At 70.2% G+C, this 57,463-nt stretch carries 44 protein-coding genes (1 of these 44 running past the window's edge); 15 read left to right on the forward strand and 29 right to left on the reverse strand.

Features of this window, described 5'->3' with window-relative positions:
• Together ACWC0C_RS33875 and ACWC0C_RS33880 are read right to left on the reverse strand one after the other, a co-directional pair.
• On the reverse strand, positions 1-94 hold the 5' end (the start) of the coding sequence (locus ACWC0C_RS33875) for a DUF397 domain-containing protein (RefSeq protein WP_450867947.1). It extends 104 nt beyond the left edge of the window; 94 of the gene's 198 nt are visible here — the first part of the coding sequence; it begins with the start codon at positions 92-94; the stop codon falls past the left edge of the window.
• Positions 91-945: a helix-turn-helix domain-containing protein gene (locus ACWC0C_RS33880; RefSeq protein ID WP_450867948.1), complete on the reverse strand. Its 855-nt coding sequence runs from the start codon at positions 943-945 to the stop codon at positions 91-93. The genes ACWC0C_RS33875 and ACWC0C_RS33880 overlap by 4 nt, the downstream gene beginning before the upstream one ends.
• 137 nt (positions 946-1,082) lie before the next feature.
• Here ACWC0C_RS33880 and ACWC0C_RS33885 point away from each other — a divergent pair, with 137 nt between their 5' ends.
• The gene (locus tag ACWC0C_RS33885; RefSeq protein ID WP_450867949.1) at positions 1,083-1,502 is read left to right on the forward strand and encodes an ATP-binding protein; all 420 of its coding nucleotides are present in this window, start codon (positions 1,083-1,085) and stop codon (positions 1,500-1,502) included.
• Positions 1,503-1,526: 24 nt separating this feature from the next.
• On the opposite strand, the gene ispG is transcribed toward ACWC0C_RS33885, so the two are convergent.
• The 4 genes from ispG to dxr form a co-directional block, all read right to left on the reverse strand.
• Positions 1,527-2,684, reverse strand: a complete 1,158-nt coding sequence (gene ispG, locus ACWC0C_RS33890) for a flavodoxin-dependent (E)-4-hydroxy-3-methylbut-2-enyl-diphosphate synthase (protein ID WP_450867950.1) — start codon at positions 2,682-2,684, stop codon at positions 1,527-1,529.
• A gap of 170 nt (positions 2,685-2,854) precedes the next feature.
• The gene (locus ACWC0C_RS33895) at positions 2,855-4,810 is read right to left on the reverse strand and encodes a recombinase family protein (RefSeq protein ID WP_450867952.1); all 1,956 of its coding nucleotides are present in this window, start codon (positions 4,808-4,810) and stop codon (positions 2,855-2,857) included.
• A 182-nt stretch (positions 4,811-4,992) separates the two neighbouring features.
• Positions 4,993-6,294: a M50 family metallopeptidase gene (locus tag ACWC0C_RS33900; protein WP_450867953.1), complete on the reverse strand. Its 1,302-nt coding sequence runs from the start codon at positions 6,292-6,294 to the stop codon at positions 4,993-4,995.
• Positions 6,291-7,562, reverse strand: coding sequence for a 1-deoxy-D-xylulose-5-phosphate reductoisomerase (gene dxr, locus ACWC0C_RS33905; RefSeq protein WP_450867955.1), 1,272 nt, complete (start codon positions 7,560-7,562; stop codon positions 6,291-6,293). Before dxr ends, ACWC0C_RS33900 begins: the two co-directional genes overlap by 4 nt.
• A 420-nt stretch (positions 7,563-7,982) precedes the next feature.
• Between dxr and ACWC0C_RS33910 the strand changes: the two genes are divergently transcribed.
• Entirely contained in the window at positions 7,983-8,450 is a 468-nt protein-coding gene (locus tag ACWC0C_RS33910; protein WP_449201968.1) for a hypothetical protein, read from the forward strand.
• A gap of 35 nt (positions 8,451-8,485) precedes the next feature.
• Here ACWC0C_RS33910 and ACWC0C_RS33915 read toward each other — a convergent pair whose 3' ends face one another.
• Positions 8,486-10,423, reverse strand: coding sequence for an acyl-CoA dehydrogenase family protein (locus tag ACWC0C_RS33915; protein WP_450867956.1), 1,938 nt, complete (start codon positions 10,421-10,423; stop codon positions 8,486-8,488).
• A gap of 299 nt (positions 10,424-10,722) precedes the next feature.
• Here ACWC0C_RS33915 and ACWC0C_RS33920 point away from each other — a divergent pair, with 299 nt between their 5' ends.
• The 3 genes from ACWC0C_RS33920 to ACWC0C_RS33930 all read left to right on the forward strand — a co-directional run bounded on the left by ACWC0C_RS33920 (position 10,723) and on the right by ACWC0C_RS33930 (position 17,042).
• A complete protein-coding gene (locus ACWC0C_RS33920; RefSeq protein ID WP_450867957.1) occupies positions 10,723-11,736 on the forward strand; it encodes a LacI family DNA-binding transcriptional regulator in 1,014 nt (337 codons plus the stop codon).
• A gap of 81 nt (positions 11,737-11,817) precedes the next feature.
• Positions 11,818-13,866, forward strand: a complete 2,049-nt coding sequence (locus ACWC0C_RS33925) for a glycoside hydrolase family 31 protein (protein ID WP_450867958.1) — start codon at positions 11,818-11,820, stop codon at positions 13,864-13,866.
• A 332-nt stretch (positions 13,867-14,198) separates the two neighbouring features.
• Positions 14,199-17,042 (forward strand): glycoside hydrolase family 3 C-terminal domain-containing protein, encoded by a 2,844-nt coding sequence (locus tag ACWC0C_RS33930; protein WP_450867959.1) that lies wholly within the window; start codon positions 14,199-14,201, stop codon positions 17,040-17,042.
• Between the two features lie 119 nt (positions 17,043-17,161).
• Here the strand turns inward: ACWC0C_RS33930 and ACWC0C_RS33935 are convergent, their stop codons facing one another.
• The 4 genes from ACWC0C_RS33935 to ACWC0C_RS33950 form a co-directional block, all read right to left on the reverse strand.
• Complete coding sequence (locus ACWC0C_RS33935; RefSeq protein WP_449201962.1) at positions 17,162-18,529, reverse strand: S53 family peptidase; 1,368 nt, start codon at positions 18,527-18,529, stop codon at positions 17,162-17,164.
• A 234-nt stretch (positions 18,530-18,763) separates the two neighbouring features.
• The gene (locus tag ACWC0C_RS33940; protein ID WP_450867960.1) at positions 18,764-20,209 is read right to left on the reverse strand and encodes an aldehyde dehydrogenase family protein; all 1,446 of its coding nucleotides are present in this window, start codon (positions 20,207-20,209) and stop codon (positions 18,764-18,766) included.
• Positions 20,210-20,336: 127 nt separating this feature from the next.
• Positions 20,337-21,998: a PucR family transcriptional regulator gene (locus ACWC0C_RS33945; protein WP_450867962.1), complete on the reverse strand. Its 1,662-nt coding sequence runs from the start codon at positions 21,996-21,998 to the stop codon at positions 20,337-20,339.
• 86 nt (positions 21,999-22,084) lie between these two features.
• Positions 22,085-24,349: an ATP/GTP-binding protein gene (locus ACWC0C_RS33950; protein ID WP_450867964.1), complete on the reverse strand. Its 2,265-nt coding sequence runs from the start codon at positions 24,347-24,349 to the stop codon at positions 22,085-22,087.
• Positions 24,350-24,742: 393 nt separating this feature from the next.
• Here ACWC0C_RS33950 and gabT point away from each other — a divergent pair, with 393 nt between their 5' ends.
• Positions 24,743-26,077, forward strand: coding sequence for a 4-aminobutyrate--2-oxoglutarate transaminase (gene gabT, locus ACWC0C_RS33955; RefSeq protein ID WP_450867965.1), 1,335 nt, complete (start codon positions 24,743-24,745; stop codon positions 26,075-26,077).
• 415 nt (positions 26,078-26,492) lie between these two features.
• Complete coding sequence (locus ACWC0C_RS33960; RefSeq protein ID WP_450867967.1) at positions 26,493-27,248, forward strand: phosphatase PAP2 family protein; 756 nt, start codon at positions 26,493-26,495, stop codon at positions 27,246-27,248.
• On the opposite strand, the gene ACWC0C_RS33965 is transcribed toward ACWC0C_RS33960, so the two are convergent.
• The 7 genes from ACWC0C_RS33965 to ACWC0C_RS33995 form a co-directional block, all read right to left on the reverse strand.
• The gene (locus ACWC0C_RS33965) at positions 27,245-27,703 is read right to left on the reverse strand and encodes a hypothetical protein (RefSeq protein WP_450867968.1); all 459 of its coding nucleotides are present in this window, start codon (positions 27,701-27,703) and stop codon (positions 27,245-27,247) included. The two genes, ACWC0C_RS33960 and ACWC0C_RS33965, sit on opposite strands and share 4 nt — an antisense overlap.
• A 148-nt stretch (positions 27,704-27,851) precedes the next feature.
• Positions 27,852-29,282: an NAD(P)/FAD-dependent oxidoreductase gene (locus ACWC0C_RS33970; RefSeq protein ID WP_449200972.1), complete on the reverse strand. Its 1,431-nt coding sequence runs from the start codon at positions 29,280-29,282 to the stop codon at positions 27,852-27,854.
• 35 nt (positions 29,283-29,317) lie between these two features.
• Positions 29,318-30,118, reverse strand: coding sequence for an ABC transporter permease (locus ACWC0C_RS33975; protein WP_450867970.1), 801 nt, complete (start codon positions 30,116-30,118; stop codon positions 29,318-29,320).
• The gene (locus tag ACWC0C_RS33980; RefSeq protein WP_450867972.1) at positions 30,119-31,048 is read right to left on the reverse strand and encodes an ABC transporter permease; all 930 of its coding nucleotides are present in this window, start codon (positions 31,046-31,048) and stop codon (positions 30,119-30,121) included.
• On the reverse strand, positions 31,048-32,208 hold the full coding sequence (locus ACWC0C_RS33985; RefSeq protein ID WP_449200969.1) for an ABC transporter ATP-binding protein: 1,161 nt from the start codon (positions 32,206-32,208) through the stop codon (positions 31,048-31,050). The genes ACWC0C_RS33980 and ACWC0C_RS33985 overlap by 1 nt, the downstream gene beginning before the upstream one ends.
• Entirely contained in the window at positions 32,205-33,452 is a 1,248-nt protein-coding gene (locus ACWC0C_RS33990) for a polyamine ABC transporter substrate-binding protein (protein WP_449200968.1), read from the reverse strand. The genes ACWC0C_RS33985 and ACWC0C_RS33990 overlap by 4 nt, the downstream gene beginning before the upstream one ends.
• Positions 33,453-33,558: 106 nt before the next feature.
• A complete protein-coding gene (locus tag ACWC0C_RS33995) occupies positions 33,559-35,094 on the reverse strand; it encodes a gamma-aminobutyraldehyde dehydrogenase (RefSeq protein WP_450867974.1) in 1,536 nt (511 codons plus the stop codon).
• A 208-nt stretch (positions 35,095-35,302) separates the two neighbouring features.
• Between ACWC0C_RS33995 and ACWC0C_RS34000 the strand changes: the two genes are divergently transcribed.
• Complete coding sequence (locus ACWC0C_RS34000) at positions 35,303-35,860, forward strand: NADAR family protein (protein ID WP_450867975.1); 558 nt, start codon at positions 35,303-35,305, stop codon at positions 35,858-35,860.
• A 96-nt stretch (positions 35,861-35,956) separates the two neighbouring features.
• On the opposite strand, the gene ACWC0C_RS34005 is transcribed toward ACWC0C_RS34000, so the two are convergent.
• Positions 35,957-36,700 carry a DUF4190 domain-containing protein gene (locus tag ACWC0C_RS34005; protein WP_450867977.1) on the reverse strand — a complete coding sequence of 248 codons (744 nt, stop codon included), beginning with the start codon at positions 36,698-36,700 and terminating at the stop codon, positions 35,957-35,959.
• A gap of 155 nt (positions 36,701-36,855) precedes the next feature.
• Between ACWC0C_RS34005 and ACWC0C_RS34010 the strand changes: the two genes are divergently transcribed.
• The 3 genes from ACWC0C_RS34010 to ACWC0C_RS34020 all read left to right on the forward strand — a co-directional run bounded on the left by ACWC0C_RS34010 (position 36,856) and on the right by ACWC0C_RS34020 (position 39,502).
• Positions 36,856-37,923, forward strand: coding sequence for an adenosine deaminase (locus ACWC0C_RS34010; RefSeq protein ID WP_449200964.1), 1,068 nt, complete (start codon positions 36,856-36,858; stop codon positions 37,921-37,923).
• A gap of 20 nt (positions 37,924-37,943) precedes the next feature.
• Positions 37,944-38,642: a glycerophosphodiester phosphodiesterase gene (locus tag ACWC0C_RS34015; RefSeq protein ID WP_450867978.1), complete on the forward strand. Its 699-nt coding sequence runs from the start codon at positions 37,944-37,946 to the stop codon at positions 38,640-38,642.
• Positions 38,643-38,998: 356 nt separating this feature from the next.
• The gene (locus ACWC0C_RS34020; protein WP_449200962.1) at positions 38,999-39,502 is read left to right on the forward strand and encodes a nucleoside deaminase; all 504 of its coding nucleotides are present in this window, start codon (positions 38,999-39,001) and stop codon (positions 39,500-39,502) included.
• A 49-nt stretch (positions 39,503-39,551) separates the two neighbouring features.
• On the opposite strand, the gene ACWC0C_RS34025 is transcribed toward ACWC0C_RS34020, so the two are convergent.
• Positions 39,552-40,052 carry a hypothetical protein gene (locus tag ACWC0C_RS34025; RefSeq protein WP_450867980.1) on the reverse strand — a complete coding sequence of 167 codons (501 nt, stop codon included), beginning with the start codon at positions 40,050-40,052 and terminating at the stop codon, positions 39,552-39,554.
• A gap of 66 nt (positions 40,053-40,118) precedes the next feature.
• Positions 40,119-45,938, reverse strand: coding sequence for a WD40 domain-containing protein (locus ACWC0C_RS34030; protein ID WP_450867981.1), 5,820 nt, complete (start codon positions 45,936-45,938; stop codon positions 40,119-40,121).
• A gap of 101 nt (positions 45,939-46,039) precedes the next feature.
• On the opposite strand from ACWC0C_RS34030, the gene ACWC0C_RS34035 reads away from it, so the two are divergent.
• Entirely contained in the window at positions 46,040-47,332 is a 1,293-nt protein-coding gene (locus tag ACWC0C_RS34035; protein ID WP_450867983.1) for an SLC13 family permease, read from the forward strand.
• Here ACWC0C_RS34035 and ACWC0C_RS34040 read toward each other — a convergent pair.
• From ACWC0C_RS34040 to ACWC0C_RS34065, 6 genes are all read right to left on the reverse strand, one after another.
• On the reverse strand, positions 47,329-47,664 hold the full coding sequence (locus ACWC0C_RS34040; RefSeq protein ID WP_450867985.1) for a DUF397 domain-containing protein: 336 nt from the start codon (positions 47,662-47,664) through the stop codon (positions 47,329-47,331). The genes ACWC0C_RS34035 and ACWC0C_RS34040 overlap by 4 nt on opposite strands.
• Entirely contained in the window at positions 47,636-48,475 is an 840-nt protein-coding gene (locus ACWC0C_RS34045; protein ID WP_450867987.1) for a helix-turn-helix domain-containing protein, read from the reverse strand. Before ACWC0C_RS34045 ends, ACWC0C_RS34040 begins: the two co-directional genes overlap by 29 nt.
• Positions 48,476-48,628: 153 nt before the next feature.
• Complete coding sequence (locus ACWC0C_RS34050) at positions 48,629-49,579, reverse strand: inositol monophosphatase family protein (protein WP_450867989.1); 951 nt, start codon at positions 49,577-49,579, stop codon at positions 48,629-48,631.
• Complete coding sequence (locus ACWC0C_RS34055) at positions 49,563-50,219, reverse strand: hypothetical protein (RefSeq protein ID WP_449200955.1); 657 nt, start codon at positions 50,217-50,219, stop codon at positions 49,563-49,565. The genes ACWC0C_RS34050 and ACWC0C_RS34055 overlap by 17 nt, the downstream gene beginning before the upstream one ends.
• 31 nt (positions 50,220-50,250) lie before the next feature.
• Positions 50,251-51,207 carry a hypothetical protein gene (locus ACWC0C_RS34060; protein WP_449200954.1) on the reverse strand — a complete coding sequence of 319 codons (957 nt, stop codon included), beginning with the start codon at positions 51,205-51,207 and terminating at the stop codon, positions 50,251-50,253.
• 106 nt (positions 51,208-51,313) lie between these two features.
• Positions 51,314-51,775: a hypothetical protein gene (locus tag ACWC0C_RS34065; protein WP_450867991.1), complete on the reverse strand. Its 462-nt coding sequence runs from the start codon at positions 51,773-51,775 to the stop codon at positions 51,314-51,316.
• Between the two features lie 64 nt (positions 51,776-51,839).
• Here ACWC0C_RS34065 and ACWC0C_RS34070 point away from each other — a divergent pair, with 64 nt between their 5' ends.
• Complete coding sequence (locus tag ACWC0C_RS34070; RefSeq protein WP_450867992.1) at positions 51,840-52,511, forward strand: alpha/beta fold hydrolase; 672 nt, start codon at positions 51,840-51,842, stop codon at positions 52,509-52,511.
• A 2-nt stretch (positions 52,512-52,513) separates the two neighbouring features.
• On the opposite strand, the gene ACWC0C_RS34075 is transcribed toward ACWC0C_RS34070, so the two are convergent.
• Together ACWC0C_RS34075 and ACWC0C_RS34080 are read right to left on the reverse strand one after the other, a co-directional pair.
• A complete protein-coding gene (locus tag ACWC0C_RS34075) occupies positions 52,514-53,677 on the reverse strand; it encodes an ABC transporter substrate-binding protein (RefSeq protein ID WP_450868005.1) in 1,164 nt (387 codons plus the stop codon).
• Positions 53,678-53,863: 186 nt separating this feature from the next.
• Positions 53,864-55,300, reverse strand: a complete 1,437-nt coding sequence (locus tag ACWC0C_RS34080) for a gamma-aminobutyraldehyde dehydrogenase (RefSeq protein WP_449200951.1) — start codon at positions 55,298-55,300, stop codon at positions 53,864-53,866.
• A 170-nt stretch (positions 55,301-55,470) separates the two neighbouring features.
• Between ACWC0C_RS34080 and ACWC0C_RS34085 the strand changes: the two genes are divergently transcribed.
• Positions 55,471-55,989, forward strand: coding sequence for an Lrp/AsnC family transcriptional regulator (locus ACWC0C_RS34085; RefSeq protein WP_360095292.1), 519 nt, complete (start codon positions 55,471-55,473; stop codon positions 55,987-55,989).
• Positions 55,990-56,008: 19 nt separating this feature from the next.
• Positions 56,009-57,373, forward strand: a complete 1,365-nt coding sequence (locus tag ACWC0C_RS34090; protein WP_450867994.1) for an aspartate aminotransferase family protein — start codon at positions 56,009-56,011, stop codon at positions 57,371-57,373.
• Positions 57,374-57,463: the final 90 nt, after the last annotated feature.

The following is a 57,463-nucleotide window of genomic DNA, read 5'->3' on the forward strand; positions in this document are numbered from 1 at the left end:
TGGGGCTGGTGGCGACCTCTACGCATTCGCCGCCGTCACCAGTGCTGTAGCTGGACTTGAACCACGTCAGTTCGGACGACTCTTCGACCATCATGTCTCTCCCAGCAACTTCTCTACGAGGGCCAGTGATTCACTCGGCGTCAAGGCCTGGGCGCGCAGGATGCCGTACTGCTCCTCTAGCTCCCTGACCGTCTGACGGTCGGTGTAGAGGCGGCTGCTCTTGTAAGCCTCCACATAGGCGATCCTGCGCCCTTCTTTCGTTTCGATCAAGGTGAATGGGCCTCCAAGTCCAGCATGCGACTCGCGAGCCATGGGCATCACCTGGATTTCGACGTTACGGCGCTGCCCATAGAGCAGGATCTGCTCCAACTGCCCACGCATCACTGCCTGTCCGCCCAGTGGCCGACGCAGAAGGTGCTCCTCAATCACGAAGCTGATGGTTGGGAACACTGACTGGGCGAAGACGTCCTGCCGGGCCAGACGGGCCGCGACCCGCTTCTGAACAGTCTCCTCGTCCACGAGCGGACGCCACATCCTGAAGACCGCGAGCGCATAGTCCTCCGTCTGGAGCAGGCCCGGGATCGCCTTCGTAGCGAACACATGCAGCGCAACTGCCTTCTTCTCCAGTACCGCCGCATCCTGGAAGAACGCCGGATACTGCGCCTTCTCCATCTCCTCGATGAAATCGACCAGCACCCCGCGTGCGCCCAGCACCTCGTCGGCCTGCATGATGAACCTGGCCGACGGAATGCGCCTGCCCTGCTCGAACGACGCGATGGTCGCCGCCGAGTACCCGGTACGGGAGCCGAGTTCGGCGCGCTCCATGCCCGCCTGTGCCCGTAGCCGCTTCAACAGCCGCCCAAAGATGAGCGGGACGGCCGAATCCGGACCGGACTCGCCCTCGGGCTCCGTTACTTCAGGCTCTGCCTGAACTTCCTCGCTCACGTACACCCCCAATGCCCTCGCGCCACCGCCGGTCACGGCGCGCCCGTGTACAGCGGCACCCCACGCTCGTACAACGCGTGAACAGTCATGGTGCAGCCGCTGTTCAACGTTACTGAGCGTGCGCGAGCGTAAGCGACATGAAGTCAGAAATCTCCACCCGCGAGTTCGCCATGCGCTTCACCTCCACCCCACGAGGCGCCCGGCTCGCCCGGCGGCTCGTCTCGCTCCGGCTGGACGAGTGGGGGCACCCCTACCGCGGCCCCGTCAATGAAGCCGTCACGCTGATCGCCGCCGAACTCGTCGCGAACGCCGTACGGCACGGGCACGTACCCGGGCGGGACTTCCGTCTCCGGCTCACCGAGTCGTCCGGCACCCTGCGCCTGGAGGTCTCCGACACCCGTACCGAGCGGCTCCCCGAGGTGCGGGTCCCGACCGACGAGTCCGGGCGGGGGCTCCTGCTGGTCGAGGCGCTCGCCGACAAGTGGGGCGTCACGCCTCGACAGCCCGGCAAATCCGTCTGGGCGGAGGTATGGCTGAGTCCCGCCACCCAGGAGTGACGGGACTCACGAACATCAAAAAGTTCAGCCGGCCACCGACACCGACGGCTCGCCCGACTCCACGCCCTCGTCCTGCATCTGCTCGGCCAGCTTCATGGCCTCCTCGATGAGGGTCTCGACGATCTTGGACTCGGGGACGGTCTTGATGACCTCGCCCTTGACGAAGATCTGGCCCTTGCCGTTGCCGGAGGCGACACCGAGGTCGGCCTCACGGGCCTCGCCCGGGCCGTTCACCACGCAGCCCATGACGGCCACTCGCAGCGGAACCTCCATGCCGGTCAGACCGGCGGTGACCTCTTCGGCGAGCTTGTAGACGTCGACCTGGGCGCGGCCGCAGGACGGGCAGGAGACGATCTCCAGGCCGCGCTGGCGCAGACCGAGCGACTGGAGGATCTGGAGGCCGACCTTGACCTCCTCGACGGGGGGAGCCGACAGCGACACGCGGATCGTGTCGCCGACGCCCTGGGACAGCAGCGCGCCGAAGGCCACCGCCGACTTGATCGTGCCCTGGAACGCCGGGCCCGCCTCGGTCACGCCGAGGTGGAGGGGGTAGTCGCACTGCTCCGCGAGCTGGCGGTAGGCCTCGATCATGACGACCGGGTCGTTGTGCTTGACGGAGATCTTGATGTCCCGGAAGTCGTGCTCCTCGAAGAGGGACGCCTCCCACAGGGCCGACTCGACCAGGGCCTCGGGGGTCGCCTTGCCGTACTTCTGGAGCAGGCGTCGGTCGAGGGAGCCGGCGTTGACACCGATGCGGATCGGGGTGCCGTGGTCCTTGGCGGCCTTGGCGATCTCCCTGACCTTGTCGTCGAACTGCTTGATGTTGCCGGGGTTGACGCGGACGGCGGCGCAGCCGGCCTCGATGGCGGCGAAGACGTACTTGGGCTGGAAGTGGATGTCCGCGATGACCGGGATCTGGGACTTCTTCGCGATCGTCGCCAGCGCGTCCGCATCATCCTGCGTCGGGCACGCCACCCGCACGATCTGGCAGCCCGACGCGGTCAGCTCGGCGATCTGCTGGAGCGTGGCGCCGATGTCGGACGTACGGGTCGTCGTCATCGACTGGACCGAGACGGGCGCGTCTCCGCCGACCGCCACGCTTCCGACCTGGATCTGCCGGCTCTTCCGGCGCTCGGCGAGCTTGGTCGGAACGGACGGCATGCCGAGAGAAATCGCAGTCATCTGCTGTGCAACCCCAAGTCGTGGATCAAGGTCCGGTCCCGTCGTCGGGCGGGCTCCAGGCTTCGAGATTACGGCACACGCCTCGGCCCGAGCACATCCCACCCGTCAAACCCACCCGATGGAAGGCGGCCCGGAAGATCCTCCTCCGGGTCGCCGAGAACGTCATACGGCTACGAGATGTTCACCGTGTTAACGACGTCCGGACCGTCTTGCGCACTCTGGGGAGCTTCAGCATCGAGCGCCGTTCGGATGGCCAGCTCCGGCCCTGCCGCGTGGCCCAAGACCTGTGTGCCCACCCCCTCCTCATCGAGGAGCTTCACGATCTCCGGCCACACGCCGTCCGCCATCCATGCGCGCTGCCTGCAGCGGACCTTCTCAGGGGCACCGAACCGGTCTGGAAGGTCGCGCCAAAGGATTCCGGTGCGCAGGCGGTGCAGCATTCCCGTGACGGCTGCTCGCAGATCCAGAGGGGAGCGCAAGTGGTGCGCCCGGTACCTGGAGCGAAGTAAATCCTCGATACGGCTCCACTGGCTGTCTGTGGGATCGGGAGGGACAAGTGTCCCCGTGCGCTCGTGCCACCGGATCGTCAAGCACTTCGTTCCCTCCCGGTACCGGAACTCCGGGTCCACGATGTCCACGCGTACGCCGACCAACTCGATCAGGCGACGCTGCTCGGAGGGCGAGAGCGACCGAAGGTCCGGAGCGGCTGCCTCCAGAACAGCCGTGCGCCGAGCATCCGTGTCGCGCAGGTTCTCCAGTTCGCTCAGCCAGTCCCGAGCGTGAGCCAGGATCCGTTCGAAGACCCTCTGCTCCGCTTCGAGCTGGCGCATCGCAACGGCGATGACACGGTTGTGCTGGGCCTGGTACCTCAGATCACCGAGTTCCTCGGCGCACTGCGCAACGATTCGCTCCAGCGAGGCCACCCGTTCAAGGTGCCGCATCAGCTGCGTCTGCGCCTGCGAAGAAGTCGACAGCGTCGGCCTGCGGTGCACCGGCATCGAAGCGAGCAAGCCATTCACGTGCCGTGCCACCTGTTCCTCCACGCGATCAGCGGGAAGAAAGACGCAGCCGCAGGGGTCACCTGCTTCCCATCCTGAGCAGCGATATGTACGGATCTGGTCTTTGCTGCGGAAACACCCGATGTAGGGACGCCCGCACTGACCGCGGATTCGCCCGGTGAGCGGGTAGGCCTGGATGGGGTTCCTGCGCTGCCGGGCCAGCGCAGCCAATGCCTCCTGAAAGGCGCGGACCCGGTGTGCCGGGAGAAGCGGAGGGAGCGGGATCACCACGGTCTCACCGTGCAAGGGACGTCCATCTCCGCCGAGCCTGGTGCAATGGCCGCCCCATTGCCGATCAGGACGCCGAAAGACCGCTTCTCCGACAAACGCCGCGCTCTGCAAGCGTTTGTGAAGGTTCACGGCTGTCCAGCGCTTACCGTTCCGGGTGGGAATTCCGCGGCTGTTCAGTTCCTCCGCGAGTCCCGAGAGGGTGCGTCCGCCCTCGATCACGAGGTCAGCCAGAAGCCTCACCACCTCCGCCTCGCCCGGATCCGCTTCGAGAGTCGAGCCGAAGGCGCCCTTTCCGCTGATCCTGTAGCCGTAGGGAGGCGGACCGCCCGGCCATCCGCCGTCGACCGCCTTCAATTGCCGACCGGACTGTGTACGACTGACGATTCGCCGATAGTCGGCCTCCACCTCCCGTGCGAGCCGGTCGACCGTGAGCCACCATTCGAGACCGGGTTCACCCAGTGGCTCGGCACAGCACTCAACCCGCGCTCCGGCATCCTCGATCTGCCAGATGCAACGCCAGATGGCCGCCTCCGTTCGCCCCAGACGGTCGAGGCGATGCACGAGGACGAGATTCACCTGCCCCGTGGAGATGTCGCCAAGGAGTGCCGTCAGACCAGGACGCGAGTCCGTCGAACCTGACTCACCCATGTCCTCACGAGCCCCCACCAGACGCCATGCCAACCGCTCCCCTACGAACGCCCGGATGGCCTGCGCCTGGGCCGGAATTCCGTACTTCCCCTTCTGCTCCGCAGTGGAGACCCGCATGTATGCGGCGACAGCAACGATCTCCGTGTCCTTGGCCTTGTCATCTGCGCGCGGCGCAGTACCTTGCTGCATGTCAGTCCCTTCACGACTGGCCAGACCCCAGGGTGTTCGCGCACCGCTGGGGTCGCCCATGAACAGCAAGAACGTACGAAGTCCGCCTCCGCGTCGTACGAAAAAGTCGCGCCCTTCACTCGTGTGAGTTACACGAGTGAAGGGCGCACCCTGCGAACACCGCGACAGATATCGACCGATTTCTAACTGATCTTGATCGGGTTGACGACATCCGCAATCAGGACGAGAACGGTAAAGCAAACAAAGATCCCCGCCACCACATACGCCACCGGCATCAGCTTCGCCACGTCGAACGGGCCCGGGTCCGGGCGGCGGAGTACCCGTGCCACGTTCCGCCGCAGGGCCTCCCACAGGGCGCCCGCGATGTGCCCGCCGTCGAGCGGGAGCAGCGGGAGCATGTTGAACAGGAACAGGGAGAGGTTGAAGCCGGCGAGCAGCATCACGAAGTTCGCGAGCTGCTGGGAGGCGGGGATGTCCAGCGTGGCGATCTCGCCGGTGATGCGGGCCGCGCCGACGATGCCGATCGGGGAGTCCGGCTGGCGCGGGGCGTCGCCGAAGGCCGCGTCCCAGAGGGCCGGGATCTTGGCGGGCAGGGCGGCGAGGGAGTCGATGGCGTTGCCGACCTGGTCGGTCATCCAGGTCACGGACCCGCCGAAGTCCTGCTTGACGACTCCGGTGGCGGAGCTGAAGCCGAGGAAGCCGGCCTGGACGTAGCCCTGGACGTACCGCCCGCTGGCGTCCTTCTTCGCGACCTGGTTCTTGGTGATCGTCGGGTGCAGGGTCAGCTCCTGGCCCTTGCGGTCGACGACGATCGAGACCGTCTTGCCCGCGCTGTCCCGGATGAGGTCCGAGAGGGTGTTCCAGTCCTTGGTGGGCTTGCCGTCGAAGGAGACGATCCTGTCGCCCGCCTTCAGGCCGGCCTTCTTCGCCGGGGACTCGGGGTCGGACTTCTTGCAGGTGTCGCGGTGCTCGCTCTGGTCGATGGAGCACGGTGAGACCGAGGCGACGGTGGTCGTCTGCTGGGGGATGCCGAAGCCCATCAGGACGGTGAAGAACAGGCCGATCGCGAGGATCAGGTTCATGAAGGGGCCCGCGAACATGACGATGACGCGCTTCCACGGCTTGCGTGTGTAGAACATGCGCGTTTCGTCACCGGGCTGCAGTTCCTCGAAGGCGGCCGAGCGGGCGTCCTCGATCATGCCCCGCCACGGGGAGGTCGAGCGGGCGGAGACCCGGCCCTGGTCGTCGGGCGGGAACATGCCGATCATGCGGATATAGCCGCCGAGCGGGATGGCCTTGACGCCGTACTCGGTCTCGCCCTTCTTCCGCGACCAGACGGTCGGGCCGAAGCCGACCATGTACTGCGGGACGCGGATGCCGAAGAGTTTGGCCGTGGACAGGTGTCCCAGCTCGTGCCAGGCGATCGAGACCAGCAGGCCGACGAAGAAGACCCCTATGCCGAGGATGAACATCAAGGTCGTCATGCACGCGCCTCCGCGGTCTCCGTCGTGGCTGTGAGTTCACGGGCCCGGGCGCGGGCCCAGGTCTCCGCTTCGAGGACGTCCGACACCGTGAGTGAAGTTCCCGTGGCCGGGGTGCCGTGCTCCTCGACCACCCGGGTGACGGTCTCCATGATGCCGTTGAAGGGCAGCGCGCCGCCCAGGAAGGCCTCGACGCACTCCTCGTTCGCCGCATTGAACACCGCCGGGGCGGTGCCCGCGAGCTGCCCCACGTGCCGGGCGAGGTTCACCGAGGGGAAGGCCTCGTTGTCGAGCGGGAAGAACTCCCAGGTGGAGGCCTCGCTCCAGGCGAAGGCGGGCGCCGCGTCCGGGACCCGCTCGGGCCAGCCCAGGCCGATGGCGATGGGCCCGCGCATGTCGGGGGGCGTCGCCTGGGCGATCGTGGATCCGTCGGTGAACTCGACCATCGAGTGGACATACGACTGGGGATGCACGACCACCTCAATGCGGTCGAAGGGAATGTCGTAGAGGAGGTGTGCCTCGATGACCTCCAGGCCCTTGTTGACGAGGGTGGCGGAGTTGATCGTGATGACCGGGCCCATCGCCCAGGTGGGGTGGGCGAGGGCGTCCTCGACGGTGACGTTCGCCAGCTCGGCCTTGGTACGGCCCCGGAAGGGGCCCCCGGACGCCGTGACGACCAGCTTCCGCACGTCGGCCCTCGTCCCGCAGGCCAGCGCCTGGAAGAGCGCGGCGTGCTCGGAGTCGACCGGGATGATCTGGCCCGGCTTGGCGAGCGCCTTGACCAGCGGTCCGCCGACGATCAGCGACTCCTTGTTGGCGAGCGCGAGGGTGCGGCCCGCTTCCAGGGCGGCCAGGGTGGGGGCGAGGCCGATGGAGCCGGTGATGCCGTTGAGCACCGTGTGGCAGTCGGAGGCGGCGACCTGGGTGGCCGCGTCCGGTCCGGCGAGGATCTCGGGCAGCGCCTGCCCGGGGCCGTACGCGGCGGCGAGCGCCTCGCGCAGGGCGGGTACGGCGTCCTCGCGGGCGACGGCCACGGTCCGCACCCGCAGCCGGTGCGCCTGCTCGGCGAGGAGGGCGATCCGGCCGCCGTTCGCGGACAGGGCGGTGACCCGGAAGCGGTCGGGGTTGCGCAGCACGAGGTCGATGGCCTGGGTGCCGATGGATCCGGTGGAGCCGAGGATCACCACGTCCTTGGGGCCGTCGCCCGCGAGGGGGTCGTAGACGAGGTGCGGATCGGCGAGGGGTGCCGGATGGGCGGGGCTGTCGGTCATCCCCCCATTGTTGCCGCATCCGCCGACGGCCAGGACAGGGTGTCCCTCGGGCGGGTGCTCGGCGGGTTCCGTCGCCGGATGGAGGGGGTTTCCCCCGTTTGTGAAGTATCGGTGAAGATCACGTGATAACACTTCACTCGCATCTCTTTCGCGGACGACATCCTGGGGGGATCTCTCCTCGAACCACAGGTACGTCTTCCCGAACGTCAAGATCGGCGCCAGGAGGTACATGAAGATCCACACCGGTGGCGAGCGGCGCCAAGGTCGACTCGTGCTCCTGGACCACGCGGGACCCGAGCGACAAGTACTGCTGAGGACAAGTCCCGCGGAAAAAGTACGCGTTCGGCGGCCGATCATGGCATCCTTCCGTAGGCGCCCACCAAGAAGGGCCACAAAGGGGGAGGAATCACCATGAACCGTATGCGTACGACCGCGACCGTCCTGGCGACGGCCGGTCTTCTGACCGCCGCTCAGCTCGGTCTCGCCGGGGGCGCGTTCGCCGCCACCCAGGCGCCGCAGCGCGCCGGCTGCCCGCTCAACATCGTCTACCCGACCAGCTTCTACATCAACTCGCACGGGTGGGTGACCAACGGGGGCCTCTACTTCGGCATCAAGAGCAAGAGCACGACGCAGAGCTTCAAGAAGGTCAGCTTCACCGTCACGAACGTCAAGAACATCCGCTTCGGCTCGGCCAAGGCCACGGGTGGCAAGGTCACCCACAAGACGTCGCAGACGGTGACCGTGTACACGGGGACGCTGAACAAGAAGGCGAGCCTCGGGGTGAAGGTGCAGACGCACCTGCTCAACACCCGCAGCTACCAGGTGAAGTTCACCCTGCACGGCCAGGGCTGGAACTGCGCCGTGAACCAGGGCACCTGGGGCAACTGACCCCAGGCGCCCGGTCGGGCACGGGGAGCCTCGGCTCAGTCACCGAAGGGGCGGCGCTCGTTCTTCCGCGTCGCCGGCCCGGGGGTCGCATCCGCGATCCACGGGCCGTCCCCGGAGGGATCGACGATGCCCTCCTCCAGCCATGTGTAGGACCCGCCGAGTACGCCCTTGACCACCTTCCGGTCGAGGGCGTCGGTGTTGGTCCACAGGCGGTCGAAGAGTTCCTCGACCCGGATGCGGGCCTGCCGGCAGAAGGCGTCGGCCAGTTGGTAGGCCTCGCGGCCGTGTTCGTCCCGGCTGCGCAGCAGTTCGGCGCGGACGCAGGCCGCGCTCATCGCGAACAGTTCGGCGCCGATGTCCACGATCCGCCCGAGGAAGCCCTGCTTGGTCTCCATCCGGCCCTGCCAGCGGGACATGGCGTAGAAGGTGGAGCGGGCCAGCTTGCGGGCGGTGCGCTCGACATAGCGCAGGTGCCCGGACAGATCAACGTCGTGCTTGAACTCGCCGTAGGACATGGGCAGTTGTCCCGGTCCGGCGACCAGCTTCGGCAGCCACCTGGCGTAGAAGACGCCCGCGTGCGCACCCGCCCTCGCCTTGTCGGACAGGGACTTGTCGGGGTCGATGAGGTCGCCGGCGACAGAGAGGTGGGCGTCGACGGCCTCGCGGGCGATCAGCAGGTGCATGATCTCCGTCGAGCCCTCGAAGATGCGGTTGATGCGCAGGTCCCTGAGCATCTGCTCGGCCGGGACGGCCCGTTCGCCGCGCGCCTTCAGGGACTCGGCCGTCTCGTAGCCGCGTCCGCCGCGGATCTGGACCAGTTCGTCGGCCATCTGCCAGGCCATCTCGGAGCCGTAGAGCTTGGCGAGGGCGGCCTCGATGCGGATGTCGTTGCGGTCCTCGTCGGCCATCTGGGAGGAGAGGTCGAGGACGGCCTCCAGTGCGAAGGTCGTCGCCGCGATGAACGCGATCTTCGAGCCGACCGCCTCGTGCAGCGCCACCGGCTTGCCCCACTGCTCGCGCTCCGCCGACCACTCGCGGGCGATCTTCAGACACCACTTGCCGGAACCGGCGCACATCGCGGGCAGCGAGAGCCGGCCGGTGTTGAGGGTGGTGAGCGCGATCTTCAGGCCCGCGCCCTCGGGGCCGATCCGGTTGGCGGCCGGGACCCGGACCCGGTGGAAACGGGTGACGCCGTTCTCGATGCCGCGCAGGCCCATGAAGGCGTTGCGGTTCTCGACGGTGATGCCCTCCGAGGCCGCCTCCACGACGAACGCGGTGATGCCGCCCTTGCGCCCCTCGGACTTCGGCACGCGCGCCATGACGACGAGCAGGTCGGCGACCACCCCGTTGGTGGTCCACAGCTTCACCCCGTCGAGGACGTAGTCGTCCCCGTCGGGTACGGCCGTGGTGGCGAGCCGCGCCGGGTCGGAGCCGACGTCCGGCTCGGTGAGCAGGAACGCGGAGATGTCGGTGCGGGCGCAGCGGGGCAGGAAGGCGTCCTTCTGCTCCTGGGTGCCGAAGAGCTTCAGCGGCTGGGGGACGCCGATCGACTGGTGGGCGGAGAGCAGCGCGCCGACGGCGGGGCTCACCGAGCCGACCAGGGCGAGGGCCTTGTTGTAGTAGAGCTGGGTGAGGCCGAGACCGCCGTACTTGGGGTCGATCTTCATGCCGAGCGCGCCGAGTTCCTTCAGGCCCGCCACGACCTCGTCGGGGATACGGGCCTCGCGCTCGATGCGGGCGGGGTCGATCGTGGACTCGCAGAACGCGCGCAGCTTGGCGAGGAACTCCTCGCCGCGCCGGACGCTCTCGGGGTCCGGGAGGGGGTGGGGGTGGATGAGGTCGAGCCGGAAGCGCCCGAGGAACAGTTCCTTGGCGAAGCTGGGCTTGCGCCAGTCTTGTTCCCGGGCGGCCTCCGCCACCTGGCGGGCCTCTCGCTCGGTGACGGTGGTGCGTGGGGTGGTGGGGGCGGACATGAGGCTCACCTCGCCGCGAAGAGGGATGATTGCGGACCGTTCGTTACCGACCAGTGCTACTGGATCGTTGGTACCCGAAACGGGCCGACCCCACCACCCCTCGCGCGTCCGATCGGCCGATACGGTTCCTCCATCACTCCGCGAGGCAGGGGGGCGCGGCCAGGGAGGAAAGAGGTGTCGAAGCGCTTCGATAGACACTGGACACCCACTCCTGCTGAAGCTACTGTCAAACACACCCTCATTCGCCCGTATCGGTAACGCGCCGCAGTCGAAGCGCTTCACAAAGCTTGGAGAGCCGGATGGTCACCCTCGCCGAGGTCGCCCAGCACGCCGGAGTCTCGGCGAGCACGGTGAGCTATGTCCTCAGCGGCAAGCGGTCCATCTCCGCGACCACCCGGCAGCGGGTCGAGCAGAGCATCCGGGAACTGGGCTACCACCCGAACGCCGGCGCCCGCGCCCTGGCCGGCAAGCGGTCGAACATCATCGCGCTGATGATCCCGCTGCGCACCGACATGTATGTGCCGGTGATGATGGAGATCGCCATCGCGGTGGCCACCACGGCCCGTACGCACGGCTACGACGTCCTGCTGCTCACCGGGGAGGAGGGGCCCGACGCGGTGCGCCGGGTGACCGGCAGCGGTCTCGCCGACGCGATGATCCTGATGGACGTCGAGCTGGAGGACGAGCGGCTGCCGCTGCTGCGGGAGACCGACCAGCCCTCGGTACTCATCGGCCTGCCCGCCGACACAGAGGGTCTGACCTGTGTGGACCTGGACTGGACGGCGACGGGCGCGCTGTGCGTGGAGCACCTCGCGGGCCTCGGTCACCGCGACATCGCCGTCATCGGCGAGGCCCCGGCCGTCTACGAACGGCACACCGGTTTCGCCGAGCGCACCCTCGACGGACTGCGCTCCCGGGCCCGCGAGTCGGGCGTACGGGTGCTGCACCGGCCGTGCGAGGGCGGGTACGACGCGATGGCCCTCACCCTGGCCCGGATCCTCGACGAGCGCCCGGCGACGAGCGGGTTCGTGGTGCAGAACGAGTCGGCGGTCGAACCGCTGCTCGCGCTGCTGCGCCAGCAGGGCCGGGCCGTGCCGGAGGACGTGTCCGTCGTCGCGATCTGCCCGGACCAGGTCGCCGTCCAGGCCTCGGTGCGGCTGACCTCGGTCGCCATCCCGGCGCAGGAGATGGGCCGGCACGCGGTCGAGCATCTGGTGGCCAAGCTGGACGGGCGCGGCGGTGACGAGGTCGTGCTGCTCGCGCCCGGACTGACGGTACGGGCGAGCTCGGGACCGGCGCCGGCCGTCTCCTGACGTACCTTCCCGTGCCCCGGTCCGACCGGGGCACCCCTCTGCCTGCCTTGTCCCTGTCCCGCACTCCTTCAGGAGCATGCAGTGAATCAGCCTGCTGTCACGGAACCCAAGGTCAGTCTCGCCCAGTCCTCCCCCACCGTCGGCACCTTCCGTGAGCGGGGCGGGGCGCTGGAGTGGAGCGGGCGTCAGGAGACGGTGCGGATCGAGCCGTGGGGTCCGGACGCGGTCCGGGTCCGGGCCCGGCTCGGCGGCCCGGTGCTGGAGGGACTGCCGGGCGCCCTCCTCGCCCCCCCGCCCGCGCGGGACGCCACGGTCGAGATCGGTGACGGCGAGGCGCGGCTGACGGTCGGCGCGCTGACCGCCGAGGTGAGCGCCGAGGGCTTGGTCCGCTTTCTGCGCACCGACGACCGTACGGAACTGCTCGCCGAGGAGCGGGCCCACTTCTGGTGGCCGGGCCCGCGTCTGTACACGGCCGTGGGGGGCGGCCACCACCGCCTGGAGCAGCGCTTCGCCGCCTACGAGGACGAGAAGCTGTACGGCCTCGGCCAGCACCAGCACGGGCGCCTGGACCACAAGGGCCTGGTGCTGGACCTGGTGCAGCGCAACGCCGAGGTGAGTGTGCCGGTGCTGGTGTCCAGCCGGGGCTACACCCTGCTGTGGAACAACCCGGCGATCGGCCGGGTGGAGCTGGCGGGCAACGGCACCCGCTGGGTCGCGGACTCGGCCCGGCAGATCGACTACTGGATCACGGCAGGCACCCCGGCCGACGGCCAGCGCGCCTACAGCGCGGCGACCGGCCGTTCGCCGATGCTGCCGGAGTGGGCGGCCGGCTTCTGGCAGTGCAAGCTGCGCTACCGCACCCAGGACGAACTCCTCGCCGTGGCCCGGGAGTACAAGCGCCGGGGCCTTCCCCTCTCGGCGATCGTGTGCGACTTCTTCCACTGGACCCGCCTCGGCGAGTGGCGGTTCGACCCGAAGGAGTGGCCCGACCCGGCGGCGATGGTCCGCGAGCTGGACGAACTGGGCATCAAGCTGGTGGTGTCCGTGTGGCCGTCCGTGTCGCCGCTGTCCGAGAACCATGCGGTCATGGAGCAACGCGGCCACTTCATCGGCACCCAGTACGGCCCGGCGGCGCACGCCGACTGGCCGGACAAGGAGGTCGCCTCCCCCGTCCAGGTGGCCTTCTACGACGCCACGAACTCCGAGGCCCGTGCGTTCGTGTGGTCCCGGGTTCACGACAACTACCTCTCCCCGTACGGCATTTCGGCGTTCTGGCTGGATGCCTGCGAGCCGGAGCTGAAGCCGGGCTTCCCGGAGAACCTGCGCTACTGGGCGGGCCCGGGCCTGGAGGTGGGCAACCTCTACCCGCGTGAGAACGCCCGCACCTTCTACGAGGGCCTGCGGGCGTCCGGCCTCGGCGACGACGAGGTGATCAGTCTCAACCGCTCGGCGTGGGCGGGCAGCCAGCGCTACGGCGCGGCACTGTGGTCCGGCGACATCGGCACCGACTTCGCCACCCTGCGCCGCCAGATCGCGGCCGGCCTCAACACCGCGCTGTCCGGCATCCCCTGGTGGAACACGGACATCGGCGGCTTCCACGGCGGCGACCCGGAGGACCCGGCGTACCGCGAGGTGATGATCCGCTGGTTCCAGTTCGGCGCGTTCTCCCCGCTGATGCGCCTGCACGGCTTCCGCGACCCGGGCATGCCGCTGGGCCCGGAGATGACGGGCGGCCCGAACGAGGTGTGGTCGTACGGGGAAGAGGCCGGCGCGATCCTGGAGACGTACCTGCGCCTGCGCGAGCGCCTGAAGCCGTACATCCTCGACGTCATGCGGGAGGCCCATGAGGACGGGCTGCCGGTGCTGCGCCCGCTGTTCCTGGAGTTCCCCGAGGACCAGTCGGCGTGGTCGGTGGACGACGCCTACCTCTTCGGCCGGGACCTGCTGGTCGCCCCGGTACTGACGGCAGGGGCCACGGCCCGGACGACGTACCTCCCTGCGGGGGCGCGCTGGACGGACGCGTGGACGGGTCGGCCGTACGAGGGCGGTACGGCGGTGACGGTCGACGCGCCGCTGGAGCGCATCCCGCTGTTCCTACGGGACGGGGCGAGGCTGCCGATCGCGGAATGACAGCGCGGGGAAGTGGGGGGTGATCTGGGGTCACCGTGAGGTCGCCGCTGAGCAACCGGTCCCGGAGCCGCCGGGGCGGGCTCCCAGGTCCCGTGGACCGGTGCGTTCCTCATGGCCGCAGCACCGACACGCCGTAGATGGCGGCGAGGTTCGGGTAGTCCTTGACCAGGCGTCGAAGCGCTTCGATTTTGCTGTGAGGTTAAGTGAACACCTGAGGGCACACAAGGGTCGCTCCCAAGATTCCGCAGGGAGCTTGACATCCTACCCTTCTCGTTTGAGCATCGAAGCGCTTCGAAACTGTCTCGCCGCTCCATCCGCAAGGGGAACAGCTCGTGACCGTTGACTCGCCACCCACACCCCCGTTCCGCGATCCGACGTTGCCCTTCGCGAAGCGCATCGACGACCTGCTGGCGCGGCTCACCCGGGACGAGAAGATCTCCTTCCTGCACCAGTTCGCGCCCGCCGTGGAGCGTCTGGGCATCGCCGCCTTCCGCACCGGCCAGGAGGCCCTGCACGGCGTCGCCTGGATGGGCCCGGCGACGGTGTTCCCCCAGGCCGTCGGACTCGGCGCGACCTGGAACCCGGAGCTGGTGCGGCGGATCGGCGAGGCGGTGTCCAGGGAGGTGCGCGCGATGCGGGCGCGGGACGACCGGGTCGGCCTCAACGTCTGGGCCCCGACGGTCAATCTGCTCCGGCATCCGCTGTGGGGCCGTAACGAGGAGGGCTACTCGGAGGACTCGAAGCTGACCTCGGCGATCGCCACGGCGTACACGCGCGGCCTGCGCGGCGACCATCCGGTGTACTGGCGCACGGCTCCCGTCCTCAAGCACTGGCTCGCCCACAACAACGAGACCGACCGGGCCACTTCGTCCGCCTCGGTCCGCCCGCGCGTGCTGCACGAGTACGATCTGCGCGCCTTCCGGGAGACCGTCGAGGCCGGCGCGGTGGCCGGGGTGATGCCCGCCTACAACCTGGTCAACGGCCGCCCCAACCACCTCTCGCCGTACCTGCGCTCCGAGCTGCGCACCTGGACCGACGAGGAGCTGCTGGTCTGCTCGGACGCGGGCGCGCCCTCCAACCTCGTCGACGCCGAGCACTACTTCGACACCCACGAGGAGGCCACCGCGGCCGCCCTGCTGGCCGGTGTGGACAGCTTCACCGACCACGGCACGGACAGCGCCCGGATCGTCGAGCGGGTCAGGAAGGCGTACGAACAGGGGCTGGTGTCCGAGGCGGACATCGACACCGCCGTACGCCGCCAGCTCTCCGTCCGGTTCCGGCTCGGCGAGTTCGACCCGCACTACGATCCGCACGCCGGCACCGGCGAGTTCGACACCCCCGCGCACCGGGCGCTCGCGCAGGAGGCCGCCGAGCAGGCGATCGTGCTGCTGAAGAACGACGACGACCTCCTGCCCCTCGCCGCCGACACCCGGATCGCGGTGGTCGGTCTCCTCGCCGACGAGTGCAAACTCGACTGGTACAGCGGCGCCCTGCTGCACCGCTCCACCGCCCTGGAGGGCCTGTACGAGCGGTTCGGCGCGGACCGCGTGGAGTTCGCGGAGGGCGTGGACCGCGTCCGGCTGCGCACCGCCGCCGGGGCCTTCCTGCGCGTGCCGGCCGCGGACGCGCCGGTGCAGGCGCGCGGCGCCGAGGGTGCCCTGGACCCGGCCCTGCTCTCCGGCCGCACCGATCTGCCGCCGCTCGTCGCGGACACCGTCGGGACCGAGTTCGCGCTGGTGGACTGGGGCGAGGGTGTGCTGACCCTGCGGGCGCCCGACGGCCGCTATCTCTCGGTCGCCGAGGACGGTTTCGTACGCGCCGCCGCCGACCAGCCGGGCGGCTGGGTGGTCCAGGAGACCTTCCGCCTCGAACCCCACCAGAACGGTCACCTCCTCACACACCTGGGCACGGGTCGTCATGTCCAGGTCGCCGCCGACGGCGTGAAGGTTGCCGAGGGCGAGGGCGGCGGTGACGTCTTCGAGGTGATCACGGTCGAGCGGGGCGAGGAGGCGGTGACCCGGGCGGCGGAGCAGGCGGACGTCGTGGTGGTCGTCGCGGGCAACGACCCGCACATAGGCGGCCGCGAGACCGAGGACCGTACGACCCTGGAGCTGCCCGCGCACCAGCAACGGCTGCTGCGCGCGGCCCGCGCCGCGAACCCGCACACCGCGCTGGTCCTGACCTCGGCCTATCCGTACGCGGTGGAGGTGACGCGACTGCCGGCGGTGCTGTGGACCGCGCACGGCGGCCAGGCGGCGGGCACGGCCCTCGCCCGCACCCTGGCCGGCGACGTCTCCCCGGCCGGCCGCCTCCCCCAGACCTGGTACGCCGCCGACGCCGACCTGCCCGACCTCCTCGACTACGACGTGATCGGCAGCCGCCAGACGTACCTCTACTTCGACGGCACCCCGCTCTTCCCCTTCGGCCACGGCCTCTCCTACGCGTCCTTCGCCTACGCCGACCTCAGGGCCGCGGTCGAGGACGGCACGGTGCGCGTCTCCTGCACGGTGACGAACACCGGCGACCGGCCGGCCGACGAGGTGGCGCAGCTCTACGGACGGGCCGCGGACCCGTCGGTGGCCCGCCCGCGCCGCGAGCTCCTGGCCCACCGCCGGCTCACGCTCACCCCCGGCGAGACGACCGCCGTGTCCTTCGAAGTGCCTTTGAGGTCACTGGAGTTCTGGGACGTGGCACAGGGCGGCCGACGGCTGGAGGAGGGCCCGTACGACCTGCTGGTCGGCGCGTCCAGCGAGGACGTCCGCCTGCGTACGACCGTCCACCTCGACGGCACGCCTCCGGCCCCGCGCCCGGTGATCCGGCGCGGCCTGGCGGCGGCCGACTTCGACGAGCAGTCCGGCATCGTGATCGTGGACCGGACGCGGACGGCGGGCGACGCGGTGACACCGGCGGACGGCGGGACGGCCGAACTGGTCTATCGCGCCTGCGACTTCCGCACGGGCGTGCGCGAGATGACGGCACAGGTGGCGGGAGAGGGCGTACTGGAACTGTCCCTGGACGGCGGCCCGGTGCTGGCCACGCTGACCCTGGACACCCCCACGGCCGACGCCTACACCTACGGGACCCTGGCCGTCGCGCTTGTCGCCGACGGCGTGCACGACGTCCACCTCGGACTGCGCGGCCCACTGCGGCTCGCGCACGTCGGCTTCTCCGGTTGAGGGTCCGGATCAGCCGACGACGGGAAGGGGCCCGACACCGAAAGGCAGCGGTGCCGGGCCCCTTCTGCAAGGCTGACGTGCGGTGACGTGCGACCGCGAACGTCAGGGTGTCGGACTCGTCAGCCGCGGCTCGTCTTGGCGAGGGCCGGGACGAAGCGGAGGGCGTCCAGGGTGCCTACGCCGGTGGCCATGTCGTAGCCGTTGACGGCCTTGTAGCCCTTGACGCCCTGGTAGCTGTTGTCGGTGCCGTCGTTGACGTCGACGAGGCCCGGGTTCTTCTGCTTGAGAAGGGTGTAGAGGGCCGCGTTGATGTCGCCGACACGGTGGCCGGCCGCCTGGTCGGCGAGGGCGACGATGCCCGAGAACAGCGGGCTGGCCTCGCTGGTGCCGCCGGAGACGTCCCAGCCGGTGGCGGTCGGGTCGTAGCTGGAGTAGACCCAGGCACCGCCGTTGACCGCGGCGGCCATCGAGATGTCCGGGGTGCCGCGGCGGGTGCCGACGACGTTCTTCACACCGTCCTGGAAGCCCGGGCGGGTGAAGACGTGGGACTGGCCGCCGCCGCCCGCGCCGTAGTCGTTGTAGACGCTGTCCGGCTTGGTGCGCTGGCCCTTGTCGTTCAGGTGGAGCTGGGTGCCGCCGATGGAGGTGACCAGCGGGTCGGACGAGGGCCAGGAGTTGACGCGCTTGTTGTAGTACGACTTGCCGTCCGCCTTCATGTCGGTGGCGCCGCCGTCACCGGAGGAGGCGAGCACGGTCACGTGCTTGCGCTGCGCGGCCTCGAACGCGTACCGCAGCTTCTTGATGCTGGAGAAGTCGCCCTTGTCGAAGCCCGGGAAGGTGTTCTCGGTGGCGCCGAAGCTCTGGCTGATGACGTCGCCGACGCCGTGGTCGATCAGGGACTTCTCGGCGGACATCATCTCCGGCAGACCCGTGGTGCCCTCGGTCTCGGCGACTGCCGTCTCCACCAGCACGATCTTCGCGTCCGGCGCGACGGCGTGGGCCATCTCCACGTCCAGCGTGGTCTCGCCGGCCCAGCCGGTCATGTCGGAGTTCTTGGGGTCGAAGACGGGGACGTGACCCCACTTGACCACCTTGACCTTGGTGCTGGGCAGCCCGAACTGCTTGCTGTACACGTCCAGGTCGTGCTGGACGGTCGGGGAGCCGAAGGAGTCGACGATGACGATCGTCCGACCCTTGCCCGTAATGCCCTTCTTGTACAGCGGGTTCAGGTTGTACGCAGTGCGGTACTGGAGCGGGTTGTAGCAGTTGATGTGCCACTTGGCCTGGCACTGCTCGATGGGCAGGGGGCTGGCCACGCCGTGGACCAGGTTGTGCCCCGCGATGGCCGGCTGCGCGAAGGTGTGCGGTACGCCGGCGGGCGCGGCGGTGGTGGCGCCGGCCTGGGAGGTGGCCGCCAGTGCGGCGGCGACGAGCGCGACGGTGGCGGCGGACGCCGCGACGCCGCGCCCGGAACGGGCTATGTGCATGTGGTCCCCTGAGTGGTCTGTTCCGTCCTGAACAGGTCGAACCCGACGCGAACGGAGTGGTCAGGCGCATCTCATCGGGTGAGTCATGGACAGAACAACCCTCAGGGCAGGAGTCTTGAACCGCCGATATCGAATCCTTTACCCAGAAGCAGAAAACAGGCAGAAAAGAGGGAAACGGCCGCAGCCCCCGCACAGTGGGCTGCGGCCGTTTCCGGCTGACCTGTCCGTGGCAGGTCAGAGCGCGAGGCCGGTCAGGACCAGCACGCGCTCGTATGTGTAGTCGTCCATCGCGAACTTGACGCCCTCTCGGCCCACGCCGGACTGCTTGGCGCCGCCGTACGGCATCTGGTCGGCGCGGTAGGACGGGACGTCGCCGATCACCACGCCGCCGACCTCGAGGGCGCGGTGGGCGCGGAAGGCGACCTGCAGGTCGTGGGTGAACACGCCCGCCTGGAGGCCGTACTTGGAGTCGTTGACCGCGGCGAACGCCTCGGCCTCGCCGTCCACCTTCTGCACGGTGAGGACCGGACCGAAGACCTCCTCGCAGGAGAGGGTGACGTTCGCGGGTACGTCGGTGAGGACGGTCGGCGCGTAGGAGGCGCCGTCGCGGTCGCCGCCGGTGAGGAGCGTGGCGCCGGCCTCGACCGCCTCCTTCACCCAGGCTTCCACGCGCTTGGCGGCGTCCTCGCTCACCAGCGGGCCGACGTCCGTCTTGGCGTCGGACGGGTCACCGGTGACCTGGGCCTCGACGGCGGCCACGATGCGCGGCAGCAGACGGTCGTACACGGAGGCGTCGGCGATCACGCGCTGCACCGAGATGCAGGACTGGCCGCCCTGGTAGTTGGAGAAGGTCGCGATCCGGGTCGCGGCCCAGTCCAGGTCGGCGTCGGAGGCGAAGTCGCCGAGGACGACCGCGGCCCCGTTGCCGCCCAGCTCCAGCGTGCAGTGCTTGCGCGGCACCGAGTCCATGATCGCGTAGCCGACCTTCTCGGAACCGGTGAAGGAGATCACCGGCAGCCGCTCGTCCTGGACGAGGGCGGGCATCTTGTCGTTGGCGACCGGGAGGATCGACCAGGAGCCGGCGGGCAGGTCGGTCTCGGCGAGCAGGTCACCGATGATCAGGCCGGAGAGCGGGGTGGCCGGGGCCGGCTTGAGGATGATCGGAGCACCGGCCGCGATCGCCGGGGCGACCTTGTGGGCGCACAGGTTCAGCGGGAAGTTGAACGGCGCGATACCGAGGACGACACCCTTCGGGAAGCGGCGGGTGAGGGCCAGGCGGCCCTGCCCACCGAGGTCGGTGTCGAGGCGCTGGGCCTCGCCGCCGTTGAACCGGCGGGCCTCCTCGGCCGCGAAGCGGAAGACGGAGACGGCACGGCCGACCTCGCCCCGCGCCCACTTGATCGGCTTGCCGTTCTCGGCGGAGATCAGCTGGGCGATCTCCTCGGTGCGCTCGACCAGCCGCTTGCTGACGTGGTCGAGCGCGGCGGCACGCACATGCGCCGGGGTGGCGGCGAACTCGTCCCGCACGGCGTACGCGGCGGCCACGGCCTCCTCGACCTGGGCGTCGGTCGGCACGCTGACCTTGCCGACGAGCCGGCCGTCCCACGGGGAGGTGACGTCGAAGGTGTCCTCGCCGGTGACCTGGCGGCCGGCGAGCCAGAAGGCGTGGATGGAAGTCATGTGCGAGTCCCGGCCCTTCCGCGTTGAGTGGTGTGCTTACGGTTGCGTGGTCCACGGTAGGGCGGGGGCAGCCGGGGGTCGCTTGTCCGAGTCGTAGCAGTAGCCGGACCGGGCACTACTGTTTGGACTACTCGGTGCTGGTCGCCTTCAGGGCGAGCCACAGCTCCATCCGGACGTCGGGATCGTCCAGGGACCGCCCGAGGATCTCCTCCACCCTCCGCATCCGGTACCGCAGCGTATGCCGGTGCACCCCCAGGTCCGCGGCGGCCGCGTCCCACTGCCCGTGCCGCGACAGCCAGGCCCGCAGCGAGGCCACCAGATCCCCCCGCCCGGTCGCGTCGTGCTCGTGCAGCGCCCGCAGCAACCCGTCCGCGAACGCCTTCACCGCGTCGTCGGCCAGCAATGGCAGCACGGACCCCGCGGCCAGCTGCTCGTGCTCCACCAGCACCCGCCCCCGCCGCCGGGCCACCGACAGCGCCTGCTCGGCCTGCTTGTAGGCCGCGGCGGCGGCGATCGGACCGGCCGGCGCGGACAGCCCGACGACCAGTTCCTCCTCGTCCACCCCGGCCTGCTCGGGCGCCGCGCGCGCCGCCTCCAGCGCCGCCGCGTACTGCGTACAGGCGGCCACCGCCGCGCCCCCGTCGGCGACGAGCACCACCAGCCGCTCCCCGTCCGGCACGACCAGCACGGCCTCCCCGGAGCGGGCGGCGGCGGCCTCCACGCTCTCCGCGAGCCCGCCCAGCGGATCCCCGCCGAGTACGGCGGCCCCGGACGCGGACGCGCCCCCGGCACCGGGCGCCCGCACATGGCCGCGCGCATCGGCGTGCGCCCGGGCAGCGGATCCCGACGCGGACTCGGCGACGATCATCCGGAACGGCGCGTCGAGCAGGCCGCCGTACAGGTCCCCGGCGACGGCCCGGGCGTGGTCGGGCTGGCCGGCGAGCAGCATGCGCAGCACCGCCGTACCGATGCGCTGTTCGGCCGCGTGCAGGGAGCGGGAGCGTTCGGTGGTGAGGGTGAGCAGGGCGATGGCGGAGTGGACGGCGTACCGCTCGGCGGTGCCGAGGGCCGCGGCGGTGCCCACGGCGAGCGCGGCACGCGGCCTGCGCCCCGTCCCGAGGGAGTGCAGCTCCACCCGGTCCTCGTGATCGGGCCCGCCCACAACGGAGGATGCGGGCGCGGGCCGCTCCCGCAACCGCTCGACCTCGGCGGTGAGCCGGGCGGCACGCCGCCCCGCCCACTCCGGCGCGGCGGCGACGACGGCGCCGGAGGCGTCGTACAGCGCGGCCCATCCGTCGACCTGCGCGGCGAGCGCGGCGAGCAGTCCCTCGGGCCCGGCGTTCAGGGCCTGCTTGGTCAGCTCGCGCTGCGCGGCGAAGCCTGCCGTGACGGCGCGGTACTGGTCGGCGGCGATGGCGGCGGACACGGCCTTGCTGATGGCGAGGAAGGGGGTACGGCGGGGTACTTCGAGCAGCGGCAGCCCTTCTTCCCGGGCGGCGTCGACGAGAGCCTTGGGGATCTCCTCGTAATTCACCCCCACGGCGAACCCGAGCCCGACGACCCCGGCCCCGACCAGCCGCTTCACATACCGCCGCATGGCCTCCGGATCCTCCGCGTCCAGCTTCAGCGCGGTGATCAGCAGCAGCTCGCCGCCCTCCATGTACGGCACGGGGTCGGCCAGCTCGCTGACGTGGGCCCAGCGGACGGGCACGTCGAGACGGTCCTCGCCCGCGCGAACGGTCAGCTTGAGCGCGGAGTGGTGGACGAGCGAGGCGAGGGTGGGAGGCATGGGACCTTCACGGTGTGATCTTTTGGCCACGGCGTATGAACGGCCTACGCCGATTCTGCCTCACCGTATGGTCCCCCGCGGCCTCCTCACCCCCGCAGATCCACCAACAACGGCGGCGCGTGCTCCCCCCGCACACTGGTCAACGACAACACGGCATGCCCTGCCGGCACCCCATGAGCCAACTCGGAAGCGGACCACCGCTCCCGCTCTACCTGGCGGACGGTGACGGCATCCGTGGTGACGGGCTTACCGGTGCCGAGTTTCCGGACGGCGTGAAGCAACCGGGTCAACGGCTGGTTCGCGTACACCGTGTGCTTGGCGACCTCCGTCGTCTCCACCCATTCCGTGCCCCATGCCTCTGCGAACAGGGCGCCCTCCCAGGTGGTGATCCCCGAGAAGGCGGCGTGGCAGCCGACCGCCGCGATCAGGGGCTGCCGCAGGTGTTCCGGCACATCACCGAGGGCCCGCAGGCTCAAGACCACACCGGCGTGACTCTCCCGCAGCCTGCGCAGGGCACGCACAGACCCGGAGGTGATCGCATGTGTCGCGTCGTCCAGGACCAGACAGGCGAACAAGGAGCGATCCGCGCGCGTGGCCATGCTCGCCGTGAACTGGGCGAGCACCAACCGGGCCAGCAATTGGGCGGCCTCTGGATGGGCCCGTTCCGGCAGGTCGATCCTGACCCTCAGCGGATGGTCGAGCGACCGCAGGGTGAAGGGCCGTGCGTCGGCGGAGGTGTCGAAGAAGCCGGCGAAAGCCGGACGGTCCAGACAGCCGAGCCGATCGGCGAGCACTATCCCCAGGTCTCCGGGGATGCCCGCTTGGCGTACGCGTGCGTCCAGTTCCCGGTGCAACAGAGAGTGCTCCTGCGGGTCGAGCATCGCCTTCAGTCGTTCCAGTGCCGACGGCTCCCCGTCGAGCAAGGCTCTGAGTTCGGGCACCGACGGGAACCGGCCGTGGGCGGCGCGGAAGGGCCCCAGGAGCTGCGCCAGTACGGTCACCGCACGCCGTAGTTCGACCTCGGCCCAGTCCCCGGCCAGAACATCGGCGAGGAGAGCGGCTGCCTCGTCCGGGCTGTCCGTTCCGCCATAGAGATCGAGGTCGTACTCCGAAGTGCGGTCCCCCGGCTTGATCACGATGTCGTAGCCCTGATCGGTGCCCAACGGCGTTCCAGCGGCGGTCACCGTGACGAGAGCCGCCTGCCCGGCGAGGGCCTGGAGGGCGCAGGACTCGGCGATGGGCCGCACGAGGCGCGCGGTCTTGCCCGAGCCGCTCGGGCCGACCACCAACAGGGACGTACCCAGCGTGCCGGGGTCCACGGCGGCGCCCGCGGCACGGTGGGCAGGCGGTGTGCGCTCGCCGTCCGCGTACCGGCCGATACGGACCTGAGAGGTCAGCAAGTCATGGGTGGCCGTGCGGGTGGGGAGGTCGCGCTGCCCGGAGGGGTGCAGACAGGCGCGGGCACCGCTGCCGAGCACGGTGGAGGTGAACGCTTCCAGACGCACCGGGTCGGCCACCACGGAGGTCCAGGCGCGGCGGATCCTCGCGCAGTCCACGTCGTTCATCCGGCCCGCGCGCGCCTCCTCGGTCAGCCGCTCGGCCACCGCGTTCTGACCGTAGGCGTGGAGCTCGGGCCAGTCTGTGCTGGCGGCGGGCGTCGCCGCTTCGGCGTTCTCGGCCCCCGACCTGGAACGTTGCAGGCCACGCAGCAATCCCAGCCAATCGCCCGCTACGGCGAACGGCCACAGGACCAGCAGCGTCAGCACGATCTTGAGGATCTTGAGCCGGTTCAGCGTGCCTACGGGGTCCCCTGGCACGAAGAGCCAGTCGGCAGGTGTGACGCTGACGGCGAGCTTGTAGTACGACAGCAAGCCGTGCCAGACGACGAGCCAGGCGATGAGCGCGCCGAGCGCGGCGGCACGCAGCGCACGCGACGGCTGCGGACGGTCGGTCACGTAGCGCCGGACCACCTCTTTCCAGTTGCCCACCCGCGCGAAGTAGTACAGCACCAGGGTGGCGAAGAGGCTGTCGTAGACGGCGCTCGCGGTGAGGGCCGCCCGGGGCGGGTCGAAGCCCCACCAGTCGGACGGCGTGACCAGCTCCAGCAGGATCCTCTTGTGGGGCACCAGATTGTTGACCCACAGTGACCACACCAGCAGGGCCGCGAGCAGCGAACCCACTGCTCCCGCCAGCAGCGCCCGGTCGGAGACCCAGCCGCTGGCCTCCTGGGGCCGGGGCCGGTACCCGAAGCGCCAGACGCCGGGTGTGACTTCCGGGCGGGGAGTACGCAGCCACTGCAAGAATGCCGAGCCACCAGAGGTGGGCGGCACACCGGGCGGTACCGTCGGCATCGGCGGCACCGCACCCCCCTCAAATGGCATAGCCGGGCGAGGTACAGGATTCGCATGCGTGCCGCGTGCGTCTCGGGTGCCGTCGCTGTCCATCGCCCTTGCCCCCTGACCAGCCGTTCCGTCCACCATCAGCGAGCAATCTAACGCCCAGGCAAGGGGAGTTCACCGCTTACGCGGCCGAGAACGCCCGCCGACTGGGCGAACCCCGGCCACACGGCTATGTCCACTCCGGACAACCCCCTACCCCGAAGACGCCCACATGGAGCATGCCCACCCCCCACCCCCGGCCCTAGCCTGCGAAGAAAGATAGGTATGCGGCCGAAAACGACTCGCCCGGAATCGTCCGGGACGCACGGTCAGACCGCCCGGTACGCAAGATCATCAGGAGCCCCCATGACCGCACTTCCGCAGGAGCGCCGCGTCGTCACCGCCATCCCCGGCCCGAAGTCGCAGGAGCTGCAGGCCCGCCGTACCGCCGCGGTCGCGCAGGGCGTGGGCTCCGTACTGCCCGTGTTCACGACGCGCGTGGACGGCGGCATCATCGAGGACGTCGACGGCAACCGTCTGATCGACTTCGGTTCCGGTATCGCCGTGACCTCGGTCGGCGGCTCCGCCGAGGCCGTCGTACGCCGCGCGAGCGCCCAGCTGGCCGACTTCACCCACACCTGTTTCATGGTCACCCCTTACGAGGGGTACGTGGCCGTCGCCGAGGCGCTGGCCGAGCTGACGCCGGGCGACCACGCCAAGAAGTCCGCGCTGTTCAACTCGGGCGCCGAGGCCGTCGAGAACGCCGTCAAGATCGCCCGCGCGTACACCAAGCGGCAGGCCGTCGTCGTGTTCGACCACGGGTATCACGGGCGCACCAACCTGACCATGGCGCTCACCGCCAAGAACATGCCGTACAAGCACGGCTTCGGCCCGTTCGCGCCCGAGGTCTACCGCGTCCCCGTCGCGTACGGCTACCGCTGGCTGACCGGCCCGGAGAACTGTGGCCCGGAGGCCGCGAAGCAGGCCATCGACCAGATCACCAAGCAGATCGGCGCCGAGAACGTGGCCGCGATCATCATCGAGCCGGTGCTCGGTGAGGGCGGCTTCATCGAGCCGGCCAAGGGCTTCCTGCCCGCGATCAGCCAGTTCGCCAAGGACAACGGGATCGTCTTCGTCGCCGACGAGATCCAGTCCGGGTTCTGCCGGACCGGGCAGTGGTTCGCCTGTGAGGACGAGGGGATCGTCCCGGACCTCATCACCACCGCCAAGGGCATCGCCGGTGGCCTTCCGCTCGCCGCCGTCACCGGGCGCGCCGAGATCATGGACGCCGCGCACGCCGGTGGCCTGGGTGGTACCTACGGCGGCAACCCGGTCGCGTGCGCCGGTGCGCTCGGTGCCATCGAGACCATGAAGGAGCTGGACCTCAACGGCAAGGCCAAGCGCATCGAGGAGATCATGAAGGGTCGCCTCACCGCCATGGCCGAGAAGTTCGACGTCATCGGTGATGTGCGTGGGCGTGGCGCGATGATCGCGATCGAGCTGGTCAAGGACCGCACCACCAAGGAGCCGAACCCCGAGGCCACCGCCGCGCTCGCCAAGGCCTGCCACGCCGAGGGCCTGCTGGTCCTGACCTGTGGCACCTACGGCAACGTGCTGCGCTTCCTGCCCCCGCTGGTCATCGGCGAGGACCTGCTGGGCGAGGGCCTCGACATCATCGAGCAGGCCTTCGCGCGCATCTGAACAGCACGCCCGCACCTCTGGCGGGCGCCTACGGCAGGCCGTGTGAAGAAGGTGTGCGAGGTGGATGACGGGATGCCGTTCCATCTGCCCAAGCGCGTCGGCCTGCCGTAGGTTCTACCCAGATGAGAGATACACCCCGCCCACAGGGGACTGTGGGCGATTTCAGGCCGAGGCCTCCCCAGCTTCGACCTGGTCGTGCCCTCGCGCACACAACCGGCGCCTGACGCCGGGATCTCCTCACCGATCGGACGGTCGCCGCCCCAAACCCCCCGGGGCGCGCGACGTTCCGATCCGGACGGCCGCCTCGGAACTACCCCCCCTGTTCCGGGGCGGCCGACCTCCTTCCGCGCGCACCGACATCCCCGGACGCGGGAACTCCCCCGGACGCGCGAAGAAACCTGCGAAGCTGGGCACCGTGTCGACCGTAGTCCGCCGTGCCCCGCTCCTCGGCCTCCCGGCCGCCCTCTTCGCCCTGATCACCTGGCAGGTCGTCGCGCACGGCCCGCTGCTGGGCCTGGACGCACGCCTGAGCCGGGCCCTCGTCCATACGGACCGGTTCTCCGCGGCCCTCTCCGACCTCGGCAACATCCAGGTCGCCGTGCCGGTGCTCGCCGCGGCCGTGATCTACGCCCTCTGGCGGGGGCGCGCCGCCGGTACGCGCCTGTGGTGGCTGCCGCCCGCCGCCGCGGCCGTGCTGATGGCGCTGGTCCCGGTGATCGTCGTGCCGCTCAAGGACTGGACCGCACGGCCGGCGCCCCCCGTGATACCGCCGGGCGTCGGTTATTTCCCCTCCGGGCACACGGCCACGGCGAGCGTCGCCTACGGCTCCGCGACCCTGCTCCTGCTCCCCTGGCTGCGCTCCACGGCCGCCCGCCGGATCCTGGTCGGCGGCTGCGCGGCCCTGGTGCTCGGGGTGTCGTACGGCCTGGTCCGGCACGGCTGGCACTGGCCGCTGGACGTGGTGGCCAGCTGGTGCCTGGGCACCGTGCTGCTGACCGCCCTGTCCCTGGTGCCGGGCCCCGGCCGACGTACGCGTCGAAGGTCTTCCGGAACTCCCCGTTCGAGTAGCGGTCCCAGTGCACCGACCATGTCATCGGACCGCGCGGCGCGGGCCGACTCCCGTGGGTCGCGTACGGGCCGCAGTGCGCCTTCTTCGTCAGACCTGCCCTAGCCCTCCCTTTCCCCACCCCTGGCCAGCCCCGCGGCCGCCTCGTGCATCGCCAGCTCCAGCAGCGCGGGGTCGGTCAGCATGCCCGAGCCGTCCGGTGGTACCAGCCAGCGCACACCCCGGGTCGCCCGGCCCGGATGCGGTACGACGATCCAGGTGCCGGGTCCGGCGGTACGGATGCCGGTGCCGACCCAGCGGGCCGCGGTGCCCGGCGGCACGAAGAACCCGACCCGGTTGTCGCCGAAGTCGGCGAGCACGGGGCCGGCCCGGTCGAGCACACGGATGAGTACGTCCAGGGTCGGATAGCCGAGGTCGCCCGGCAGGATCAGTACGTCCCAGGCCCTGCCGGCGGGCAGCAGCGCGACCCCGAGGGGGTTGCGCTCCCATTCCCAGCGGCAGGCTTCGGGGTCCGGTGCGACGGATGCCAGCCACTCGACGGCCGTCTTCGCCCCAGTCATCAGAAGGCCTCCCTCTCTCGCTCTCTCGCCCGACCGTTGTGCGCGGTCGCGTCAGAGGAGAGAGGGAGGCCTTCCGGGGGCATTACGCGGGTTCCGCACTCCCATTGGAGTGATCTGGATCACATTCCAGGGCCGGCGGCGAAAGACCTCAGCTGTCGAAGCCCAGCCCCAGCCGGTCCATCGTCCGCAGCCACAGATTGCGGCGGCCGCCGTGCGCGTCCGCGCGGGCCAGGGACCACTTGGTGAGGGCGATCCCGGTCCAGGCGAACGGCTCGGGCGGGAACGGCAGCGGCTTCTTGCGCACCATCTCCAGCTCGGTCCGCTCGGTGCGCTCCCCGGCCAGCAGGTCGAGCATCACATCCGCGCCGAAGCGGGTCGCTCCCACGCCCAGGCCGGTGTACCCGGCCGCGTACGCGACCCTGCCCTGGTGCGCCGTACCGAAGAACGCCGAGAAGCGCGAGCAGGTGTCGATCGCGCCGCCCCAGGCGTGGGTGAAGCGGACGCCCTCCAGCTGCGGGAAGCAGGTGAAGAAGTGGCCGGCGAGCTTGGCGTACGTCTCCGGCCGGTCGTCGTACTCCGCCCGGACCCGGCCGCCGTAGTGGTGGATCGCGTCGTAGCCGCCCCACAGGATGCGGTTGTCGGCGGACAGCCGGAAGTAGTGGAACTGGTTGGCGCTGTCCCCCAGTCCCTGTCTGTTCTTCCAGCCTATCGACTCCAGCTGCTCGGGCCCCAGCGGCTCGGTCATCAGCGCGTAGTCGTAGACCGGGACGGTGTAGGAGCGCACGCGGCGCAGCAGGTTCGGGAAGATGTTCGTGGCGAGCGCGACCCTGCGGGCGCGGACCGCGCCGTACGGCGTGCGTACGGCCATCCCGGCGCCGTACTGCTTCAGGCTCAGCGCGGGCGTGTGCTCGTAGACCCGCACCCCGAGCTCCAGACATGCCTTCTTCAGGCCCCAGGCCAGCTTGGCCGGGTGCAGCATGGCCACGCCCCGGCGGTCCCACAGGCCGGCCTCGAAGGTGGGCGAGTCCACCTGCTCGCGCACGGCGTCGGCGTCCAGGAACTCGATGCCGTCCGCGAGACCCTTCTCTGTCAACTCCCGGTGCCAGTCGCGCAGTTCCCAGGCCTGGTAGGTCTCGGTGGCGACGTCGATCTCGCCGGTGCGCTCGAAGTCGCAGTCGATGCCGTGCCGGGCGACGGCGGCCTCGATCTCGTCGAGGTTGCGCCGGCCCAGCTCCTCCAGCTTGCCGATCTCGTCCGGCCAGCGGGCGAGGCCGTTGGGCAGGCCGTGGGTGAGGGAGGCGGCGCAGAAGCCGCCGTTGCGGCCGGAGGCGGCCCAGCCCACCTCGCGGCCTTCCAGCAGGACCACATCGCGCTGCGGGTCGCGCTCCTTCGCGTTGAGCGCGGTCCACAGTCCGCTGTAGCCGCCGCCGACGACCAGCAGGTCGCAGGTGTCGGCGCCGGTGAGAGCGGGCTCGGCGGGCGGCTTGCCGGGGTCTTCCAGCCAGTACGGGACCGGCTGGGCTTCGGAGAGAGAGGCGATCCAGTTGTCTTTGCCACGACTCATGGCGCTTGGGGCCATGATTTCAACTCCCTACGAGGGCTTTCCTGAAAGGCCTATGCCTTTTGGTTGTTACGGCGATTGGTGATGAGCATCGAGACCAGCACGAACAGCACGGCGACCAGGAACATGGCCGTACCGATGACATTGATCTGGACGGGTGTGCCGCGCTGCGCCGAACCCCACACGAACATCGGGAAGGTGACGGTCGAGCCGGCGTTGAAATTGGTGATGATGAAATCGTCGAAGGAGAGCGCGAAGGACAAGAGCGCGCCCGCGGCGATTCCGGGTGCCGCGATCGGCAGGGTGACCCGCAGGAAGGTCTGCACGGGGCCGGCGTACAGGTCCCGGGCGGCCTCCTCCAGACGCGGGTCCATCGACATCACGCGCGCCTTGACCGCGGTGACGACGAAGCTGAGGCAGAACATGATGTGCGCGATCAGGATCGTGTAGAAGCCGAGCTGTGCGCCCATGTTGAGGAACAGGGTGAGCAGCGAGGCGGCCATGACGACCTCGGGCATCGCCATCGGCAGGAAGATCAGCGAGTTGACGGCGCCGCGGGCGCGGAAGCGGTAGCGGACCAGCGCGAAGGCGATCATCGTGCCGAGAACGGTGGCGCCGACCGTCGCCCAGACGGCGATCTGGAGGCTGAGGGAGAGCGAGCCGCACATGTCGGCGACGCCGCACGGCTGCTTCCAGGCGTCCAGGGAGAACTGCTGCCACTCGTAGTTGAAGCGGCCCTTCGGCTTGTTGAAGGAGAACACCGTCACGATGACGTTGGGCAGCAGCAGATACGCGAGCGTCAGGATTCCCGCGATGACGACGAGATGGCGCTTGAGCCAGTTGACGAAGGGCATTTAGACCAGGTCCTCCGTCCCGGACCGGCGGATGTAGATCGTGACCATGGCCAGGATGGCGGCCATGAGGATGAAGGACAGGGCCGCGGCGGTCGGGTAGTCCAGGATCCGCAGGAACTGCGTCTGGATGACGTTGCCGATCATGCGGGTGTCGGTAGAGCCGAGCAGTTCGGAGTTGACGTAGTCGCCGGCCGCGGGGATGAAGGTCAGCAGCGTGCCGGAGACCACGCCCGGCATCGACAGCGGGAAGGTGACCTTGCGGAAGGTGGTCCAGGGCTTGGCGTACAGGTCGCCGGCCGCCTCGTGCAGCCGTCCGTCGATCCGCTCCAGCGAGGTGTAGAGGGGAAGGATCATGAACGGGAGGAAGTTGTACGTCAGTCCGCACACCACCGCGAGCGGTGTGGCGAGGACGCGGTCGCCGGCCGTCCAGCCGAGCCAGTTGGTGAGGTCCAGGATGTGCAGCGAGTTCAGTGCGTGCACCACCGGGCCGTTGTCGGCGAGGATCGTCTTCCAGGCCAGGGTGCGGATCAGGAAGCTGGTGAAGAACGGCGCGATCACCAGGATCATGATCAGGTTCCGCCAGCGGCCCGCGCGGAAGGCGATCAGGTAGGCCAGCGGGTAGCCGAGCAGCAGGCACAGCACGGTCGCGGCGGCCGCGTAGAACACGGAGCGCAGGAACTGCGGCCAGTACTCGGACAGGGCGTCCCAGTAGGTGACGAAGTGCCAGGTGACCTTGTAGCCCTGCTCCAGCGAACCCGTCTGCACGGACGTGGAGGCCTGGTAGATCATCGGCAGCGCGAAGAAGACGATCAGCCACAGCATGCCGGGCAGCAGCAGCCAGTACGGGGTGAACCGGCCGCGCTTGCGCGGGGGCTTCTTCTCGGGTGCGGCGGGCGCGAGGGGCGGGGGCGCCTCGGTGAGCGTCGACATCAGACGGCCGCCTCTTCCTCGGTGCCCGCGTCGATGTCCTGGGCCGCGTCCAGACCGAAGGTGTGCGCCGGGCTCCAGTGCAGGACGACGTCAGCGCCGGGCACGAGCCGGCCGTCGCGCTCGACGTTCTGGACGTACACCGAGAGCTCGTCGCAGACCGGGCTGTCGATCACGTACTGGGTGGAGACGCCGATGAAGCTGGCGTCGGCGATCTTGCCGGTGAGGCGGTTGCGGCCCTCGGGGATGTCCCCCGCGTCGTCGGCGTGCGTGAGGGAGATCTTCTCGGGGCGGATACCGACCAGCACCTTGCCGCCGGCGGACGTGGGCGCCGAACATCGCGCCTCGGGCAGCACCAGCTTGCCGCCGCCCGCCTTGAGCACGATGTCGTCGCCGCTCTTCGTGTCGACCTCGGCCTCGATCAGGTTGGAGGTGCCGAGGAAGTTCGCGACGAACGTGGTGTTCGGGTTCTCGTACAGGTCGGTGGGCGAGCCGAGCTGCTCGACGCGGCCCGCGTTCATCACGGCGACCGTGTCGGCCATGGTCATGGCCTCCTCCTGGTCGTGCGTGACGTGCACGAAGGTGATGCCGACCTCGGTCTGGATGCGCTTGAGCTCCAGCTGCATCTGGCGGCGCAGCTTGAGGTCGAGGGCGCCGAGGGGCTCGTCGAGGAGGAGCACCTTGGGGTGGTTGATCAGCGCGCGGGCGACGGCGACACGCTGCTGCTGGCCACCGGAGAGCTGGTGCGGCTTCTTGCGCGCCTGCTCGCCGAGCTGGACCAACTCCAGCATCTCCTCGACCTGCTTCTTCACGCTCTTGATGCCGCGTCGGCGCAGACCGAAGGCGACGTTCTCAAAGATGTCGAGGTGCGGGAAGAGGGCGTAGGACTGGAAGACCGTGTTGACGGGCCGCTTGTACGGGGGCAGGTGGGTGACGTCCTGCTCGCCGAGGTGCACGGTTCCGGAGGAAGGTTCCTCCAGCCCGGCGATCATGCGCAGGGTGGTCGTCTTGCCGCAGCCGGAGGCGCCGAGCAGGGCGAAGAAGGAGCCCTGCGGCACGGTCAGGTCCAGCGGCTGGACGGCGGTGAAGCCGTTGGCGTAGGTCTTGCTGATACCGGAGAGGCGGACGTCGCCGCTGTTGTCTGGTGTCGTCATCGTCGTCACGCCCCTGTGAGCTTCGAGAACTTCTGCTGGTAGGCCGTCTCTTCCTTCTGCGTCAGCGCGCGGAAGGCATGGGACTTCGCCTGCATGGCCTTGTCGGGAATGATCAGCGGGTTGCTCGCCGCCGATTTGTCGATCTTCGCAAGGTAGGGCTTCACTCCCGCGACGGGGCTCACGTAGTTGATGTACGCGGCCAGCTCGGCGGCCGGCTCGGGCTCGTAGAAGTAGTCGATGAGCCGCTCGGCGTTCGTCTTGTGGCGCGCCTTGTTGGGGATCAGCATGTTGTCGGTCGACGTCATGTAGCCGCTGTCGGGGATGACATAGCCGACGGCCGGGTTGTCCGACTGGAGCTGGACGATGTCGCCGCCCCACGCTATGCACGCGGCGAAGTCGCCCTTGGTGAGGTCCGAGGTGTAGTCGTTGCCGGTGAAGCGGCGGATCTGGCCCTTGTCGACGGCTTTCTGGAGGCGGGCGATCACCGCGTCGAAGTCGTCGTCGGTGAACTTCGCCGGGTCCTTGCCCATGTCGAGCATGGTCATGCCGATGCTGTCGCGCATCTCGGTCAGGAAGCCGACGCGGCCCTTGAGCTTGGGGTTGTCGAGCAGGTCGGAGACCGACTTCACCTCGATGCCGTCGAGCGCCTTCTTGTTGTAGGCGATGACGGTCGAGATGCCCTGCCAGGGGTACGAGTAGGCGCGGCCCGGGTCCCAGTCGGGGGAGCGGAACTGGTCCGACAGGTTGGCGAAGGCGTGCGGCAGATTGGAGGCGTCCAGTTTCTGGACGTACCCCAGCCGGATCATGCGGGCGGCCAGCCAGTCGGTGAGCACGATGAGGTCACGGCCGGTGTCCTGGCCGGCGGCGAGCTGCGGCTGGATCTTGCCGAAGAACTCGTCGTTGTCGTTGATGTCCTCGGTGTACTTGACCTGGATACCGGTCCGCCTGGCGAAGGCATCGAGCGTGGGATGGTGCTTGCCGCTGTCGTCCACGTCGATGTACTCGGGCCAGTTGGAGAAGTTGACGACCTTCTCCTTGGCCGAGTGGTCGTCGGCGGACACGCCGCCCTGCGTCTTGTTCGCCGCGGGGATTCCGCAGGCGCTCAGCGCGCCGAGTCCGCCGACCGCGAGCGCGCCGCCCGCGGAGGCGCGCAGCAACGACCGGCGGGTCATCGCGGCCCGGCCGTTGCGGAGGCTCCGCCGGATGGCGGCGGCTTCGACCGGTGTCAGGCGGTCGGGCTCGTACTGCTCCATGCGCGTGGTGCCCTTTCGGAGGGAGGGGTCGGCCTGGTCGGGGCCGGATCGTCAACCCGGCAGCAGCCGTCTGTGCGTGATGTCCGGCGTCGCCGGACGGCGACTGCTACCGGTCCCCGAAGATCGTGCGGTGCCAGTCCTTGCGGGCGACCGCCGTATTGTCGAACATTACGTGCTTGACCTGCGTGTACTCCTCGAAGGAGTAGGCCGACATGTCCTTGCCGAAGCCGGACGCCTTGTAGCCGCCGTGCGGCATCTCGCTGATGATCGGGATGTGGTCGTTGATCCACACGCAACCCGCCTTGATCTCGCGGGTGGCGCGATGGGCACGGTAGACGTTGCCGCTCCAGGCGGAGGCGGCGAGACCGTAGGGGGTGTCGTTGGCCAGCCGGATGCCCTCATCATCGCCATCGAACGGCAGTACGACCAGTACCGGTCCGAAGATCTCGGACTGGACGATCTCGGTGTCCTGGGCCGCGTCGGCGATCAGGGTCGGCCGGTAGTAGGCGCCCTTCTCCAGGTCGCCCTTCGGCGCCTCGCCGCCGGTCACCACGCGCGCGTAGGCACGCGCACGGTCCACGAAGGCGGCGACACGGTCGCGCTGGACGTGCGAGATGAGCGGGCCGAGGTCGGTGCCGGGAGCGAAGGGGTCGCCGAGCCGGACGGTCTCCATGAGGGCGGCCGTCCGCTCCACGAAGGCCTCGTAGAGCGGCCGCTGCACGTACGCGCGCGTGGCGGCCGTGCAGTCCTGGCCGGTGTTGATGAGCGCGCCCGCGACCGCGCCGTTGACCGCGGCTTCCAGGTCGGCGTCGTCGAAGACGACGAAGGGCGCCTTGCCGCCCAGCTCCAGGTGGAGGCGCTTGACGGTGGCGGTGGCGACCTCGGCGACGCGCTTGCCGACGGGGGTGGACCCGGTGAAGGAGGTCATGGCCACATCGGGGTGGCCGACGAGGTGTTCCCCCGCCTCCTTGCCGGTCCCGGTGACGATGTTGATCACACCGTCGGGGATGCCGGCGTCCGTGGCGGCCTGGGCGAAGAGCAGCGAGGTGAGCGGGGTCAGCTCGGCGGGCTTCAGCACGATCGTGTTGCCTGCGGCGATCGCCGGGAGGATCTTCCAGGCGGCCATCTGGAGGGGGTAGTTCCAGGGCGCGATGGACCCGACGACACCGATCGGCTCACGGCGGATGTACGACGTGTGGTCGCCCGAGTACTCACCGGCGGACTGCCCCTGCAGGTGCCGGGCGGCACCCGCGAAGAAGGCGGTGTTGTCGATGGTCCCCGGCACGTCGAACTCGCGGGTCAGCTTCAGCGGCTTGCCGCACTGCAGGGACTCGGCGCGGGCGAAGTCCTCGGCGCGCTCGGCGAGCACGGCGGCGAACCGGTGCAGGGCGTCGGAGCGCTGGCCCGGGGTGGCGCAGGACCAGCCCGGGAAGGCCTCGCGCGCGGCGGCGACGGCGGCGTCGACGTCGTCCGTTCCGGCCAGCTCGTAGGTGTACACCTCCTCGCCGGTGGCGGGGTCGACCACGGCGTGGGTACGGCCCGAGGTGCCCTTGGTCAGCCGGCCGGCGATGAACTGCGCGCCGTCGGCGAATCGCTCCTCGGCGGGAAATCGTTCCGGGGTGGCGGTGCCCGGGTTGTGCATGTCGCTCTCCTCCGCCGTTCGCCCCGTCCCGGGGGTGGGTGGCGTAGCTCCAGCTCGATTTGAGTGCCGATCCTGACAGAGCAATAGGACTCCAACAAGTGATTCCGTTGTTGCCTTTTGGTTACGCGACGGAATCTGTCGACCAGGTGTCGAGTCGGGGCGGAAAAGGGCGGACGGAGTGTCAGTGGTACGTGCCAGACTCGCGTGCATGGGGAAGATCGACGGGGTGGAAGCCCTGATCAGAGAGGTCCGGGCGGGGTCCCGGATCAAGTACCTCCACTTCTGGGGGCACCGGCCGAGGCCGGACGGCAGGATCGGCGCGAGCTGTCTGAGTCAGTGGTGGCCGTCGCCGTTCGTGGTCGACGGGGTGGAGTACGCGACGGCCGAGCACTGGATGATGGCGGGCAAGGCGCGGCTCTTCGAGGATGCGGAGGCGGAGCGGCGGGTACTGGCGGCCGAGCATCCCGCCGAGGCGAAGAAGGCGGGGCGGCTGGTCCGGGGCTTCGACGAGGCGATATGGGAGCGGGAGCGGTTCCGGATCGTGGTCGACGGCAGCGTCCACAAATTCGCGGCGGACGACGCGCTCCGCGAGTTCCTGCTGGGTACGGGTGATCGGGTGCTGGTCGAGGCGAGTCCCGTGGACCGTGTGTGGGGTATCGGCCTTGCCGCGGACGACGAGGCGGCTTCGGATCCGGAGCGGTGGCGGGGGCCGAATCTGCTGGGCTTCGCGTTGATGGAGACGCGGGACCGTTTGAGAGCGGATTGACGCCCGTTGGGGTTGCGCAGGAATGCCGGGTGCCGGTACGTGGTGGCTGAGCGCGCAGTTCCCCGCGCCCCTGGGCACGCTGCGCCGACCGGCGTGTCAGGGGCTGAACGCGATCAGGGCAGCGATGAAGCCGAGGGCCAGGACGATGCCCGACGCGCCGCAGATGAGGCCGGCCAGGGCCATGCCGGGGTTGGTGGCCTCGCCGTTCTTCGCCTTTCCTCGGCCCAGCGCGCCGAAGACGATGGCCAGGATGCCCAGCACGATGGCCACCGGCCACAGCAGGAAGCCGACCGCCGCGAGGATGCCCAGCACCAGCGAGGCCGTGCCCATGCCGTTGCTCGGCATCGGCTGCATGCCGGGCCAGCCGTAGGCGTACGGCGGCTGGGGCTGGCCGGGGTAGCCGTAGGCCGCCGGTGCGCCCGGGTAGCCGTACGGCACCTGGCCGGGGCCGTCGGGGGCGATGGGGGGCGGGGGCACCGGTTCCGGTCCCGCGTGCTGGAAGGCGGGCGGGGCGTAGGGGTTCGCGGGGGCGGTCGGCGGGGCGTACGGGTTCGCGGGAGGCGTGGTCGCCGGGGGTGCGAACGGGTTGGCCGCCGGGGGTGCGGTCGGCGGGGCCCAGGCCGACGGCACGGCGTCCGCGGGCGCGTCGGGGGCCGCGGGCACCGAGGTCAGCGTCTGCTGGTAGTGCAAGGAGTCGGCACGTGGCGGGGAGTCCTGGCCGGGCTCGGGTATCGCGTCCCGCGCCGGAGCCGGTGCGGTCCCCTGCTTGTCCAGGGACACCCGGGCCTCGCCGGCAGGCGGATGCTCCTGGGGCGTGGACTGCGGCACCTGGTCGGACATGGTGATGGACCCCTCTACTGGCTGTGCCGCCATGCTAAGGGCAGGCAAAAACGGCGTGGACCGGGGCCTACGATGATCTCGCGCAACCGATCAGCCGATCACCGCGCCCGCACCACGGACCTCGCTCCGCGGGCGCCCGTCCCGGGGAGGACCCCATGACCGACAGCTCCGTACCCGCCGCCGGCACCGCCGACCGCGATCTGCGGACCTTCATCGCCGGACTGCCCAAGGCCGAACTGCACGTCCACCACGTCGGCTCCGCCTCCCCGCGCATCGTGTCGGAACTGGCCGCCCGCCACCCCGACTCCAAGGTCCCCTCCGACCCCGAGGCCCTGGCCGACTTCTTCACCTTCACCGACTTCGCCCACTTCATCGACGTGTACCTGTCGGTCGTCGACCTGATCCGCACGCCGGAGGACGTCCGGCTGCTGACGTACGAGGTGGCCCGTGAGCTGTCCCGGCAGCAGGTGCGGTACGCCGAGCTGACCATCACCCCCTTCTCCTCCACCCGGCGCGGCATCGACGAGCTGGCCTTCATGGCGGCGATCGAGGACGCCCGCAAGGCGGCCGAGGCGGAGTTCGGGACCGTACTGCGCTGGTGCTTCGACATCCCCGGGGAGGCGGGTCTGGAGTCCGCCGAGGAGACCGCCCGGCTCGCCACCGACGACCGGATCCGCCCGGAGGGCCTGGTGTCGTTCGGGCTCGGCGGGCCCGAGATCGGCGTGCCCCGGCCGCAGTTCAAGCCGTACTTCGACCGGGCCATCGCCGCCGGCCTGCGCTCGGTCCCGCACGCCGGGGAGACCACCGGCCCGGAGACGGTGTGGGACGCGCTGACCCATCTGCGCGCCGAGCGGATCGGGCACGGCACCAGCTCCGCGCGGGATCCCAAGCTGCTCGAACACCTCGCCGAGCACCGCATCGCGCTGGAGGTCTGCCCGACCTCCAACATCGCCACCCGCGCGGTCCGCACCCTGGACGAGCACCCGATCAAGGAGTTCACCCGGGCCGGGGTGCTGGTCACGATCAACTCCGACGACCCGCCGATGTTCGGCACCGACCTGAACAACGAGTACGCGGTGGCCGCGCGCCTCCTCGACCTGGACGAGCGGGGCCTCGCCGACCTCGCCAAGAACGCCGTGCACGCCTCGTTCCTGGATGCCGCGGGCAAGGCCCGGATCGCGGCGGAGATCGACACGTACACCGCCACCTGGCTCGCCTCCTGAGGCACACCACAATGGGGGTCATGCAGACCGTGACGGCCGTGGCCCACCGCGGCGACCCCTACCGCTTCCGTGAGAACACCATCGACTCGCTGCGTTCCGCGCTCGACCGGGGCGCGGACGCCGTCGAGCTCGACGTACGGCTCACCCGCGACGGCGTCCCCGTGCTGCTGCACGACGACACGCTGGAGCGGCTGTGGGAACTGGACCGGCCGCTCGGCGCGCTGTCCGCCGAGGAGGTGCGCGGGCTCACGGCGGGCGGTGTGCCGACGCTGGCGGAGGCGCTGGCGGCGACCGGTGACAGCCGGGTGATGGTGGACCTGTGCGGGCGGGTCGAGCGGCCGATGGTGGACCGGGTCATGGACGCGGTCCGGCAGAGCGGGGCCCTGGAGCGGGTCTACTACTGCGCGGGGGCCGAGGCGATGCTCGCCGTCCGCGCCGCCGACCCGGCCGCCGAGATCGCCCTGACCTGGACGAGCCTCGCCCCGCCCCGGCCCGCGCTGCTGGCGGCGATCCGCCCGCGCTGGCTCAACTACCGCTTCTCCCTGCTGAGCCGGGAGTTGGCGGCCCGCGTCCACCACGACGGCTATCTGCTGTCCGTCTGGACCCCGGACACCCGCCGCTCGATGGGCCGCCTGCTGGACCTGGGCGCCGACTCGATCACCACGAACCGGGTCGACGTCCTGCACGCGCTGCGCAACGGCGGCAGCGGCGGCCGTTAGCAAGGAGACGGGGTGGAGGGGGCGCCGATAGCAGTTTTTGCGGGGCGGTGATGCGGGAGATACCTCAGTGTTTCCTCAGGTCGCGGACCCGGCCGGTTCTTGTAGAAGCCTACGAAGATCCCGTTTCGGCCGGTGGCTGCTTTCATGTCTTCCTCGCCTGGCTGACTCTACCGCCTTGCCTGTGTACTCCTCGTACGAGTTGCGGCGACGCGACGCGGGTGCAACGAAGAGGGGATGAGGGGGGAAAGTCTTGACGACCGCAACCCGGGGCCCCGACGCGGGTGCATCGCTGCTGGTGGACGGTCATCGAACGGGCCGGCCCCCACGCCCCACCCCCTCTCCCCGAAGGATCGATCATGACCATCCACACCCAGGAAGCAAGCATCCAGGACTTCGAGCGCGTCTGGATGGAGCAGGCGATCACCCTGGCCACCACCAGCGTGAACAACGGCGGCGGCCCGTTCGGTGCCCTGGTCGCCAAGGACGGCGAGGTCGTCGCCACCGGCAACAACCAGGTCACCTCCACCCTGGACCCGTCCGCGCACGCCGAGGTCAGCGCGATGCGAGCCGCCTGCAAGAAGCTGAACACCTTCTCGCTCGAAGGATGCGTCCTGATCACCTCCTGTGAGCCATGCCCGATGTGTCTGTCCACCGCCCTGTGGGCCCGCGTCGACCGGCTCGTCTACTCCGCCGACCGGCACGACGCCGCGGTGGCCGGCTTCGACGACCGCAAGTTCTACGACCTGTTCGAGAAGAAGCCCCAGGAGATGTGGCCCATGGCGGTCGAGCACCTGGACCTGCCCAACCGCACCCAGCCGTTCGACACGTGGCTGGCCAAGACCGACCGCATCCACTACTGACGAGCAAGGCCCGCGGCCGAGGACGGCGCGCCCGAACGCGCGCCGTCCCTCAAGCAGCCGTGAGCGCTTCCAGGCGCTTGATCTTCTTGCGTACGACGTACAGCGGGATCACGCCGAACACCCCGAAGGACATGTCGATCAGGCTCCACCAGAAGGGGATGCCCCGGATCGGGCCGCAGACCAGGGCGAGGGGGATGATGCCGGCGCAGGCGATCATGCCGAACTCGACGACCCAGATGTTGCGGACGGGGTCGCGGTACGGCCCGTAGAAGGCGACGGCGATGACGAGGTGGGCGAAGGCCAGCCAGTCGGTGCCGTAGAGCAGGAACGGGTAGTCGGTGTCGGCGGTGTCGAGGCCGTCGCGGACCCGGGAGATCCAGGACATCAGTCCGGGCAGCCGGTCCGGCACGGACAGGGCCCGCAACACGCTCTCGGTCCAGCGCAGTTCGTGCACCAGGGGGAAGGCCGTGGCCCCGCTGAGTACCAGGCACACGATGAAGAGGACCAACCAGGCGCGAATGCCCTTCAGCAGGGCGGCTCTGTCGCTCATGGGAGGAGCGTACGCCTGCGTTTGAACGCGTTCAAAACCGCCCCCGGTCTGAATCCCTCCCCCGCATCACCCCAGCCGTTCGTCCAGGGGAACGTGCCTCACCCCCGCCAGATGCCCGTCCAACTCCCCCGGTTCGAAGCGGCACATCCCGACCGCGTGCCAGAACTCGCCGGTGACGTCGCCCTCGTACTTGTAGCCGCCGGACGGCGACAGCGCGGCCCAGCCGCCGGGCATGCCGACCAGGGTGGCCCGGAGGGTGGGCGGGGTGTCGACGGGGATGTTCCACAGCCGTACCGTGCCGTCCTCGCCGCCGCTGGCCAGCAGGGAGCCGTCGGGGCTGAAGGCCACCGCGAGGATCCGGCCGGTGTGGCCGGTCAGTTGGGCCGTCTCCGCCCCGGTGCCGGGGTCCCACAGGCGGACGGTACGGTCGTCGCCCGCCGTCGCCAGCAGGGGGCGCAGGGGGTGTGCGGCGGCCGTCCAGAGTTTGCCGGTGTGGCCGGTGAGACGGTGGTCGATCTCGCCGTCCCGCCAGATCACCGCCGTACCGTCCCAGGAGGCGCTGGCCAGCCAGGAGCCGTCGGGGGCGAAGGCCACGGCGTACACCCGGTCGGTGTGGCCGTCGAGCACGGCGGTGACGCTGCGGGCGGTCATGTCCCAGATCCGCACCTTGCGGTCGTCGCAGCCGGTGGCCAGGACCGCGCCGTCGGACCGGAAGGTGATCGCGCGGACCCGCCCGTAGTGCTCGGTGATGGTGGCCAGGTGCGCGCCGGTGGCCCGGTACCACAGCCGTACCGTGTCGTCGTCGTTGGCGGTGGCGAGGAGTTCGCCGTCGGCGCTGAACGCCTCGGCCCACACGTGGTCGGTCTCGACGTCCAGTTCGCGCTGGTACTCGCCGGTGGCCGCGTTCCACAGGTAGATGTCGCCGTCGCTGCTCGCGGTGGCCAGCAGGGGCCCGGCGGGGCCGAACGCCGCCGAGACCAGGCGGTCGCTCTGGCCGGTGAGTTCGCGCAGCCGCCGCCCGGAGGCGGAGTGCCAGACGCGGACCACGCCGTCGTTGCCGCCCGCCGCCAGCATCGAGCCGTCGGCGCTGAAGGACAGGGTGCCGATGCGCCGCCCGTGGCCGCGCAGGATGCGCCGGCCCTGGCCGGTGGCCGGCTCCCACAGCCGTACGACACCGTCGTTGCCGCCGGTCACCAGCAGCGTGCCGGCGCCCTGCGCGGGCGTGTCGCCGTGCGGGCGGAACTTGCACACCCAGACGCTGCCGCGGTGCTCGGCGGGCTGCCGGTTCAGCGGCACCGCGACCTGGTCGGCCTCCGGGTCGATCCGCCACAGCCGGACCACCCCGGCGCTGTCCCCGGCGGCGAGCAGTGTCCCGTCGGGGTCGAACAGCACCTGGTACACGGCCCCGCGGCAGCCGCCGAGCAGACCCGCGCTGCTCCCGGTGGCCAGGTCCCACAGCCGTACCTCGCCGTCGGTGTCCGCGCTGACCAGGAGCCGGCCGCCGGGGTGGAAGTCCAGCGTGTAGACGCGCCCGGAGTGGCCGGTGAACTCGTGCCGCACGGCCTGGGTGGCGAGGTCCCACACGCGGACGGTGCCGTTGCGCCAGTCGTCGCCCCGGTCGCCGGTGGCCAGCAGGGTGCCGTCCGGGCTGAACCGCGCCCGATACACCGCGTTGCGGTGCCCCGGCAGTTCACCGGTGAGCCGCCCGGTGGACAGGTCCCACAGGCGTACGACGGCGGTGCCGTCGCCGGTGACCAGCGTGGTGTCGTCCGGTGCGAACGCCACCGTGTAGACGGGCGCGGTGTGTCCGGGCAGCCGGTGCAGCGCGGTGCCGGAGGCCGTGTCCCAGACGGTGACCACACCGTCGGCGTCCCCGGTGGCCAGCAGCCGCCCCTCGGCGTCGAGGACGACCGGCCAGACCCCGTCCGGATGGATCTCCAGCCGGTGCAGACAGCGCCCGGAGACCGGGTCCCACAGCCGTACGGTGCCGTCGGAGCTGCCGGTGGCCAGCACCCGTTCGCGGAACTTGACCGCGTAGACCCGGCCGGTGTGCCCTTCCAGGGTGCGCAGGGCGAGGCCGGTCGCGACGTCGGCGACCAGCACCCCGCCGTCCTCGCTGCCCACGGCGAGCAGTTCGCCGTCGGGGCTGTACGAGATGGGCTCGGGCAGCCGGGTGCGGCTGCTGAACCCGTACGGCACCCCGACCGCCGAGGGCCGGAAGCCGGAGTCGACGGCCATGCCGGGCGCGATCGCGGCGGTGGCGAGCTCGGGACTGCCGGCCAGGGGCCCGGTGGTCGCCGAGACCAGCGCCGCCCGCCGCCACCGGCCGCCGTCCACCCGGGCGCCGGTCAGATCGGTGCCGATCAGCCGGGCCCGCCGCAGGTCTGCGCCACGCAGGTCGGCGCCGGTCAGATCCGCGCCGTCGAGCCGGGCGCCGGTCAGCCGGGCGCCGCGCAGTACGGCGCCGGAGAGGTTGGCGCCGACGAGTCGGGCGTCGGTGAGGTCGGCGCGGGTGAGGTCGACGCCGGAGAAGTCGCGGTGGGACAGGTCCTCCCCGGCCAGTGCGGCGCCGCGCAGGTCGGTGTGGGCGGGCACGCGGAGCCGGCTGAGGATCTTCACGGCGTTGCCGCGGGCGGCGTCCGGGGAGGTGTCCTGGGCCGTGCCGGACAGCTCCCGCTCGGCCCACGTCTGGCAGATCCGGTGGTCGGCGAGGTCGCACAGGAACTCGACCGCCAGCTGGCTCAGTTGGCGTCTGCTCAGCAGCGTGCTGTCGCCGTCGGTGAGCCTGCGGCCGCACTCCCGGGCGACCAGCCACTCCACCACCGAGCCGTGGATGAACCGGAACATGCCGTCGTCGCTGCGCACCAGCAGGCTGCCGGAGCCGATGGCGTGGGCGGTCTGGGGCACCGACAGCCGGGCCTCCGCGAGCCCGGTGAGGGTCTCGGCGACATCGGTCAGCTCGTCCAGCCGCAGCGCCTCCTGCCCGCTCTCCCACAGCCGCAGGGCGAGCGCGGTGACCGCGTCCCACAGCTGGTCCAGGGAGAGCCCGGGCGCCCGGCCGGGGCCGGCACCGGCGCGCTGCGCCTCGAAGCCCAGCCAGGCGGTGAGCACCTCCTCGTACAGCCCGGCGGGGCTGAGCGCGCGTCCGGCGCCGGCCACCGCGCGCAGCCGGTCGTCGTCGAGGTCGGCGACGAAGCCGAGGAGCCGGGGGTTGCGGCACAGGGCGAGCAGGTCGGGGATGGCGTCGAGCAGCTGGAGCCGGTGGTCGGCGGCGCGGTCGTCGCCGTCGTAGCGGTTGACCAGGTAGGCGCGGATCTGCTGCGGGCTGAACTCCTGGACGGCCAGCACCCGGCGGTGCGGGAGCAGGCCGACGCGTTCACCGAGCGCGGTCAGCACCTGGCCCTGGGAGCGGAAGTGCTGGGTGCGGCTGGAGACCACGATCTTGGCGCTGTCCACGGCGGAGTCCAGCAGCACCTGCAGCCGCTCGGCGGCGCGGTCGTAGGTCACCTGGTTGACGAGTTCGTCGAAGCCGTCGAAGAGCAGCACGATCCGGCCCTGCTGGAGCATGTATCTGAAGGCGCGCAGGTCGATGTTGTCGACACCGTGGGCGGCGAGGTGCGCGGCGACGAGGCCCTCGAACGAATAGGCCCGGTCCAGGGCGTGCAGTTCGACCAGCAGCGGGACCAGGTGCGGCAGTTCGGCGGGGATACGGCGGGCCAGCTCGCGCAGCGCGAAGGTCTTGCCGTGCCCGAAGTCGCCGAGGAGCAGCAGGAAGCGCCCCTGGTCGGAGTCGAGCAGCCGGAGCATTTCGTCGACCAGCCCGTCGCGGTCCTCGGCGTCGAGGCGTTCCACCTCCCGGTACCGCTGCGGCAGATACATGCCCGGGGGATAGCGGGGGTCGGTGCGCAGCCGCTCGCTCTGCCCGGTGACATAGCCCCGCAGGTCCAGCAGCCCCTGGAACTCGGTGAAGCTGCGCACCCGGATGCCCCGGCGGCGGGCCGCGTCCCGCAGTTCCCGGGCGGGCGGCGGGCCGTCGTGGACGAGTTCGGCCTCGGTCTCGGCGTCGGCGGCGTGCACCAGGGCCACGAACCGGTCGACGTCCTCCGCGGCCGGGGTGCCCGTGTGGACCGCCACCCGCTGCTGCCGTACGAAGCCCGACTGGCTCCAGGTGACGAGGAGTTGGGGCACCGGCCCGTCCACCGGGCGGATCTGGGCGCCCTCGTGCCGGGTGCGGCACACCTCCGCGACCCGGGCGAGCAGGATCTCGGCCGGGCTCTGCACGGCACGCGGCTCCGGTTCGGGCGCGGGGACGTGGGCGTCCGCGTCGGGGGCTTCCTCCGGCCCGAAGGCCCGCTGGGCCCGCCGCCACTGGACCGGTCGCCGCTCCGGCTCCCCCGGCCCCTGCCAGACGGCCAGCCCGTCCCGGCCGACCCGCACCAGCTGATGGCGGCCGGGCCGCCCGGCGCCGATCACCGGCACCTCGCCGGCGGCGGTGGCCAGCGCGGGCAGCGCGCCGGGCTCGGCCGGGCCGTGCAGCAGCAGATGCAGCCGGGGCGCGGTCAGCCGGGTCAGCACATCGGTGTCGCGCAGCGGACCGCCGCCGTCCAGGGCGGCCGTACCCGGCGCACCGGAGCGGCGGACTCCCGCGGCGGGCCGGGCGGCACCGGGCGAGTGCCGCACGACGCCGATCCGCAGCCACCCCTCGGTCTCGTGCGGGCGCAGCGCCTGCGCGAACCAGGCTGCCTGCTCGCGGCCCACCAGCCCGTACTGGTCGTCGCGCCGGTGGCTGTACGCCATGGACGAGTTGAGCCCCGCGACCACGGTGTGCAGTTCCGGCACGGGGAAGAGGGTCCACGGCTGATCACTGTCGAAGACGACGTCGAGCCCCTGGTACAGCTCCTGGAACAGCCGGGCGAAGTGCCGCCACTTGGGCCAGTACGGCGGCCGGGGCGGCATCTCGTCGGCCTCGCAGGTGCTGAAGTAGGCCTGGCAGGCCGCCTGGTTGACGTCCTGGCCGCCGGGGACGAGGGCGACCCGGTGCGGTTCGAGCCCGAGCAGGGCCCGCATCCCGGTGAGGAAGGCCAGCGCCTGCTCGAACTCGCGCCGGCTGCCGGAGGCGGTGAGATCCCCGGTGACCACCAGCAGATCGGGCGAGGGCGCCCCGGCGTCCGTGAGCTCGACCAGATCACCCCAGATCGCCGCCTGCAGCTCGGCGGGGTCCTGCCCCCGCCCGAAGGCGGGCCCGGCCAGCTGGAGCACGGTGACCGCCTCCCGCTCCCGGACCTCCCCGGACACCCGCGGATACGACGGCGGCGCGGCCGGTCTACGGCGCCCCGCCCACCCGGTCCCGCCGAGCGGCCGCCCGGGACTCGGCACCGACGGGGCGGACGGCACAGGCTGCCCGTTCGCACCCGGATAACCGGGCGGCAGGCTGGGCCGGGCCCGCCCGTCGAGGGCCTGCCGGACCCGGGCGAGCAGCAGGTCCCGGGCCGCCCCCGGTTCACCGACCGGCACCAGGTCGACATAGGTGATGGTGGCGAGCAGCCCCTCCACCGGGATGTCCTCGACCCGCACGGTGATCAGCCGCCGCTCCGGCGCGTCCGGGTCGGCGCGCAGCGCGGCCTGCCACTCCATCCGCCCGTACCGGGAGCGCTCGTAGTTCCGCGAGAGTACGGCGATGACGGCGGCGGACTCGCTGACGCCCCGGTCCATGAAGTCGACGAAGTTCGTGCCCGGCACGAAGTCCCAGGCCTGCAGTACCGTCCGGTACCCGGCCTCCTCCAGCGTCCAGGCGATCCAGGACGCCCAGCGCTCGTCGGCCGGAGAGTAACTGATGAAGAAGTCCAATGGCCCGGTGTCCCCCGGGGCGTTCTGACGAGCCACCATGTATTCATGATGCCGTGAGAAGAGAGGCCGATACCGGTCGTTTCCAGGCGTTCGACGGCGGCTTGGCCCCAGCGGAGCACAAGTGTGCGACCCTTCCATCCGTGCGTGCCTTCTTGCTGCGTCTGCATGTCCTGGACCGGGTGGCGATCGGTCTGCTGGTGACCGGACTGCTGTGCGTGGCCACGGGATTGCTGCCGACGGATTCCGCGTCCGACGCGATGACACGCATCGCACCACTGCTGGCGTTCCTGGGCACGGTCATCGTGCTGGCCGAACTGACCAGCAGGGCCGAGGTGTTCGACGTCCTGGCGGCACGGGTGGCGAGGGCAGGGCGGGGCAGCTATCCGCTTCTGTTCCTGTTGTGCGTCGCCTTCGCCTCTGTCACGACGATCGCCCTGAATCTGGATACGACGGCCGTCCTGCTGACTCCGGTGATGCTGGCGCTCGCCTCCCGCGTCGGCATCGCACCGGTGCCGCTGGCGATGACGACGGTATGGCTCGCCAACACGGCCAGCCTGCTGCTTCCGGTGTCCAACCTGACGAACCTGCTGGCCGCCAACCGGGTCGCGCTGTCCCCGCTGGGCCTGGCGGGACGGATGTGGGCACCGCAACTCGCTGCGCTGGCCGTGACAATGGCTTGTTTGTGGCTGTTCTTCTGGCGGCGGGGGCGGCGTGGGGGGTCTGGGGGGCCGGTTGTGGACGAGTCCGGTCTGATGTCGGCCGTACCCGTGTCGGGCCCGGGTGCGGCCCGTGAGGCGGACGTACGTGCCGATGCGGCAGACCGCTATATCCCACCCGGTGTGCACCGGCCCGCCGACCCCGTGCTCTTCCGCGCCTGCGCACTCGGCTGCGGCGGCTTCCTGCTCGCCATCCTGGTGGCCGACGTACCGCTGTGGATGGCGTCCGGGACGGCGGCGCTGGTCGCGGTGGCGGCCTTCGCGGTACGGCAGCGGGCCGTGCTGCGGCTGTCGCTGATCCCCTGGCGGCTGCTGGTCATGGTGCCCGGCATGTTCCTGGTCGTCGAGACCGTCAACGCCCACGGGCTGCACGGCCTGCTGGCCTCGGCGGTCGGCGCCGACGGCGGCACGCTCGGCCTCTTCCGCGCGGCAGCAGTCGGCGGCGGCCTGTCCAACGTCCTCAACAACCTCCCGGTCTACTTGGCCGGGGAGGCGGCCGTCCCGCTGGGCAACCACGACCAGCTACTCGCCCTCCTGGTCGGCACCAACGCCGGCCCGGTGATCACTCCGTGGGCGTCCCTGGCCACGCTGCTCTGGTACGAGCGGTGCCATGCCTACGGCGTACGGGTGCCGGTCCGCCGCTTGATGGGGACCGGCGCGGTACTGGCCGCGTGCGCGGTAGGCGCGGCTGTCGCGGCGCTGGCCTTGACGGGTTAGGCGTCCGTCTTCACGGCACCGAGGAACGCCGACCAGGCGGGTGCCGAGAAGACGACGGCGGGGCCGGTGGGGTTCTTGCTGTCGCGGACGGGGATGTGGGTGGGGGCGGGGGTGTCGTTTACTTCGAGGCAGTCGCCGCTGCTGCCGCCGCTGTACGACGACTTGCGCCAGGCGGTGACTTCGAGGCAGGAGCCGCCGCTGCCACCGCTGTAGCTGGACTTGCGCCAGGCAGTGATTTCGAGGCAGGAGCCGCCATTGGGGTCGCTGTACGACGACTTGCGCCAGCCCGACAGCGCCGAGGCGTCAGGAATGGTGTGTTCGCTGCGCTTCATGCTCGTAATCCTCCGCGACGGACCTGAGCAGGTCCAGGGACTTTCGGCGCGACAGGGCGTCGCCCAATACGTGATCGTAGATCTCCTGGCACTCGCGCACCATGGACGGCAGTTCGATGATCCGCCCGCTGTTCACACCTTCCGCATACGCGATAGGGGGAAGGTCTTCGAACCACATGAGGGAGAGAAAGCCTACCAGTAGGGCATGGGGGCCTACTGAGTACGGGAGGACGTGGACGCGGATACGGCGGCTCGCACCCAACTCCACGATGTGACGGAGCTGTTCGCACATCACGACCGGCCCTCCGACCACACGCCGTAGCACTGCTTCATCGAGGAGGCAGCAGACCTCGGGCGAGTGGAAGCTATCGAGAATGCGGGCCCGTTCCAATCGCGTGGCCACGAGCTTGTCCAGTTCCTCGTCGCTCTTGCGCGGATAGCCGGAGCTCAGAACCTCGTACGCGTAGTCCCTGGTCTGCAGGAGACCCGGCACCGCTGCGGGCGCGTACTCCCGAATCTCGGTCGCCTTGCCCTCGAACTCCAGCGCCTCCTGAAAGTACTCGGCCACCTTCCTGCCATCCAGCGTCGGCAGGAACCGCACGAAGAACCCATCCGTACCCAGCTCCTGATCCAGGCGCCGCGCATCCTCAATGTCCGGCCTGCGTCGCCCCGCCTCAATGTGGGCGATGTGCGTGCGGGACATCACGACACGTTGACTCAGTTCCTCCTGCGTGAGCCCCGCCGCCTCCCTCCGCCGCTTCAGTTCCTGCCCGTACTGCTGCCGCGTACGCGGATTGTCCTCGATGGCCACCTGTGCAACTCCCCCTGGTGCGAACCCGGTTGTCACGCTCGGTCATCTTCCGAAGTTACCGCCGCCCACCTCACTCTGTGTACGGATCGCCACAGAAAGTGAAGGGCGTTGGCATGCAGGACAAGGAAAAGGACGGCTTCGTCGGCGCGTATCTCACGCTGAGGGTCTCCCGGGACGGTGGCCGGACCTGGGGGCCGAGGGTGACGTACCGTCCACCGGAGAACGCGGCACCACTCGACCTGTCGGGACGGTTTCCGCCGTGTGAGTGCCCCCGGTGCCGGGAGAGAAAGGGCTGACGAGGTCCAGCAGGTGCGGCAGCAGCTCCGGGCGCCCGGCGACGAAGGACCGCCCCGTGTCGGGACCGCCGAAGCCGCCGCCGAACTCCGCTCCGTCGAGGTGCCGTAGGGCGATACCGGCCTCGCGGGCGAGCAACGCACCGGCGGGCAGGTCGATCGCCTCCGCGCGATAGCCCACGAAGCCGTCGATGTCGCCGCGGGCCAGCATGGCCCAGGCCACCAGGGGCGCCCAGAGCTGGAGCAGGCGGCGGGAGCGGAGTTCGAGGGTGTGGCGGAGGGCGCAGGCCACGGTGTCGTCGCGGGAGACGCCGTGGCCCTGGGTCCAGGCCAGCAGGGGGCCGGCGGCAGACAACCCCTGCGCGGGGGCGGCGAGCCGGCCACCTGGACCGTGCGCCCCACCACCCCGCAGCGCGGACCACGTACGGCCGGTCATCGGATCGTGGACGACGCCCACCACGGGGGTGTCATCGACGCACAACGCGATGCCGACGACGTAGACGGCGAGCCCGATCACCACGTTGTTGCTGCCGTCGAGGGGGTCCACCAGCCAGGTGCGGCCCCCGCCGTCCCCGACCAGTTCCCCGGACTCCTCGGCGAGGATGCGGTCGTACGGGAAGCGCTCCCGGATCCGCCCGACCACCAGTTGCTCGGCGGCCACGTCCAAGTCGGTCACGACGTCCCCGAGTCGGCCCTTCGGCCGGGCGGCGAATCCGTCGGGAAAGCTGGACCGCAGCAGCGCCCCCGCCTCCTCGGCGGCGGCCACGGCCGTACTGTGCTCGGAAGACCAGGGGTCAGGCTTCGGGCTCATGGATCCTCCTGAGGGCGGCCCGAGCGATCCGGGCGGTCTGGGTCGCGTCGCACGTCCGGCGGACCATGCGGTGCCCCGGGGCGGAGACCGGGCCCAGGGAGAGGTCCACCCGGCCGGGCAGGGTCCGGCCCAGGACCAGGGTGGCGGTGGGGCGGCCGTCCGGCACCACGCTGGTGTGGAATTCACCCGCCGGGAGGGCGTAGCTCTGGCCGCGCGTGCTGGTCTGTTCGACGCCGGGCCGGCAGCGCACCAGCCGCTCGGTGGGCCGTATGTCGTCCACGCCCGACGGATCGCTGTGCACCTCGAACACCCGGTGGGTGGGCTCGCCGGTGTCGTCATCGATCACCACGCGCCGGTTCCCCAGCCGGCCGTACAGCACCGTGCTGGTCAAGTCCCAGCTGTGGCAGTGCACTTCGGGGACCAACCCCTCGGGCTCCGCATCCGGTGTGCCGAAGACGTGGACGCAGACGCCGTCGCCGCCGTCGCGCAGGATGGGCAGGCAGACGAACCCGAGCGGATGCCGTACCGCGCTCAGGGCGCGGCGGCCGGAGACGATCCGGTCCAGTTCCGACACGGCGTGCCGGGTCAGCTCGGCGGTGGCGTGCCGCCGGGCGGCCCGTTCCAGGGCCGGGTAGTCCATGTTCCTTCCCCCCTTGGCCGGAACACGGCGCTCACCTGCGGTACGGGTTCTCCGCGCGCAGCGCCTTGTCGATGATGTCGCCGACATCAGGGTCGGTGTAGCTCGGTGGGAGTGGCAGGCCGAGCCGGTCGAGCAGGCGTCTGACCTCGTCGACGGTCGGCTCGTCGGCGAGCGCGACGGCTTCGCGCAGGTCGAGCTTGACGGCCTGTTCCCGGCTCTGGTGCAACTCGGTGACGTAGTAGTCGTAGAGCGGCCGGTCGCGCTCCACGTAGAGGCTGACCCGGCTGGGGTCGTCCTGGGTGATGATCAGGCAGGTGTCGGAGAGGTCGAAGCGCAGCGCCGGTGCGACCGAGGACAGGTGGATGTCGACCTCCAGGGTGTCCAGCCGCTGCCGGTACCAGCTCGCGGCGACGACGGTGGCGTACGCCTCCTTGCGGGTGCGCTCGACGGTCCACGCGGCGGAGTCCGCGCCGGGGCCGAAGGTGCTGCGGAAGCGGGCATAGGCGGCGCACACGTGGTCGTCGGCGGGGTTGATGATGTCGATCTTCATGCTGAGGGAGCGGCGCTGCCGCTGTGCCTCCAGCACGCATTCGGGCAGCGTGACGGCCCGCAGATAGGTGCCGGTGCCGCCCTTGAACACCCAGCGGGTGGTGGCCCGGCGGGCCCGCTCGTGCGCCAGCGCGACCTCGGCCCCGGAGAGCGTGCGCACCATGGCCAGGTCCTCGATGGCCCGGCCGGTCCCCGCGGTCGCGGCCCGGATGTCGGCCATCCGCCGGCGGCGCTCGGTGAGCGAGCCGTACACGAGCGCGGCGAGGACGAGCAGGGTGGCGCCGGAGACGATGTTGCCGCCCATTTTGTCGTTCAGGACGTCCATGACCCCGACGACCAGCGCGACGGTGATGGCGACGATCCCGTCCATGTTCCGGACCGCCCAGGCGATCCCGTCCTCCAGCCGGCGCCCGGCTCCTCGCGGCGTACTGTTCGCCATGTCCACCCTCCCCCGACGGTGGCTTCCATCGTAGGAGGAAGGGGAGTTGGTCAGCCACGCGGCAAATCAGCCGTACCGGGCGAGCGGACCGCGCCACCGGAGGCCCTCACGGCAGATCGTCGCGCCCCAGCCACGCCGGCTTGACCGGCACACCGTCGGCGTACCGCTCGACCTGCTCGGTCTGTTCGAGCCGCTCGGGCTGCTCCTCCGGCTCATGCGGCTCATGCGGCTCGCTCGGCGGTTCCACCGGCTCCGGGACTTCCTGGACGACGGGCGCGGCCGAGTCCTCCAGCAGCTCGGCCACCGTGAACCGGGTGGCGAACGACTGCCACGCCCCGTCCACGACGAGGAGGAACCCGTCGCCGTCCCGAAGGAGCCGACGGCGCCTGGGACTTCTGGGGTGCTCGGGCGAGAAGCTCCGGGCCCGCCGCTCCAGCTCCGCGAGCGCCTCGGCGCGAGAGCCGGAGATGTGCGCCAGCACAGCGGCCTCGATGTGCTTGCGGTCACCGGCACTCACAGTCGTCTCGACGACCAGGCCCCATATCGCCATGTTCTCCGCCCTGTTCATGCGCCCATGACTGTCTACGGTAGCCAAGCTGGTCGGGCGTCCGTGAGGCTGGCATCTTGTGATCATGGGGACGCATACGAGGGAGGCCGGCGACGCGGAGCGTCCGGCGCTGATTCTGGTGCACGGTGCCGGGCAGGGCGGCCGGATGTGGCGGCGTCAGCTGGGCGCGCTGTCCGACGCCTTTCACGTCGTCGCCCCGGATCTGCCCGGATTCGGCGGCACACCGGGCCCGTTCAGCATGACCGCCGCCGTCGGATCCGTCACCGAGATCGCCCGGCGGCTACGACCGGCTCACCTGTGCGGCCACTCCCTCGGGGCGATCGTGGCGGCGCGGGTCGCGGCCGAGAACCCCGGCCTCGTCGACCGGTTGATTCTGTGCGGTGGGCCGGAGATCGCGCCGGGCAGGACGTCACCGCGGCGGCTCCGGATCGAACGGCGCCGTCCCGGCCTGCTCGTCCGCGCGGTCTCCGACCTGCCCGGTCGCACCGGGTGGATCGAGGTGCTGGACGCCCTGCGGACGAGCGACCTCTCCCCGGTGCTGCCACGGATCACCGCGCCCACCCTCGTGCTGTGCGGAAAACGGGACCGCACCGCCCTGCCGGACGCCCGACGGTCCGCGGCGGCCATCCCCGGAGCCCACCTGTCCGTGGTCCCACACACCGGGCATCTCCTGCCCATGACGGCACCGCATGCGTTCAACGCCATCGCCCGGGGATTCCTTGCCCCCGAGGTGTGACCTCACAACCCCACGATCTTGTTCCACCGCTTCGCGAACTCCACCCGCTCCGTGGACGTGATGTCCCGGGCGATCGCGAGGCGCGCCCGCATCCCGGAGTCCGGGAAGATGAGGGGGTTGTCGGCCAGGGCTGCCGTGTCCTTGTCCTTCGAGGACGCCAGGACCTCCTTGGCGGCCGGGACCGGGCAGACGTAGTTGACCCAGGCGGCGAGCTCGGCGGCGACCTCGGGGTCGTAGTAGTAGTCGATCAGGCGCTCGGCGTTGGCCTTGTGGCGGGCCCGGTTGGGGATCATCAGGGAGTCCGACCACAGCTCGGCGCCCTCCTCGGGCACGACGAAGCGGATGTCGGGGTTGTCGGCCTGGAGCTGGATGACGTCGCCGGAGTAGGCCTGGCAGGCGAGGACGTCTCCGCTGACCAGGTCCTTGGTGTAGTCGTTGCCGGTGAAGCGGCGGATCTGGCCGCGGTGGACCTCGCGTTCGACCGTGTCGCAGACGTTGTGGAAGTCGTCGGCCGTCCATGCGGCGATGTCCACGCCGTTGCCCTGCATGAGGAGGGCGAAGGATTCGTCCAGGCCGGAGAGGAGCGTCACCCGTCCCTTGAGGTCGCTCGACCACAAGTCCTTGACGTGGCGGATCTCGCGGCCCAGCTTCCTGCGGTTGTAGGCGATGCCGGTGATGCCCGACTGCCAGGGCACGGTGAAGCGGCGGCCCTTGTCGAAGGCCGGTGAACGCAGCAGCGGGTCGAGGTACTTGGCCACGTTCGGCTGCCGGGCGCGGTCCATCCGCTGGACCCAGCCCAGCCGGACGAACCGGGCGCACATCCAGTCGCTGATGACGATCACATCGCGGCCGGTGGACTGATGGTTCATCAGCGCGGGGCTGATCTTGCCGAAGAACTCGTCGTTGTCGTTGATCTCCTCGACATAGTCGACGGATATCCCGGTGCGCTTCTCGAACGCCTCCAGCGTGGGGCGCCGGTTCGGGTTGTGGTCGTCGGTGTCGATGTACAACGGCCAGTTCGCCCAGGTCAGCTTCTTGTCGGCCGCGGACTCGTCGGCGACGGCCCGGTCGCCGGGCGCGACATAGGCGGCGGGCACCCCGCAGCCGGCCAGGGCGCCGAGCGCGGCAGTGCCGCCGAGGGCTCGCAGGAGGGAACGGCGGGACATCGCGGTCGTACGAGAAGAAGTCTGGGGCACCTGGGAAGGATGTCGTGCCGGGCGTCGAAGCGGCAATCGACGCTGCGTCGAGCATGATCCGGGGTGCCCGACACCTTGTCGATCCGCAGGGGGAACGGCGCGGCCCCCGGACGGGAGGGAAACCCGTCCGGGGGCCGCGTATGTCACGCCGCCGGCTCAGCCGAGGGACGTCATCACGTGCTTGATCCGCGTGTAGTCCTCGAAGCCGTACGCCGAAAGGTCCTTGCCGTAACCGGACTTCTTGAAGCCACCGTGCGGCATCTCCGCGACCAGCGGAATGTGCGTGTTGATCCACACGCAGCCGAAGTCCAGCCGCTTGGACATCCGCATCGCGCGGGCGTGGTCCTTGGTCCACACCGAGGAGGCGAGGGCGTACTCGACGCCGTTGGCCCACTCGACGGCCTGGTCCTCGTCCGAGAAGGACTGGACGGTGATGACCGGGCCGAAGACCTCGTTCTGGATGATCTCGTCGTCCTGCTTGAGGCCGGAGACGACGGTCGGGGCGTAGAAGTAGCCCTTGTCGCCGACCGGCTGGCCGCCCGCCTCGACCTTGGCGTGCGCGGGCAGGCGCTCGATGAAGCCGGTGACCTGCTTGAGCTGGTTCGGGTTGTTGAGCGGGCCGAAGAGCACGTCCTCGTCGTCCGGCTGGCCCGTCTTCGTCTCGGCCGCGGCCTTGGCGAGCGCGGCCACGAACTCGTCGTGGATGGACTCCTGGACGAGGACGCGGGTCGCGGCCGTACAGTCCTGGCCGGCGTTGAAGAAGCCCGCCACGGAGATGTCCTCGACGGCCTTGGCGATGTCGGTGTCCTCGAAGACGACGACCGGGGCCTTGCCGCCCAGCTCCAGGTGGACCCGCTTGAGGTCCTTGGAGGCGGACTCGGCCACCGACATGCCGGCGCGGACCGAGCCGGTGATGGAGGCCATCGCCGGGATGTCGTGCTCGACCATCGCGCGGCCGGTGTCACGGTCGCCGCAGATGACGTTGAAGACACCCTTGGGCAGGATCGAGCCGATGATGTCGGCGATCAGGACGGTGGAGGCGGGGGTGGTGTCCGACGGCTTCAGGACCACCGTGTTGCCCGCGGCGATGGCCGGGGCGAACTTCCACACCGCCATCATCATCGGGTAGTTCCACGGCGCCACCTGGGCGCAGACCCCGACCGGCTCGCGGCGGATGATCGAGGTCATCCCCTCCATGTACTCACCGGCCGAGCGGCCCTCCAGCAGTCGCGCCGCGCCCGCGAAGAAGCGGATCTGGTCGACCATCGGCGGGATCTCCTCGGAGCGGGTGAGCCCGACCGGCTTGCCCGTGTTCTCCACCTCGGCCGCGATCAGTTCCTCGGCCCGCTCCTCGAACGCGTCCGCGATCTTGAGCAGGGCCTTCTGGCGCTCGGCGGGGGTGGTGTCGCGCCAGGCGGGGAAGGCGCGGGCGGCGGCCTCCATGGCGGCGTCCACGTCCGCCTGCCCGGACAGCGGCGCGGTCGCGTACGCCTCGCCCGTCGCGGGGTTGACCACCTGGGTGGTTCGTCCGTCGGCGGCGTCCCGGAACTCACCGTCGATGTAGTTGCGCAGACGACGCAGCTCGGTGCTCACTGCCGGCCTCCTGATCTGGTTCGACCTGTCCAATCACTGAGACACCCACCCTAGTCGCCAAGCCCACGTTTTCAACACCCCCACCGGCATCAGTTCTGCGAAATCCGCAAGACTTGATCCCGCAAACAACGAATTTCATCGATTAGGGCTTGCGGAACTGTCGAGACCTCGTGCACAGTGAGGTCGTGGCCAGTCGAAGCGCAGACCAGAGGGACTCCTCCCGCGAGTCCAGGAACGGCACCCCCCAGCTGGATGCCGTCTCCCTCGCCATCATTCAGCAGCTCCAGGAGGACGGCCGCCGGCCGTACGCCGCGATCGGCAAGGCCGTGGGCCTCTCCGAGGCGGCCGTGCGCCAGCGCGTCCAGAAGCTGCTGGACCAGGGCGTGATGCAGATCGTCGCCGTCACGGACCCGCTCACCGTGGGCTTCCGCCGGCAGGCGATGGTCGGGATCAACGTCGAGGGCGATGTCGAGTCGATCGCGGACGCGCTGACCGGCATGTCGGAAGTCGAGTACGTGGTGATGACCGCGGGCTCGTTCGACATCCTCGCCGAGATCGTCTGCGAGGACGACGACCACCTGCTGGACGTCATCAACAAACGCATCCGGTCCCTGCCCGGAGTGCGCTCCACCGAAAGCTTCGTCTACCTGAAGCTGAAGAAGCAGACCTACATGTGGGGAACCCGATAACCGTGAGGACCCGATAACCGTGAGCTCCAAGGACCTCAGCCGCACCGCGTACGACCACCTGTGGATGCACTTCACCCGCATGTCCTCGTACGAGAACTCCCCCGTCCCGACCATCGTGCGGGGTGAGGGCACCTACATCTACGACGACAAGGGCAAGCGCTACCTCGACGGTCTCGCGGGTCTGTTCGTGGTCCAGGCCGGTCACGGCCGCACGGAACTCGCCGAGACCGCCTTCAAGCAGGCCCAGGAGCTCGCCTTCTTCCCGGTGTGGTCCTACGCCCACCCCAAGGCCGTCGAGCTGGCCGAGCGCCTCGCCGACTACGCCCCGGGCGACCTGAACAAGGTCTTCTTCACCACCGGCGGCGGCGAGGCCGTCGAGACCGCCTGGAAGCTGGCCAAGCAGTACTTCAAGCTGCAGGGCAAGCCGACCAAGTACAAGGTCATCTCGCGTGCGGTCGCCTACCACGGCACCCCGCAGGGCGCCCTGTCCATCACGGGTCTGCCCGGCCTGAAGGCGCCGTTCGAGCCGCTCGTCCCGGGCGCGCACAAGGTGCCGAACACCAACATCTACCGCGCCCCGATCTTCGGCGACGACCCCGAGGCCTTCGGCCGCTGGGCCGCCGACCAGATCGAGCAGCAGATCCTCTTCGAGGGCCCGGACACCGTCGCCGCGGTCTTCCTGGAGCCGGTGCAGAACGCCGGCGGCTGCTTCCCGCCGCCGCCCGGCTACTTCCAGCGCGTGCGCGAGATCTGCGACAAGTACGACGTCCTGCTCGTGTCGGACGAGGTCATCTGCGCCTTCGGCCGCCTCGGCACCATGTTCGCCTGCGACAAGTTCGGCTACGTCCCGGACATGATCACCTGCGCCAAGGGCATGACCTCGGGCTACTCCCCGATCGGCGCCTGCATCATCTCCGACAAGCTCGCCGAGCCGTTCTACAAGGGCGACAACACCTTCCTGCACGGCTACACCTTCGGCGGCCACCCGGTCTCCGCGGCGGTGGGTCTCGCCAACCTCGACCTGTTCGAGCGCGAGAACCTCAACCAGCACGTGCTGGACAACGAGGGCGCCTTCCTGCAGACCCTGCAGAAGCTGCACGACCTGCCGATCGTCGGCGACGTCCGCGGCAACGGCTTCTTCTACGGCATCGAGCTGGTGAAGGACAAGAACACCAAGGAGTCCTTCAACGACGAGGAGACCGAGCGCGTCCTGTACGGCTTCCTCTCCAAGGCGCTGTACGACAACGGCCTGTACTGCCGTGCCGACGACCGCGGCGACCCGGTCGTCCAGCTCGCCCCGCCGCTGATCTCCAACCAGGAGACCTTCGACGAGATCGAGCAGATCCTGCGCGCGACGCTGACGGAGGCGTGGACGAAGCTCTGAGCCCGATGAGCCCGATGCGTCCGATCAGCTGATCAACACCGGCCCCGCTGCCGCCCGTTCGAGTGAGAACGGCGGCACGGGGCCGTGTGC

It is taken from the genome of Streptomyces sp. NPDC001709 (assembly GCF_053596375.1).

What these genes read in the sequence shown, in the direction of transcription:
- ACWC0C_RS33935 (WP_449201962.1), bottom strand. Translation starts at nt 18,529, where the DNA reads ATGCACATAGCCCGTTCCGGGCGCGGCGTCGCGGCGTCCGCCGCCACC.
- ACWC0C_RS34055 (WP_449200955.1), bottom strand. Translation starts at nt 50,219, where the DNA reads ATGGACTACCCGGCCCTGGAACGGGCCGCCCGGCGGCACGCCACCGCC.
- ACWC0C_RS33915 (WP_450867956.1), bottom strand. Translation starts at nt 10,423, where the DNA reads ATGTCCGCCCCCACCACCCCACGCACCACCGTCACCGAGCGAGAGGCC.
- gabT (WP_450867965.1), top strand. Translation starts at nt 24,743, where the DNA reads ATGACCGCACTTCCGCAGGAGCGCCGCGTCGTCACCGCCATCCCCGGC.
- ispG (WP_450867950.1), bottom strand. Translation starts at nt 2,684, where the DNA reads ATGACTGCGATTTCTCTCGGCATGCCGTCCGTTCCGACCAAGCTCGCC.
- ACWC0C_RS34070 (WP_450867992.1), top strand. Translation starts at nt 51,840, where the DNA reads ATGGGGACGCATACGAGGGAGGCCGGCGACGCGGAGCGTCCGGCGCTG.
- ACWC0C_RS33945 (WP_450867962.1), bottom strand. Translation starts at nt 21,998, where the DNA reads ATGCCTCCCACCCTCGCCTCGCTCGTCCACCACTCCGCGCTCAAGCTG.
- ACWC0C_RS33895 (WP_450867952.1), bottom strand. Translation starts at nt 4,810, where the DNA reads ATGCAGCAAGGTACTGCGCCGCGCGCAGATGACAAGGCCAAGGACACG.
- ACWC0C_RS34010 (WP_449200964.1), top strand. Translation starts at nt 36,856, where the DNA reads ATGACCGACAGCTCCGTACCCGCCGCCGGCACCGCCGACCGCGATCTG.
- ACWC0C_RS34030 (WP_450867981.1), bottom strand. Translation starts at nt 45,938, where the DNA reads ATGGTGGCTCGTCAGAACGCCCCGGGGGACACCGGGCCATTGGACTTC.
- ACWC0C_RS33910 (WP_449201968.1), top strand. Translation starts at nt 7,983, where the DNA reads ATGCGTACGACCGCGACCGTCCTGGCGACGGCCGGTCTTCTGACCGCC.
- ACWC0C_RS34000 (WP_450867975.1), top strand. Translation starts at nt 35,303, where the DNA reads ATGGGGAAGATCGACGGGGTGGAAGCCCTGATCAGAGAGGTCCGGGCG.
- ACWC0C_RS33885 (WP_450867949.1), top strand. Translation starts at nt 1,083, where the DNA reads ATGAAGTCAGAAATCTCCACCCGCGAGTTCGCCATGCGCTTCACCTCC.
- ACWC0C_RS34060 (WP_449200954.1), bottom strand. Translation starts at nt 51,207, where the DNA reads ATGGCGAACAGTACGCCGCGAGGAGCCGGGCGCCGGCTGGAGGACGGG.
- ACWC0C_RS33950 (WP_450867964.1), bottom strand. Translation starts at nt 24,349, where the DNA reads ATGCCGACGGTACCGCCCGGTGTGCCGCCCACCTCTGGTGGCTCGGCA.
- ACWC0C_RS34020 (WP_449200962.1), top strand. Translation starts at nt 38,999, where the DNA reads ATGACCATCCACACCCAGGAAGCAAGCATCCAGGACTTCGAGCGCGTC.
- ACWC0C_RS34005 (WP_450867977.1), bottom strand. Translation starts at nt 36,700, where the DNA reads ATGTCCGACCAGGTGCCGCAGTCCACGCCCCAGGAGCATCCGCCTGCC.
- ACWC0C_RS34015 (WP_450867978.1), top strand. Translation starts at nt 37,944, where the DNA reads ATGCAGACCGTGACGGCCGTGGCCCACCGCGGCGACCCCTACCGCTTC.
- dxr (WP_450867955.1), bottom strand. Translation starts at nt 7,562, where the DNA reads ATGACCGACAGCCCCGCCCATCCGGCACCCCTCGCCGATCCGCACCTC.
- ACWC0C_RS33965 (WP_450867968.1), bottom strand. Translation starts at nt 27,703, where the DNA reads ATGACTGGGGCGAAGACGGCCGTCGAGTGGCTGGCATCCGTCGCACCG.
- ACWC0C_RS34075 (WP_450868005.1), bottom strand. Translation starts at nt 53,677, where the DNA reads ATGTCCCGCCGTTCCCTCCTGCGAGCCCTCGGCGGCACTGCCGCGCTC.
- ACWC0C_RS33995 (WP_450867974.1), bottom strand. Translation starts at nt 35,094, where the DNA reads ATGCACAACCCGGGCACCGCCACCCCGGAACGATTTCCCGCCGAGGAG.
- ACWC0C_RS34040 (WP_450867985.1), bottom strand. Translation starts at nt 47,664, where the DNA reads ATGAAGCGCAGCGAACACACCATTCCTGACGCCTCGGCGCTGTCGGGC.
- ACWC0C_RS33970 (WP_449200972.1), bottom strand. Translation starts at nt 29,282, where the DNA reads ATGGCCCCAAGCGCCATGAGTCGTGGCAAAGACAACTGGATCGCCTCT.
- ACWC0C_RS34025 (WP_450867980.1), bottom strand. Translation starts at nt 40,052, where the DNA reads ATGAGCGACAGAGCCGCCCTGCTGAAGGGCATTCGCGCCTGGTTGGTC.
- ACWC0C_RS34050 (WP_450867989.1), bottom strand. Translation starts at nt 49,579, where the DNA reads ATGAGCCCGAAGCCTGACCCCTGGTCTTCCGAGCACAGTACGGCCGTG.
- ACWC0C_RS33940 (WP_450867960.1), bottom strand. Translation starts at nt 20,209, where the DNA reads ATGACTTCCATCCACGCCTTCTGGCTCGCCGGCCGCCAGGTCACCGGC.
- ACWC0C_RS33900 (WP_450867953.1), bottom strand. Translation starts at nt 6,294, where the DNA reads ATGACGACCTTGATGTTCATCCTCGGCATAGGGGTCTTCTTCGTCGGC.
- ACWC0C_RS33975 (WP_450867970.1), bottom strand. Translation starts at nt 30,118, where the DNA reads ATGCCCTTCGTCAACTGGCTCAAGCGCCATCTCGTCGTCATCGCGGGA.
- ACWC0C_RS33980 (WP_450867972.1), bottom strand. Translation starts at nt 31,048, where the DNA reads ATGTCGACGCTCACCGAGGCGCCCCCGCCCCTCGCGCCCGCCGCACCC.
- ACWC0C_RS33920 (WP_450867957.1), top strand. Translation starts at nt 10,723, where the DNA reads ATGGTCACCCTCGCCGAGGTCGCCCAGCACGCCGGAGTCTCGGCGAGC.
- ACWC0C_RS33990 (WP_449200968.1), bottom strand. Translation starts at nt 33,452, where the DNA reads ATGGAGCAGTACGAGCCCGACCGCCTGACACCGGTCGAAGCCGCCGCC.
- ACWC0C_RS34065 (WP_450867991.1), bottom strand. Translation starts at nt 51,775, where the DNA reads ATGAACAGGGCGGAGAACATGGCGATATGGGGCCTGGTCGTCGAGACG.